The sequence below is a fragment of the Comamonas sp. Tr-654 genome, from assembly GCF_011752915.1.
GTDB lineage: Bacteria > Pseudomonadota > Gammaproteobacteria > Burkholderiales > Burkholderiaceae_C > Comamonas.
The window spans coordinates 452756-493989 of sequence record NZ_VWWQ01000005.1; the positions used below are offsets into that span (position 1 = coordinate 452756).

General features: G+C 61.0%; 45 protein-coding genes and 1 pseudogene (1 of these 46 cut by a window edge). 22 read left to right on the forward strand and 24 right to left on the reverse strand.

The genetic code is table 11. From position 1 onward, the window contains the following. From F3J24_RS17815 to F3J24_RS17870, 11 genes are all read right to left on the reverse strand, one after another. Positions 1-517, reverse strand: partial view of a hypothetical protein gene (locus F3J24_RS17815; RefSeq protein WP_167009234.1) — the 5' portion only. The gene continues 464 nt to the left of window position 1, outside the view; only the first 517 of its 981 coding nucleotides appear in the window; it begins with the start codon at positions 515-517; the stop codon falls past the left edge of the window. Between the two features lie 10 nt (positions 518-527). Then, positions 528-2777: a portal protein gene (locus tag F3J24_RS17820; RefSeq protein ID WP_167009236.1), complete on the reverse strand. Its 2250-nt coding sequence runs from the start codon at positions 2775-2777 to the stop codon at positions 528-530. Beyond that, the gene (locus F3J24_RS17825; RefSeq protein ID WP_167009238.1) at positions 2777-3259 is read right to left on the reverse strand and encodes a hypothetical protein; all 483 of its coding nucleotides are present in this window, start codon (positions 3257-3259) and stop codon (positions 2777-2779) included. Before F3J24_RS17825 ends, F3J24_RS17820 begins: the two co-directional genes overlap by 1 nt. Continuing rightward, the gene (locus F3J24_RS17830) at positions 3256-4704 is read right to left on the reverse strand and encodes a terminase large subunit domain-containing protein (protein ID WP_167009241.1); all 1449 of its coding nucleotides are present in this window, start codon (positions 4702-4704) and stop codon (positions 3256-3258) included. Before F3J24_RS17830 ends, F3J24_RS17825 begins: the two co-directional genes overlap by 4 nt. Next, the gene (locus tag F3J24_RS25175) at positions 4694-5353 is read right to left on the reverse strand and encodes a hypothetical protein (RefSeq protein WP_370527741.1); all 660 of its coding nucleotides are present in this window, start codon (positions 5351-5353) and stop codon (positions 4694-4696) included. The genes F3J24_RS17830 and F3J24_RS25175 overlap by 11 nt, the downstream gene beginning before the upstream one ends. Before the next feature lie 130 nt (positions 5354-5483). Then, positions 5484-5945: a DUF2829 domain-containing protein gene (locus tag F3J24_RS24835; protein ID WP_205244831.1), complete on the reverse strand. Its 462-nt coding sequence runs from the start codon at positions 5943-5945 to the stop codon at positions 5484-5486. Next, on the reverse strand, positions 5942-6436 hold the full coding sequence (locus F3J24_RS17850) for a hypothetical protein (RefSeq protein ID WP_167009247.1): 495 nt from the start codon (positions 6434-6436) through the stop codon (positions 5942-5944). Before F3J24_RS17850 ends, F3J24_RS24835 begins: the two co-directional genes overlap by 4 nt. Continuing rightward, a complete protein-coding gene (locus tag F3J24_RS17855; RefSeq protein WP_240154359.1) occupies positions 6433-7044 on the reverse strand; it encodes a lysozyme in 612 nt (203 codons plus the stop codon). The genes F3J24_RS17850 and F3J24_RS17855 overlap by 4 nt, the downstream gene beginning before the upstream one ends. Further along, positions 7041-7343 carry a holin gene (locus tag F3J24_RS17860; RefSeq protein ID WP_012838663.1) on the reverse strand — a complete coding sequence of 101 codons (303 nt, stop codon included), beginning with the start codon at positions 7341-7343 and terminating at the stop codon, positions 7041-7043. The genes F3J24_RS17855 and F3J24_RS17860 overlap by 4 nt, the downstream gene beginning before the upstream one ends. 150 nt (positions 7344-7493) lie before the next feature. Beyond that, positions 7494-16253: a PLxRFG domain-containing protein gene (locus tag F3J24_RS17865; protein ID WP_167009250.1), complete on the reverse strand. Its 8760-nt coding sequence runs from the start codon at positions 16251-16253 to the stop codon at positions 7494-7496. A 126-nt stretch (positions 16254-16379) separates the two neighbouring features. After that, positions 16380-17507, reverse strand: a complete 1128-nt coding sequence (locus F3J24_RS17870) for a hypothetical protein (protein WP_167009253.1) — start codon at positions 17505-17507, stop codon at positions 16380-16382. A 204-nt stretch (positions 17508-17711) separates the two neighbouring features. Between F3J24_RS17870 and F3J24_RS17875 the strand changes: the two genes are divergently transcribed. Beyond that, positions 17712-17915, forward strand: coding sequence for a hypothetical protein (locus tag F3J24_RS17875; RefSeq protein WP_167009256.1), 204 nt, complete (start codon positions 17712-17714; stop codon positions 17913-17915). Positions 17916-18406: 491 nt separating this feature from the next. Here F3J24_RS17875 and F3J24_RS17880 read toward each other — a convergent pair whose 3' ends face one another. Next, positions 18407-19579 (reverse strand): tail fiber domain-containing protein, encoded by a 1173-nt coding sequence (locus tag F3J24_RS17880; protein ID WP_167009258.1) that lies wholly within the window; start codon positions 19577-19579, stop codon positions 18407-18409. A gap of 130 nt (positions 19580-19709) precedes the next feature. Here F3J24_RS17880 and F3J24_RS17885 point away from each other — a divergent pair, with 130 nt between their 5' ends. Then, positions 19710-20123, forward strand: a complete 414-nt coding sequence (locus F3J24_RS17885) for a hypothetical protein (RefSeq protein WP_167009261.1) — start codon at positions 19710-19712, stop codon at positions 20121-20123. Between the two features lie 3 nt (positions 20124-20126). Here F3J24_RS17885 and F3J24_RS17890 read toward each other — a convergent pair whose 3' ends face one another. From F3J24_RS17890 to F3J24_RS17935, 10 genes are all read right to left on the reverse strand, one after another. Then, the gene (locus F3J24_RS17890; protein WP_167009264.1) at positions 20127-20303 is read right to left on the reverse strand and encodes a hypothetical protein; all 177 of its coding nucleotides are present in this window, start codon (positions 20301-20303) and stop codon (positions 20127-20129) included. A 122-nt stretch (positions 20304-20425) separates the two neighbouring features. Beyond that, complete coding sequence (locus tag F3J24_RS17895; protein WP_167009266.1) at positions 20426-20611, reverse strand: hypothetical protein; 186 nt, start codon at positions 20609-20611, stop codon at positions 20426-20428. Beyond that, complete coding sequence (locus F3J24_RS17900; RefSeq protein ID WP_167009268.1) at positions 20611-20802, reverse strand: hypothetical protein; 192 nt, start codon at positions 20800-20802, stop codon at positions 20611-20613. The genes F3J24_RS17895 and F3J24_RS17900 overlap by 1 nt, the downstream gene beginning before the upstream one ends. Next, positions 20802-21401: a hypothetical protein gene (locus F3J24_RS17905; protein WP_167009271.1), complete on the reverse strand. Its 600-nt coding sequence runs from the start codon at positions 21399-21401 to the stop codon at positions 20802-20804. The genes F3J24_RS17900 and F3J24_RS17905 overlap by 1 nt, the downstream gene beginning before the upstream one ends. Next, positions 21392-21649: a hypothetical protein gene (locus tag F3J24_RS17910; RefSeq protein ID WP_167009274.1), complete on the reverse strand. Its 258-nt coding sequence runs from the start codon at positions 21647-21649 to the stop codon at positions 21392-21394. Before F3J24_RS17910 ends, F3J24_RS17905 begins: the two co-directional genes overlap by 10 nt. Then, positions 21646-22206, reverse strand: a complete 561-nt coding sequence (locus tag F3J24_RS24970; RefSeq protein WP_370527742.1) for a DUF1064 domain-containing protein — start codon at positions 22204-22206, stop codon at positions 21646-21648. Before F3J24_RS24970 ends, F3J24_RS17910 begins: the two co-directional genes overlap by 4 nt. Next, positions 22206-22985 carry a hypothetical protein gene (locus F3J24_RS17920; RefSeq protein ID WP_167009280.1) on the reverse strand — a complete coding sequence of 260 codons (780 nt, stop codon included), beginning with the start codon at positions 22983-22985 and terminating at the stop codon, positions 22206-22208. Before F3J24_RS17920 ends, F3J24_RS24970 begins: the two co-directional genes overlap by 1 nt. Further along, positions 22978-23907 (reverse strand): helix-turn-helix domain-containing protein, encoded by a 930-nt coding sequence (locus F3J24_RS17925; RefSeq protein ID WP_167009284.1) that lies wholly within the window; start codon positions 23905-23907, stop codon positions 22978-22980. Before F3J24_RS17925 ends, F3J24_RS17920 begins: the two co-directional genes overlap by 8 nt. Beyond that, positions 23904-24635 (reverse strand): phage regulatory protein/antirepressor Ant, encoded by a 732-nt coding sequence (locus tag F3J24_RS17930; RefSeq protein ID WP_167009287.1) that lies wholly within the window; start codon positions 24633-24635, stop codon positions 23904-23906. The genes F3J24_RS17925 and F3J24_RS17930 overlap by 4 nt, the downstream gene beginning before the upstream one ends. Beyond that, entirely contained in the window at positions 24632-25075 is a 444-nt protein-coding gene (locus tag F3J24_RS17935) for a hypothetical protein (protein ID WP_167009290.1), read from the reverse strand. Before F3J24_RS17935 ends, F3J24_RS17930 begins: the two co-directional genes overlap by 4 nt. Before the next feature lie 493 nt (positions 25076-25568). Here F3J24_RS17935 and F3J24_RS24975 point away from each other — a divergent pair, with 493 nt between their 5' ends. From F3J24_RS24975 to F3J24_RS18030, 18 genes are all read left to right on the forward strand, one after another. Then, positions 25569-26021, forward strand: coding sequence for a S24 family peptidase (locus F3J24_RS24975; protein ID WP_240154376.1), 453 nt, complete (start codon positions 25569-25571; stop codon positions 26019-26021). A 508-nt stretch (positions 26022-26529) separates the two neighbouring features. Further along, positions 26530-27087 (forward strand): hypothetical protein, encoded by a 558-nt coding sequence (locus F3J24_RS17950; protein ID WP_167009293.1) that lies wholly within the window; start codon positions 26530-26532, stop codon positions 27085-27087. Between the two features lie 16 nt (positions 27088-27103). Beyond that, on the forward strand, positions 27104-27340 hold the full coding sequence (locus tag F3J24_RS17955) for a hypothetical protein (protein WP_240154360.1): 237 nt from the start codon (positions 27104-27106) through the stop codon (positions 27338-27340). A gap of 635 nt (positions 27341-27975) precedes the next feature. Further along, on the forward strand, positions 27976-28356 hold the full coding sequence (locus tag F3J24_RS17960) for a hypothetical protein (RefSeq protein WP_167009296.1): 381 nt from the start codon (positions 27976-27978) through the stop codon (positions 28354-28356). Between the two features lie 78 nt (positions 28357-28434). After that, positions 28435-28614, forward strand: a complete 180-nt coding sequence (locus tag F3J24_RS17965) for a hypothetical protein (RefSeq protein ID WP_034397379.1) — start codon at positions 28435-28437, stop codon at positions 28612-28614. 168 nt (positions 28615-28782) lie between these two features. Then, positions 28783-29016 (forward strand): hypothetical protein, encoded by a 234-nt coding sequence (locus F3J24_RS17970; RefSeq protein ID WP_167009299.1) that lies wholly within the window; start codon positions 28783-28785, stop codon positions 29014-29016. Further along, positions 29009-29227: a hypothetical protein gene (locus tag F3J24_RS17975; RefSeq protein ID WP_167009301.1), complete on the forward strand. Its 219-nt coding sequence runs from the start codon at positions 29009-29011 to the stop codon at positions 29225-29227. The genes F3J24_RS17970 and F3J24_RS17975 overlap by 8 nt, the downstream gene beginning before the upstream one ends. Next, positions 29224-29511 carry a hypothetical protein gene (locus tag F3J24_RS24840; RefSeq protein WP_205244832.1) on the forward strand — a complete coding sequence of 96 codons (288 nt, stop codon included), beginning with the start codon at positions 29224-29226 and terminating at the stop codon, positions 29509-29511. The genes F3J24_RS17975 and F3J24_RS24840 overlap by 4 nt, the downstream gene beginning before the upstream one ends. Before the next feature lie 29 nt (positions 29512-29540). Continuing rightward, complete coding sequence (locus F3J24_RS17985; RefSeq protein WP_167009303.1) at positions 29541-30527, forward strand: recombination-associated protein RdgC; 987 nt, start codon at positions 29541-29543, stop codon at positions 30525-30527. A 10-nt stretch (positions 30528-30537) separates the two neighbouring features. Continuing rightward, positions 30538-31032, forward strand: coding sequence for a hypothetical protein (locus tag F3J24_RS17990; RefSeq protein ID WP_167009305.1), 495 nt, complete (start codon positions 30538-30540; stop codon positions 31030-31032). Between the two features lie 95 nt (positions 31033-31127). Further along, positions 31128-32921: a DNA cytosine methyltransferase gene (locus F3J24_RS17995; protein WP_167009307.1), complete on the forward strand. Its 1794-nt coding sequence runs from the start codon at positions 31128-31130 to the stop codon at positions 32919-32921. Positions 32922-32976: 55 nt separating this feature from the next. Then, positions 32977-33267 (forward strand): hypothetical protein, encoded by a 291-nt coding sequence (locus F3J24_RS18000; protein ID WP_167009309.1) that lies wholly within the window; start codon positions 32977-32979, stop codon positions 33265-33267. A gap of 13 nt (positions 33268-33280) precedes the next feature. Beyond that, positions 33281-34660, forward strand: a complete 1380-nt coding sequence (locus F3J24_RS18005; protein ID WP_167009311.1) for a hypothetical protein — start codon at positions 33281-33283, stop codon at positions 34658-34660. Further along, positions 34661-35407 (forward strand): hypothetical protein, encoded by a 747-nt coding sequence (locus F3J24_RS18010; RefSeq protein WP_167009313.1) that lies wholly within the window; start codon positions 34661-34663, stop codon positions 35405-35407. It begins immediately after the preceding gene. Next, positions 35404-35667: a hypothetical protein gene (locus tag F3J24_RS18015; protein WP_167009315.1), complete on the forward strand. Its 264-nt coding sequence runs from the start codon at positions 35404-35406 to the stop codon at positions 35665-35667. Before F3J24_RS18010 ends, F3J24_RS18015 begins: the two co-directional genes overlap by 4 nt. Positions 35668-35917: 250 nt before the next feature. Beyond that, positions 35918-36433, forward strand: coding sequence for a hypothetical protein (locus tag F3J24_RS24845; RefSeq protein WP_205244833.1), 516 nt, complete (start codon positions 35918-35920; stop codon positions 36431-36433). A gap of 330 nt (positions 36434-36763) precedes the next feature. Next, positions 36764-36979, forward strand: a complete 216-nt coding sequence (locus F3J24_RS18025) for a hypothetical protein (RefSeq protein ID WP_167009318.1) — start codon at positions 36764-36766, stop codon at positions 36977-36979. Further along, complete coding sequence (locus tag F3J24_RS18030) at positions 36976-38007, forward strand: integrase (protein ID WP_240154361.1); 1032 nt, start codon at positions 36976-36978, stop codon at positions 38005-38007. The genes F3J24_RS18025 and F3J24_RS18030 overlap by 4 nt, the downstream gene beginning before the upstream one ends. An 801-nt stretch (positions 38008-38808) precedes the next feature. Here F3J24_RS18030 and F3J24_RS18035 read toward each other — a convergent pair. Continuing rightward, the gene (locus tag F3J24_RS18035) at positions 38809-39573 is read right to left on the reverse strand and encodes a response regulator transcription factor (protein ID WP_167009320.1); all 765 of its coding nucleotides are present in this window, start codon (positions 39571-39573) and stop codon (positions 38809-38811) included. Between the two features lie 490 nt (positions 39574-40063). Further along, positions 40064-40243: a hypothetical protein gene (locus tag F3J24_RS25180; protein WP_370527743.1), complete on the reverse strand. Its 180-nt coding sequence runs from the start codon at positions 40241-40243 to the stop codon at positions 40064-40066. Between F3J24_RS25180 and F3J24_RS24850 the strand changes: the two genes are divergently transcribed. After that, complete coding sequence (locus F3J24_RS24850; RefSeq protein ID WP_370527744.1) at positions 40161-40784, forward strand: hypothetical protein; 624 nt, start codon at positions 40161-40163, stop codon at positions 40782-40784. The two genes, F3J24_RS25180 and F3J24_RS24850, sit on opposite strands and share 83 nt — an antisense overlap. Before the next feature lie 72 nt (positions 40785-40856). Further along, positions 40857-41234, forward strand: a pseudogene (locus F3J24_RS18050) (hypothetical protein); the annotation flags it as partial.

Below are 41234 nucleotides of genomic sequence, written 5' to 3' on the forward strand. Positions count from 1 at the left end.
GATACTCGGTGAACATAGCGTCCTGCTGCATCTGGGTGCGTGCCATGTCCACCGCTGCCGCGCGCGCCAGGTCGTCCAGCTTGTCCTGCACGCGGGACTCGACCTCCTGATAGGCCTCCTGGTCAATCTCGCCATCCAGCAGTTGCTGCAGAGCGGTGGCTTTTTCGGCGCGCAGGGCCGTGCGCTGCTCGTCAGCGTCAGCAGGAGATACGGGCTGCATCGCTGCAGGGGCTGGAGCGTCCGCATCATCGTCAGCCGCGCCTGCTTCGCTTGCGTCAGGGGCCGCGCCGGCAGCCGTGCCATCAGCGGCAGTGGCTGCACCTTCTGCGGGTTTGCCGGCTGCTGCCGCCGCGCTCTCGTCGTCCTCTTCATCAGCAGCGGCAGCAGTAGCCGCGCCGGCTTCACCAGACTCACCTGCAGGGGCCTGCAGATCCTGGTCGTCTTCGGACAGGTCGCGCAGTGCATCGCGCTCTGCTTCGCTCAGTCCGGCAAGGTCTTCTTCGCTAAACATGGACATAGTGGCTCCTTTACTCGGTGGGTACCGGTTGGGTCAGTGGTTGGGGTTGGGGCTGCGCCATGGGTGCGGCGTCAGCGGTCGCAGGGAGATTGATGCCGTCATCAGCCAGGCCGGCCGAGGAAGTGATTTCGTCGGCTGCTGGTGCGAGGCCGGGCTGGGCGGTCACGAGCTGGGCAGCTTCCAGCGCAGCCACCATGGCCTGCACCTTCTTCATCATGTCATCCACGCCCAGTTTCTTGATCTGAGCCTCCGCCAGCTGGATTTCGGCCTGCACCTTGGCAAGCTGGGAGCGCGCTGTCTCGCTGGCCATCTGCTCGGCTTCGGCTTGCTTGGCCTGCGCATCCTGGTCGGCCTTCATCTCTTCGGGTGTGGGCGGCTTGCTGGGGTCGCGCTGTCCGTTGATCTTGCGAATGCGCGCCACCCACTCTTCCTTGCCCTGGATGTCGGCTGACTCCACCACCAAGTCCAGCACGGACAGCACCACCTGGGGCGCATAAGTGGCGATCTGACCCAGCAGCCCGAACATCTGCTCCAAAGCTGCCTGGGCCATGGAGGAGCGGTAGTCCTGCGTATCCACGATGAAATCCGCTTCGCGCGCCGTGATGTCGTTGAGGATCTGGCCGGTTGCAGGGTCCACCTGGTTGATCGTCAGCCATTCAATGGGGCGCTGTCCCTCTCCCACGATGCGGATCACCTTTTCCTCGGTGTAGAACTGCTCGATGTGGCTCAGGCGCAGCTGGCCGGCCTGGCGGATAGCAAGCAGCAGGTTGTCGAAGAACTCGCTGGTGGTCAGCGATCCCTGGTCCTGCTTGGCGAGAATGGCGCGCCCGCTGTTGGCATTGGTGTCGCGCCCCAGGTTCTCATCGGTCACACCGCCGGCATTGCGAATCAGCTGCGCATCCTGGGCAGCCAAGGCCACATTGGCCTCGAAGTCGCCCATGTTGTTGTCGAACTTCAGTTCCTTGTTTGGATTCTTGATGATGATGCCGTCCGGCCGCGCAGCCTCATCGCGCAGGTCGTCCCAGTCGTCGACTGCGCCCTTTTCCGCAATGATGCGGTTCACACTCAGTGCATACAGGGCCTTGGAACGGCGCTTGTTCAGGTCATCCTGAATGTCGCGCATGCCGCGCCAAGCGCCATAGGCCAAACCGTCGCGCGCACGTCGATAGCCCCAGATGGGCACCATCAGAAAGCGGTTGTGCTTGAACGGGCTGGCCATATCCAGGCAGGGCGCGTCCTTGGTGCCGAGCATCAGGCGCATGCGGAACTTCACGGCCTCATACAGGCGGGCGCGACCCTGGGACTGTTCGAAGACGTGGCGCGGATCTGCCGGGTTAAACATCTTGCCAGCGAATGGACCGTCCGCGAACACCGGCACCCGCTCAGGGATTCGGTACCAGCTTTCCAGCAGTTCGACCGAGCGGCGGCTGCTGTTGTCGTAGTAGCCAGCCCGGGACATATAGGCTGCGCGCGCTCCGTAGATGCTGCTGGCCGTACCCCATTCCGTCTCGCTGGCGCTGGTCAGACGCTCACCCAGGTACCAGATCCCGTCCGGATCCACATCGTCGTGACGGCCGGCTTGGGATAGCAGATGGTCGCGGCTATCGGGCAGCAATGCGGCCGCATAGTCCAGATCCACCACACGGCGGCGAAACAGATACCGCGCGTCCACGTTGTAGTCGATGTTACGGCTATGACTGTCGCGGTAGACGTTGCGCCAATCCTCCCAGCCCGAATAGATCAGCTCGGCCTCGGGGTCGCGGTTGGCTCCTTCCTCCAGCCAGCTCAGGCCTGCAGTCACGGCCTGGCGGAAGGCGCGGCTGCGGTGCCACTGGGTCATATTCACGTCGTCCGTGTACTTGATCAGCTTGGTCTTGACCTCGGCCATGGCCTCGTCGTCGCGCTCGCGGGGCAGCACCTTGTAGTCCTTACGCATGCGCTTTTGGGTACCGCAGATCCATTCAATGGTCTGCCTGCCTTCGTTGAAGACCACCGGCGCCTGGCCGCGCTCCATCACCTGCTGGGCATCTTCGGGCTTCCACTGCAGATGATCCTGGTAGTCCTCATCGATCTGCATCTGCTGGCGTTCCTCGCCCTGTCGCTCGCTCTCGTACTTGAGCAGCTCCATCAGCGTGCGATGACGCTGCCTGGTCAATTCGTCATTGCCCGCTGCCGCGCGCTCGGCGGGCTGCTCTTGATCGGCGTTGCTCGAGGAGTCTGCTGCTCGAGCGCTGGTTGGAATGTCGCGTACTTCAAACATCACAGCACCTCGCTATGCAGGTCCTTGCCATAGGCCCGGGCCGTGACTTCGATGCCCATACGGTGGCGCTTGACCTCCAGACTGCTTGGCTGCTCCAGTGGCATATCCACCAGATCCGGCATGCCCTCGCAGATGATGTCCAGCATGCGGCGGATGCTGCTGCGGTCCGTCATCGTGAAGCCCATGGTTTCGGCCGCCAGCGCTGCGGTCTTGATGAACTGCGGCGTGGGGCTGCCCTTGGCATCCACATAGGCGTAGGCATTGCGCTGGGGAATGACATAGGAGCCAGTCTCCATGCGTCGGAAGGCCGGAAACAGCACCATGCAGGGCTCAGGGTCCCCGTCTGCTGTCTCGTCGCCGGCGGCGCGCAGGTCCAGCCACTGAAAGCTGCAAACCACATCGCCAAGAACACGCTGGCGCCAGGCGCGCTCGCCGCCCAGCTCGACCATGGGAGTGCCGCGCGGGCCGAGAATTGAGGTCATGTCACCCTCCAGGACAGTTTGCGCCGCGCTTGACCGGCGGCACGGGGTTTGACGGCGGCCAGACCAAGCCCCGTCACAATGAGATAGCGCGTCGCATCCATGGCGTGGTCGTCCTTCTTGACGATCTGCCCCTTGTCGTCGCGCCGGTAAATGCGGTACTCGTTCAGCCAGTCGTGCATCGACTTGAAGACCTTCAGGCGGCCCGTGCTCATGCGCTCCCAGACCTGATACAGGCCCGACTCCACGCCGTTGTGGGCTGGGGTCAGCTGCAAACCCAGGTTCACGTAGTCGTTCAGCAGTTGCTCGCCGTCGCGCTGGCTGCGGCCGCGCGATGCCGGATCGATGGCACCCGGTATCCAATCGCCGCGCGCCTTGATCGATGCCGCATGCACCGATGGCTCGGCCTGGCCGCGATAGTGATTGCTGTAGAGGTACACAATGTCCGAGTCGCGGTCGTGCGCGCCCCAGACGGCAGCTGTGCGATTCCAGCCCACATCCATGCCATAGGCCCGAGGCCAGAAGTCGGGGATCTGGAAGTCCGGCACCACGATGTCGCTCTCGGGTACCGGGTAAATCGCGCCCGCGCCCAGAGCTGGCACGCCCTTGGTCCGCGCATCGCGCTGGTGAGGCATCAGGCGCGACAGCAGCTTGGCCTTGGCCTCTTCGGTCAGGTGGGGCACATCGTCCCAGCCGCACTGCACCACCGCGCGGCCGATCACCTTGCCCTCGGGGTCGGGCGATGTCAGCTGCTGCACCAAAGCCGTCAGGCCAGACAGCGGCGTGAACGTCAGCATGGAGATACCTTCGCGCGTCATCAGACGCACCTGGCCCTCCTCGTAAACGTCCTCGGGGCATTCCTCATCCGCCCAGAAGATGTCCAGCTCAAAGCCCTGAAAAATCTCGCGCCCCTGCACATAGCTGCGCATCCACAGCTCAGACTCGCCACCGCTCTCGTGGCGGATCATCGCGCGCTCGACAGCTCCCTTCACATGGGTGCGGGACACGATGCCCGTGATCGCATCCCCAGGAATCAGGCCTGTACCGAAGTTCTCCGGCTTGTCGGTGGTGGAGCCCAGCAGCTTGAGCTGCAGAATGTCGCGTGTTGTCTCGTGCGTATCGCCGGAGATCAGCGCGCGCACTGGCTTGGTGAAGCGATGGCCTGCCCACCACCAGGGATAGCGCCCAGTCAGGTGATAGGCCAGCTCGGTACCGGCGGCCATGGTCTTACCCACACGGTTGCCGGCCATAAACACCCGCTCGCTGCAGGTCGCGCCCAGCTCAAAGAACTCCACATGACGGGGATACAGCGCACGGCGCAATGCTCCCGTGTCCGGGAACATGGTTTCGAGCATGCGAGTACGCCGGCGGCGCTCGAGCTCGTCCAGCAGACCGCCCAGCTCGATGCGCTGCTCTGGGGTGAGGTGCAGAACGGAGTCAGCCAGCATCGCCGCCCTCCGTTGGTCCCACAGGCACGATGCTGGCTACAGAGACACCCAGCTTCGCCAGGCGCTGCAGCAGCACGTCATCACTCATCACCTTGTGGTCGACAGTCCCCTCGACCTGCACTTTGTCGCCGTACACGCGCGGTTTGAGCTTGGCGGCAATCCACTTGCGTGCATCCACGCGCAGCTTGTTGCGGGCTACGGCGGTCTTGTCGAACATGACGGCCACGGTGTTGCCGCTCATGTCCGTTACCGGCTGGTATTCGCACTCGTCCGAAATCGCCACGATTTCGTCGGCCAGCTTGTCCGATCGATCCTCGCGCGCACGTGCGTACATCTCGGCGCGTGAGCTGTCGGCGTTGATCCAGTCCAGCATCGTGGTGTAGGCAAACTCGTGCTGGCGGCAGAAATCGGCCATGTGGCCGCCTTCCAGAACGAATGCCAGGAACTGGTCAAGCGCACCAACACCCGACGACCACTTCTGAAATGGCGTCAGGGGCTTGGCTGCTTTCTTGGGGGGAGTGGTCTTTGCGGCCGCAGGCGGCTTCTTGCTGGAAGCCGGGGCCTTGAATGAGGCAGTACGGGCGCGTGTTGAGACTGGCTTCGTGGCCGTCTTGGCGTTTTGATCAGGTGACGCGCGCTTCTTGCTCAAGTCCTGTCGTTTGCATGCCCTCTATTGGGCGCGGGCAATGAAACGACAATTCGTTGAAAACTTCAAGGGGGGTCGATCAGCCCACGCCGACCCCCTCACGAGGGCAGCAGGCATGGGCGGACCGTTTGGCTCAGAAAGCTGAAATGCGCTCACCCAGAATCACAGACAGCTCGTGCATCACATCGAGCTGGCGGCGCATGCGGGCCTGCTCGTCGTTCTCCAGCTCGCGGAACAAGGCATTGCGCAGAATGAACTCGTCCAGCCTCGTGATTCGAATGTCCAGCTCTTGCTTTTCATCCAGTACGCGCTGCTGGTGGCCTGGCAGCGTGCAGCCGACTACCTGCCAGTCTTCGGCCAGTGTGTCGTTGATGCTCGGTGCCCAGGTGCTCACCGTCTCGTCCACGTTCTTGAGCGCCAGATAGGCCGCGTAAGGAACCATCGCGCCAGCGCCGAAATGCTCCTTGGCCGCGCCGGTCTGCACCGGGTAGCTGGCAGCAGGCACGAGATAGATAAACAGGCCTTTGCCGTTCCAGCCTGTGCGCTGCAGGCGCTTGCCTAGCTTCAACTCCTTGATTGCGTCACCGAAATTCATTGAGGGTTCTCCTTGGTTTGGGGGATCACTGGCCAGGCTGCGCGGCAGGTTGCTGCATCAGCTGCGTGGCCATCAGCTCGGATTGCCAGCTCCGTGTATCGCTGGCTGCACTGTCCGAATACGTGGTTGAGGGAACGGGCGTACTCAATGAGGGCGGCGGGGGAAGCGTCGGCAAGTCGCTGCTCGGCATCGGACAGCTTGTGCTGCATGCCGTCACGCTCACGGCGAGCACGATCAGCAGCAGCCTGCAAGCCGGCCTGCTTCTGGATGGCTTCATTCAGGGCTCCTTGGTATTTGTCGTTGATCGTGCGTTCCACGGCCAGCAAGCGCCGGCCGGCGGCCGTGCGTTCATCAGCGATCTGCTCGCGGTACTGGCTTGCCTGCAGACGTTCGTCGGCCAGGTCCGCACCCAGACGGGCCTCCTGGAAGTACCAGACGCCAGCAGCTGCGATAGCGGCGGCTGCGATGTGAGTAAGCGCCCTTGCTGTCATGGCAGAACCCCGGCCATGAAGTGCCCATCACGACCCCAGCTCGAGCACAGCTCGGCTGTCGTGCCGCGCCGATCCACCAGCCCGGCCAGCACGGCGCTCTTGCCGTTGACCGTGCCGCGCACCCATTTGGGCATCTGAGCGCAAGCACCATCCAGATCGCCGGAATTGGCGAGGGTCCGCATCGTGCTGCCGGCCACGTTCGCCTCGCCCAGGTTGTAGATCATGTCTATGAGGCTTGCCTGCACCCACACGTTGTAGGTGCCCCAGTGACGGAACATGCGCTTTGCTGCAGCTTCGGCCGCTAGGTACATGGGCAGCTCAAGCCGCATGCAATCGGTCTGGGTGTAGTAGCGCCCGGCCACGACCTGCGGGCCAGTCACCCCATTGCAGACCGTCAGTGGCATGCCCTTGCCCACCTTGTCCACGTAGGGAGTGCCTATGTGACGGCCGCTGCTCTCGTAATAGGCCCCAATATCCATGGCGAGCAGCACCGCCTCGGATGGCTGTGGCTCACCGGGCGGCAGCATGCTGGCAGCGCCAGCCCCCAGCAGCATGATGGTCAGCGCGGTTTGCACCAGGCGCTGCTTGAGTGTGGCGGGCATCGTCATAGCTCCACCTCCACTTCCCGATCCGGGCAGGCTGGCGTAGCTGTGGGAATGCCTGTGGTACGCATCAGCTTGATGCGCAGCAGCTGCTCCTCGCGGTTCAGGTCAGCCTGGGCCACGGCGCGGCGATTGGCCTCGCGCTTGTAGTACCAGTTCACCAGCGCCCCGATGATGGCCACTGCCAGGCCCAGAATGCCGATTGCGTTGGAAGAGGCCACCCAGCCGAAGAAGCTCACAATGGCGCCGCCGCCGGTGGTCCGGTTGCCAGCACTCGCCATCAGCTCAATGGTTTCGTTTTTCATGCTGCAGCCCCTCCTGTATGAGAGGTTGCGGCATGTCCGTATGCGGCCGGCGCCGTTGTGTGTGTGATGGGCATCGAGGTTCCTTGGTAGGAACCGCACGCCCCGGGCAGTGAGTGTGTGGGCGGATTATCTTCACGCCCACACCTCGGATCAAGGGGCTGTTGCGCCCCCTTGCGCTTCCGCCAAAGATTGGCGCACGCTCGCGCGAATCGACTTGGGCGCAGCTGCTGCAACGCGCTCGGCCTTGGTCTGGCGCATCTTGATCACACGGCGGCGCACGGCCAGCATGTCGATGGTCAAGGGGCTCTCTGGGTTGCGGCGGTTCCAGTTGCGCATGCGCTCCCGAATCTCCCCCTGCTTATCACCATCCTTGTCATAGACGGCCTGGGCCATGTCAGCAGTCAAGCGTTCCTTCATGGCGCGGTTCTGCCCAATCAGGTTCTGCTCGGTGGCCGTGGCCTCCTGCGTCTCCGCTACAGACTTGGGCTGGAAGCCGACAGCCTTCGCCACCGCCTCGCCCAGCGTCACATCGATGACCTTGCGGCCCTTGCTGTCCTTGTAGACCCCGCTGTCGGCCATGTCCAAGCCCTTGGCTGCATTGCGCACGGCGGTGGGCGATACCTCGAGAGCAGCGCCAGCAATATCGCCTGTGAGCGCCTTGCGAGCGCCAGTGGCTGCACGCTGGATCAAGTCACCCGCCGGTCCGATGATTTCCACCAGGTCCCGGCTGTGGTCGCGCTTCTCGAGGAACAAGCCGGTACCGGGGATGAGGTTGCCCATGCCCAGGCGGCCAGAAATATCGATTGGTGCGCCAGGCAGACCCGACACACCCTGCTCGATGAACTCGGCCAGATCCTTGCCCAGCACGTCCTGCATCAGCTGCTTGCGCCACTGCTTGACGCTCATGCTGTAGCCCATCAGCTGCCCGCCGGCATCAATCAGGTCTTCAACGTCTTCAGCGAACGGCAGGCCGCCGGCGCCGCCCATCAGCATCAGCATGGCGATTGACCACCCCACGGCGCGCTTGCCCTCCTTGCCGCCTTGTGTCCACATGCGCTGCATCAGCTCCAGATAGGACACGCTATAGGTCTTGAAGGTAAACAGCGTGCCCCCGATGGTTCCCCGTGCCCATTGCGGTTTCACGGCCTTGGAATAGACAAACTGGGTATCCAGCACCGCCTTGCGTGCGAACGCGGACGGGTTCTGGATTCCCTGCTCCTTTGCCAGGCGGTAGGAAGCAATGAAGGTGCTGCGGCGGTTGAACTGCTCGGCCAGGGCGAACGGCTGACCCCATGCCACCTTGGTGCGCTCCCATGCATTGGCAGCCGTTGCTCGAGCATCCCCCGCAGCGGTCCCATCACCAGCTCGCAGCGCGCCAGCGCCACGGGCCTGGGCCATCAGCTGATGGATTTCCTGGGGGCTGACCACGCCGTCGTCTTCGGCAGACTGCAGGGCCTTGGCAAGGTCAGCCTCATACTGGAAACCCTTCGTCCCCATGTCCTTGAGCGCGCGGGCAAGCTGCGCCCCGGCCTTCTTCATGCCGCCGTACTGGCTCAGCCAGGGCAGCGTGACCTGGAAGGGCTGGGTCATGTTCACGAATGCGGAAGCAAGTGAGCCGCCCAGGTACTGAGCAAACAGCATGCCGCGCACGGCCTGCCCCTCTTCCTGGGGGTCCTGGATGTAGCTGCGCAGGCCCATGGCAAGGTCGCGCAGTTCACCCTGCTGCTGCGGGATGGCAGCAATGGCTTTCTCCATTTGCCCAGCGTTCAGCCCTTGCGCACCTGCCCGTGCATTGGAGTAGACAAAGTTCGCCACCACCCGGCCCACGTCTTGGCTGTAGCCCGCCGTACCCTTGCGATGGATCAGACGCTTGAGCGCGCTGTGATTGTTCTTGGTGATCTTCAGGTACTCCTGAAACGCTTTGTCCTGGGCCTCATTGCCCTGCGATTTCAGGCCAAGCATTTCACCGAACTGCTCCAGCGTCTCGGGAGTCACACCAGCAAACAGCTTGAACGTCTTCTCTGTCATGGTGCCCTGCTCCACCTTGGCGCCTGGGAAGGTCAAGCGGAAGTCGCGCGCGGCTGTGTTGGCCTCGCGGATCGTCTCGTACATGCCGAAGTACTGGCGCTCGCCGGCGGCGTCCACCACGTCCACCGTGTAGCGCCCGAAGCGCGACAGGGGGGCATAGCCGGCATGCTGCAGGTCGGTTGCCATATCCAGGCGAAGGCGTACATCACGCTGCATTCCCGCCAGGCGGTCGCGGTTGTCGGGGTTGGCTTTGGAGTCCTGCTCCAGGGTATCCAGCAGCAGCTGGGCCGCGCTATCCATGGACGGCTGCTCGAGCACGGCATCACGCATGGCGGCATATTCATCGCCCAGGGTTCGCATCATGTCGGCGCGAGCCGTCATGTCGATAGAGCGATCAATGGCCGCGCGTGCCTCGCGGTACAGACTGATCTGATCCGGGGTTGCGCCAAACTGAGATTGCAGCTCTTTATCACTCCAGACAACACCAGCCTTGAGAATCTTGCTCTCAAAACGGGAGTCAATCAGCTTTTCATACTGCTGCGCGGGCAGGCCTTGCCACATGGCGAGCACGCCGGCGTCGATCCGGTTGGCCTTGAGCAGCATGGCTGCCTTGTTGTGCACGCCCAGGTTCGCGTACTTCTTGGTCAGATCCTCCACCAGGGTGGCCTGGCCGTTGATGTCGCGAGCCCACAGCAGGGTCCCCTCAAACAGAGGGCGGGCCACGGCCTTGTTGTCAGCAGCAGATACCGGGCGCTTGCGGTTCTTGCCCAGAATGTCCCCCATGCTGTCGACTCGAGGCAGGATGCGCGGCGCTTGGTCGGCGGCATCGTTGGCGAGCATGCTCACATCGTCGATGTTCTGCTGCGCGGATTCGTAGACGGGTTTGAAAAACGGGTTGCGCTCGGCCAGATGGCGCATGGTGCCCACGGTCTTGTCCCACATGGAGACTTTGCCGGGGTGGCTCAGGATGCTGTCGAGCTGGGTAAGCGCGCTGTCCTTGATGTCGGCCAGGCGCGAGCGGCTGAAGAGCGGGCCGTCTTCTAGTGAGCCTTGGCCAGCATTTCCTTGATCTTCGCCAGCGCGGCCTCGGTGTCCTTCTGCAGAGATTCGATCTCGGAGTCGGTCAGCCGGTTCGTAGCGCGCGAGATAGCGGGCTTCCGACTCGGTGAGCGAGTCGAAGCCGTAGCCGGTGGCGGCTCGGAATTCGCTTTCGAGGTCACCATGTTTTTGTCGGAGAGATGCCAGAGATTCTGCAGAGGGCTGAATTTTTGCACTGTACTGCTTGCCGGTCAATGCAATGACCCCGGCCACGGTCCCGCCACCTTCCCGAATATGACTGGCCAGCGCCGCGAACGTGCCGCCCTGGGTGAGAGTATCGTCCACAAGCAAGTAGGGCTTGGCTTCCACCTTGCCGGCGAAGTCCACGGGCGCAAAGATGCGATCTAGCCCGTCCATGCCAGTGCGGTGAGCACGATTGGCCTGCACGATGGCTCCAGAAGTGGACAGCCCCAGACGCTGGGCCAGCACCCCGGCTGCTGCCACAGGGATTCTGTTGCGCCCTGTGGCCTCCTCGGCCGCCACTGGTACCACCACGGGCTTGGTATCCCCAATCGCTGCACGCACCTTAGCCACCAACTCGGGAGTCACGATGTCTTGGGCAAGGCGAAAGGCGGCCTCGATGTCCCCGGCCTTGGCCGCTGCATAGTCAGGATGCGAGGAGGCAGTGCCCAGTGTGCTGCCGATGATGGCATCAGGAATCACTGAATCAGAGGCGGAGCGGCTGTAGAAAATGCCCTGTGCCTGCGGGCCTACCAGTTGACCCGGCTGCCGTAGAGCTTGCTCCAGTAGTCCGGATCTTTGGCCGCCCTCTGCGCGTAGAAGGGTGTTGAGGAGAATGCCTCTTTTAAGCGTTCGCTCCCCTGCGCCTGCCGCTCGCACTCGGTCAAACTTAGATGCCCACCCTCGTAACACCTCATCAGAAAGGGGTGCGCCTTGAGAGTTTCGGAAGGTTCCGGTTTTGAAGTCGTAGCGAGCACGGCGGAATTCTGGGACGTGGGCAGAGATGGAAGCCAGCGACACATCAATCATGCGCTGGACATTGCCAATCGTATCACCCTGCTTCCATTTCAGCGCAGGGATGCCCAGCTTCTCATCACCCCGCACTTGGCGCGCGTGAGGCTGCATGTGGTCCGTGCTGCCGTGCTTGATGGCAGACGAGAGCATGGCCTCCAGACGGCGGCGCATCGCAATGTCCGACAGCCCTGCCGGATCACCGATGAACACCTTGTTGTCACTTGCCGCATAGTCCATCAGCGCGGAGTAGATCGCGTTGCCACCGCCCCCTTCATCCAGGCGGCTTACATCCAGCCAGAAATCGTCCCCCTTCTCGAAAACGAAGAAGTCTCGCCCATTGCCCGTGCGGAACAGCAGCTTGGTATCCGCGCCACTTTCCTGACGCTCATCCATGGCTGTCACATCCCCCACGAACTTGATAGAAGGATCGACTTGGCGAAGCGCCGCCTCTGCCGAACCAGCATGCACCATGGGGTAAGCGTACAGTTCATCCACCTGGGAGAGTTCCGCCATGAACTCGGCGGGGAAGGTGTCCAGCTCCGGCCGCGTGCTCCGGCTGAATGACGGGACATTCTGCTGTCCAGCGCCAGCACCACGCTCCACCCAGCCGCGCGCCGGGAGGATGTAGGCGCGGATGATTTCCTCATCCGTCACTCGCATCTTGTTGAATCCCGGTACATGCTGGCGCAGCCAGGAGCGGATCGCAGCCACTGCTCGGCGCACAAAGCCCATTTCAGGGCGACTTTGCGCCCACTCGGCCAGCACCTCCTCTGCGGCCTGCAGACGGTGGGCCGGCTTGTCATAGTCCAGGCCGTATTCGGCGGCCTTACGGCGCACGTCCCCACGGCGCACGGCCACGATCTGTTCGAGCACGCTGTCCAGTCCGGTACCGAACACGCCGCGCAGGCCATGGTGGCCCAGCGCCTCATGCATCAGCACCCGGGCCACATCCTTGTCGGTGTGCAGCTGACTGGCCAGCAGATAGGCCTTGCCGCCGTAGTAGAAGCCCTCCGGGTCGCCATCAGCCCCTCCACTGCGCTGCGCTTGGTCGGCCCGGCGCGCGGCTGCTGGGATTGCAGGATCGGCCATGTCGTACACCACCGTGACCTCGGGGCCGTTGGCCCAGCCCGCACGAATGGCATCTACGGTCTTCTGTACCGCACTCACTGCCTGAGCCCTGGCCTCGGTCATGGGCTGGCCGTCGTTCATGGCCTGCAGGAAGCTCGCCACATCAAAAGCCGCACTGGCCAACTGCTCAGCCTCCTGGCGGCGGAAGCTGGGGATAGGCTTGCTCTCCTGCTCCAGTTTCGCTGACTCATTGGCTACTTGTTGATCCACCGGGGCACTGCTAAACCGCCCACCGCGCAGCAGTGCCGGTGCATCACTGTCAGCGCGCGCCAAGGTTTGCACAATGAACTGCTCCACCTCCGTCTGCGTCATGGCCCGAATCCGCTGCCCCACCCCCTTCAACCCCAAGCCATCCGCCCAGCGCGCCAAACGGCTCGCCATACGCCGCGCCCAATCGACCATAGGTTTGGAGCCGATGCCATCGCGCTCAGCAACCAACTCCTCGGCCAAATCCGACAAAGACTCCTCCACCGCCAAAGCCTGCCAGTTATTCACCGGCATTGAGGCCTTACGACTCAGGCCATCAGCAGTCCGCTTCCAGCGCTCGGCATACTTGCGCACCGTAGGGTCCGTCAAAAAGCCCAGCATCTTCTGGATGTATGCTCCCTGCTGAACCGACTTACTGAGCCCCAGATGAAAAACCTCGTGGACTACGACTCGGAAGACTTCAAGCGGATCGCTCAGGCTCTCGGCGAAAAGGTAGACCTTCCCGTTGCTGGTGGCACCCATTGGTATCACCGACGGAGGGACTCGCAGCCCGGACTCGGAAGCCTTCCCAAACGTCTGCAACCGAACTTTCGCACCTACCCCCAAGTCCTCAAGGATGCGGTCCGCAATGGCCTGAACCTCCTGCACCGACATACTCTTGGCCGGCTTCGCCGAGGCAGTTGAGAACACGGCCTCTTCACCATCATGCTGTGACGACACAGGTGCTGGAGCTGCAGAGATAGTCGCACTGGGCGAAGCCTTCACCGCTGCCAGCGCCTGCTCCACCGGCGCATGCAGCACAATGGCCTTGACCTGCTTGCCTTCCTCCGCTGCCGCGACTGCCTGGTGGTGGCCGTCGATGATGTGGCCATCGCTGGAGACAATCACCGCGCGGTCGCCGGCTGCGCTCTTGGCGGCTTCCACCTTGGACGGCGAGTATTCAGCCTGAGTAGGCTTGAGCTGGACCGCATCCACGGTCGTGGTCTCATGGGCAATGCCCTGGGCATTCAGGTGCTTGACCAGGCCGCCATGATTGGCCGTGGGCACCTGGGGCATCTCGGCGCGTGGGATACCCAGTGTGCCAGTCTCTGCTGCGAATGGCTTTTCATCGCCCACAGGCTGCGCGGCAGGCTTCGGCGGCGCTTCTCCGGGGATTGGCTTTTCTTCGTATTTCTTTTGCTGCTGAGCGGATGCAGCCTCTGAATTCATAGCAACCAGCACCTTCTCGCGGTTGCCGGCACTCATCTTTTCCCAGGGCTTCCCCTCCAGGCTCTGGCGGATGACCTTTGCCATCTTGGGCACGGCCGCCAGCACAGCGCGCTGCGCATCCGGCTCCATGGCATCCCAGCGAGCGCCAGCGTCCTGATCGGCCTGTGCCACCTGCTGGCGCTGGGCGTTGCCTTCACGGGCGATTTCCACAGCCTTCGCCGTTGCCTCCTGCTCGGCCGACTCCTCCACCTTGGGGCTTGGGGGTGTGATGGGTGCGGGGCCGTCCGTGTTCTGCACCTGACGCACGACATAGCCGCCGTCCACCTTCACAGGCTCCCAGCCAGCGCCAGCTGCCTGAGCCGCTTTCACCGCTGGCAGCTTGACCGTAAAGGGCTTGCCCTGCTTGTTCAGGATGTCCGGGGCGGCCTCAGCCAAGCGCGCGGCGCGGTCTTCCAGCGCGGCCAGTTGCGCCTGAGCATTGCCTTCGCTTTCAACCTGGTCAAGCTGCGCCCTGGCCGCGGCAGCCTCCTGCTGGGCCTGCTGGATATTCTTCAACCGGCGCTGCTCGTTCGCTTCCTGAATGTCTGCCGGGCCACCCTTGGCTGCATGCTCGGGCAGCTCCGTGGGGTTGGTGCGATATTGACGACCCGCCCAATCGGCGGCTCGGGCCTCCGCTTCTGCAGCCTGGTCATTCAGATCCGCCATGCGCTGGGCAGGCGAGAGCAGATCCAGTTCCTGCTGCAAGGCCGTGCGCTGCGCCAAGGCCTCATTGGTCCAGCCCTGCGTGCGCCCCATCTGGCTCAGAAAATCCAGATGCTCCTGGATCTGGCCGGCGCGGGCCTCTGCAGAAATCTCCCCAGTATCAGCGTCAACCCGATGTGCAGAAACATCTGGCTGATCATTATTTTGAGCGTCAAGGGTCGGGAATGCTGGCGCCGCCTGCTGGGACGCTGCCGCCCCCAGATTGGCTGCACGAGACAACGCGCCGCGCACCGGCACCACAGGAGTGGGCACCGGCTCTGGTGGAACGAACCCGGGTGAATGCGGAACGGGGGTCACATCCAGGATGTCCCCAGAATCCAGCCGCTGCCGGCGCGCTGCCCGGGCTTCCAGATCCTGCTGTGCCTGCGCATTGCGGTCTCCGCTGGTAATTGCGTTGCCTGCGCCATCCACCTGTATCACGGGAGCGGGCAGCGCCAGCATTTCCGGATCAGGCAGAGGCGCTTGCCTGGGAACCTCGGTCATGTCCACAAAACTGCCGTCAGCGCTTCGCTGCAGCACCGTATTGCGGTCGTCTGCCGTCCTGGCCACACCAGTGCCGTCCACCGTGATCGTGGGAGCAGGCAGCGCGAGTGGCCGGGATGGTGCACCAGACTCCGCTGCGCGATGGTTGATCGCCTCGTCCAGGGGATTGCCAGCTGGCTGGCCTGCAGCATGCCCACCAGTGAACAGCGAAGTGCCAGCGCCCGTCATACCTCCCAGCGCCGCGCCCATGCCGGCAGCTGCTGCCACCCCCTTGGATGGGTCGATGCTCGGATCAAAGGGAACAGCCGCGCGCTGGCCCTCGTATTGGGTAACACCCTCTTCCACGGCCTCCTGGGCGGCCTCGCTCAGGCCTGTCTTGGCTGCACGCCCAGCAGCGTTGCCGCCAAACCCCTTTGCCCCCGCCAGCAGCTTTTCAGCACCGAACGCACCACCAGCACCACCCACCAGTGCAGGAATCACGCTGGCTTGGCGTGCTGCGGCCGTAGCCTCTTCCTCCGTCGCCCCGGCCTTGATAGCCAGGTCATAAGCGGTACCGGCGGCATCACCGCCAGCCATGGCAGCGCCCGCAGCGACACCACCGGCCCGGCCTGCGCGCTCGATCCCCTTGGCGCCCAGACCAGCAGCACGGCCGACCATGCCCGCGCCCTTGACTGCCACACCGGGTCCCACAAAGGAACCTGCCGCCTGAGCAGCAGCCAGCAGAGGGTTCTCGGCAATGTAGCTGCCAACCGCCCCCAGCTCACCCATCACCCCATCGGCGTTTTCCACTCCCTCGCGGAATTTCTTCTTTGAGGCCTTGACCACATCGCTCTGGGACTCCTCACCGGCCTGGATGATGTTCTTATCAATCCAGCCCGATACCGCGTTGCCCGGCTTGATGAAGTTGGCCGCAGACGACAATCCACCGGCGGCCGCATTGGCCGCCTCAATCACCGTGTCATTGGCAACGGCCATCAGGCCGCGACTCTTGGTGGGCTCCGGCTCCTGGGTTGAGTCCATGCTGGGCATGGCTCTGTACGGGCCATGCCGCGTTCCGAAATCGCTGTACGCCTTCAGTGCCGAATCGAAATCAGAAAACTCAAGGGGTGTGCTTGATGCTTGTTTCTTCTTTGCCATAAAGCTTCCTTACTTGAGGCGACGGTCATAGAAGGGGGCGGGACTCTTGGGTGTCATCCAATCGGTCAGATCCCGCAAATCCTCGGAGGGGGTCGCAGCCCGCTTTACCGCTGGCGCCACCTTCGTGGGCGCCGCAGGGGCCTTTGTGGTTTGCGGTGATGCAGCCTTCTTCGGCTCCGCGACGGGAGCGAGCCGCGGGTCAATCCGCGCCATGACCTCTGCCGGCATGCCCTGAGCCAGCCCGGCCGCGCGTACAGCCTCCATCTGCTCAGGCGTCTTTGCGAGCCTGGCCATCGCTGCAAAGTGCTCCTCGTTCAGCCGCTGTACGTTGCCCCGATAAAAGGACTCGCGAACCTCCCTCACATACTCTTGGACCATCTGCGCTTCTTGCGCAGTCGTGAGCGGCTTGCCGTTGGCTCGCGCATCCTCTGCCAATTTGGCAGCGCGCTTCGTGCCTTCATTTAGCGCCGTTTGAGCGTTGTACCCTTCATAAAGGTCGACGCCAGATGCAGCTCCGGCCTTGCCAGCTGCTTTGCCGGAGGCAATAGACAGTTGCTGATTGCGGGCGCTGATGTCCGCATTAACCTTGCGCTCGCTCAGGGCGAAGGTGCGGTCGCTGTTCGCCTGTGCACGCAGGGCCTGGGCATCGCGGTGCAGGATGTCCATGTACTGGATCGCATCCAGTCCCTGCCAATAAGGCATCACGGCACGGGACAGCGCCTCCTGTGTGTTCTCAACGGCCGCGCCCATCAGGTTCTTCTTGCCCTCGCTATCCAGGGTGTAGAACTGCACCTTGCCATCTTTGCCTGTGTCGAAGCCCACCTGTGCGCCGTTCACCAGATTGGAGCGGTCAAAAAAGCTCTGCAACCCGGCCGCACCGCCGCCCATGGCTTGCATCAGGCGCGCGTTCGCATCCTTGGCAGCCCGGGCCTTGATGCCGTCGTCCAACTGCATCCGCGCCGCTTGGCCCTGCGTCATATTGCGCTCCACCTCCAGAGCCTTGTCCACTTGCCCTGCGCCGCGATAGGCCGCCACAAACCGGGCATTTGCAGCCTCAGGGCTGGAATACTCCTTGGCAGCCGCATTCGCCTCGGCTGCGGAATTGAAGGTCTTGTTCACCCCGCCTGGCGCCACCATGCGAAACACCTGCGGCGCAGCTGGTGCTGGCGATTGGTTGCCCAATTGGCCTGCGATAGGCATGGCCGCTGCGCTCTGCGCTGCAGGCAGGCCGGTCGATCCCAATTGCGCCGCAGAAATCACTGGCTGCTGGCGCAGAGGGGCAGGGATAGGAGGGCCTGCGCTCTGGTCGCCCACATCCCCCTCCACAACTTCAGCAGAAGCTTGAGCATTCTTGAGGTTGGTATTCAGCGTATCCGCCTCTGCCTGCTGCTTTCGCCAAACATCGCGCTGTTCGTTTTGGAAGGCCTGGTCTTCTGCTTGGCGCTGGCGATCCTCTTCGACTCCTCGCTGTTTCAGATAGCCAGAACCTGCGCCAGCCAGGAAGGCAATGATCGGACTCGCCATGTGTTTCCCCTGTATGCCTAGAGCGCACACAGTTGGCCCCGGCGCGGCCAATGAAACGACAGTGCAGAGCCAGATTCAAGGGGGTATGAGTGCTGCGGCTCTGCTACATTTCTTCGCACAGGAGGAATGAGAGGATGAGAGCTTTTCAAATAGCAGCCGTTTTGGCTACATGCGCAATGTTCGTTGGCTGCGCTTCCGTGCGTCAGGCCGATCTTGATGCATGGAAGGGCATGCCAGTTGAAGCCCTCGATACACACTCTTTATTTGCAACCATGCCCATGACTCGGCGCTTGACTGAGTCTGGTATCGAGATGCGTAACTACTCCAATACGGTGCGCACATCCACATGCACGGGCAACGCGTTCACTGCACAATGCTTTAGCAGTGACGATGGCTGCAACAATCTCTTCTACATCCGGAATGGAAAAGTGATTGAGTACGCTCCTACGGGCCAATGCATGACTGATGACTCAGTTAGACCGCAAAAGCGCTTTTCCACGCTATCGCAATCTTCATGATTTATCAGCAAGCGCGGCAACAAATGGCTTGCTGCTTTGCTTGCTTTTATTGCGAGCTCCGCCAGCGCCCACTTGGCCTGCGATGCTGTCCACTTTTTTCGATAGCTCTTGCACTGCGCCCATTACCAAGCCATTCGCATTGATGAGGTCAATGCCTTTCCCGCCCGGCGCAACAGCGTCCCCGGCACTTCGCTGCAAGTCCTGTGCCATCGGCCCAATATGGGCCTTCCCGCCATCGGCAGCAGCCGAGCTTTCCTGATAGCGCCATAGGGCCACTGGCGTTTTCAGTACGGCATCAAGTGCCTTTTTTGTTGACGCAGGATGAATGTCCTGCTTCTGGTTCCTGTCAGATGTCTTAATTGGCCGGCCCACATAGGCTGCACCAACCATTCCCGCGGCACTTCCCAAGGCGCCAAACAGACCATTACTGGACGAGTCTGCTGCAATCTGCGTCTGACTGATCTGGTTGTACGTATTTGCAGCACCAGCCAGCCCAGCCTGGGCACCCGCATAGCCCGAATTCAGAATCCCCTGCCCGCTCGATGCCGCTCCTAGGCCGGCATTAGCGCTGCCCACCGCTCCCGCACCGATCTGAGAGGCAATAGAAGCATTCGTACCCTGAGCGCTGGCAATATTTCGCCCCAGGTTTGCCGCGTCCATCCTGCGCGCATAGCCCTGCTGCTCTACGTTGCGCATGGCTTGGTTGGCAGCGCCGGCCTGCGCCTTGGCTGCACCAATATCCATAGCCCCCTGCATGGCCATCACCTTGCCACTGGCAGGATTCACGCCTGATCGCTCCATCGCGCGCATCGTGGCTCCGCGCTGGGCAGCAATACTGGTTGCAACATCCGCACTCGCGGATGCTGCCTCGGCCGCGCGCCGCTCTGGCGTGTCGTAGTTCTGGGCATCCGCTACCAGCTTCTGCTCAAGCGGTCGGTAGGTGTTCGTGTAGTCCTCGTAGCCCGCCTGAGCGACCTTGTTCTGCAGATTCTGGGCATCCAGTTGCGAGCGAGACACCTGGTCTGCAATGGCTGTGGCCTGGGCACGCTCCCCGGCCGTCTCGCCGTAAATCTGCTTGGCCCATTCCAACTGCTCCTTGGACAGTTGGGCCTGCATCAGCGCAGCCGCATTCGCGCCAGAGTTATCGACCTTGGTGCTTTTCCCCATCGCTAAAACTCCTTCAGCGCACCACGCGCTCGTAGCAGGCGATGAAACGACAGTGATGCAGGGATTTCAAGGGGGTGTCGATCCACCCACCTGATACATTTACTAACAACAAGATAGAGAGGGAAATCGAGTGTCTTTCTTTAAGCGTGTGTCAGCCGCCTTCAACTCAGAAATCAATTCGTTCACGAATATTCTTCAACGCCAACGCGGAATGCAGATCGGCCCCAATGGCTCTGCCCAAGGTATTTTTTATAGACTGGGCATAGAGGCGGCAGGTGATGCAATGTCGCCGGAAGCCGCACTCGCTGGCATTCTGAAGGAATGGACCTCTCTCAGAACATGGCCACTCGATACGCAGGTCTCGCTGATTGAGGTGCGAGTGTTGGGCAACAAGTACGTGGCCCCGGACTCAATTACGACCCTTGAGGAATGGTTGGCTTGGCGGTTGCCCCTTGCATTTCCAAATCACAGCCTCACTGAAGTCAACGGCTGGTCCCCCGCCTTTTATTCATGGGCCATGACAAGGGCAAGAGAGCATTTTTAGCAATCACATCAGATCGGCTGGCCCGAAAGCCACAGCATCCAGCCGCGCCCCGGAAGGCAGTTCTATTGAATCCGTCTTCTGGTTGCCGACTTCATCACGCTCCAGCCGGGCCAGATACTCCTTCAAGGCCTCGACCACTATGGGCTTGAGCCTCCCATCGCCCAGCGTTGGGTGATTCACCGTCAGTATCAGCGTGCGGCCTGGGTGCCGATCGCTTGCGTCCGCAAGAGCGGGGCACTCCTCGAGGCACGCCTGGGTATGTTCAATTCCTGAAAATTTCTGCTCTGGCATCTTGGGTCCCATTAACGTGAGCGAACGCGGGTGCCAGGCAAGCTGAACGGCAGCGCTTTGCCATGCTTTGCGCCGGCCTTGCGACGCGCCACCGGCTCCGGGCAGTTACCTTTAGAGCGATACAGCACATCAAATGCATTGCCCTGGCTGCGAGGGGTGCCGTCTGGCCAGTTGGTATTGGATTGGGATTGATTCATCAGAGCGCCTTTTTGCAATGGGCCAGGAGAAAGCGCAGCGTCAGTGTGTCCTCACGCGGCGCAAGTTGATCGTTCTCGTTCACTTCGCGGACAACGGCCTCGGGATTGGCGCCCTGCTCGATGCGGCGGACCTCCACAACCTTTCCGGACGGGAGAATGAAGCGCTTATAGATATGGGGAGAGTTGGCCATCAGTTTGTTTGTCTTGGGGATTCCTGCCACAGCGGCAGCTTCTTGGGCCAGAGCCCAGCTTTCAGGATTTGCTCGCGGGTGAAGCGGCCGGCCTCGATGCCGTACTCACGGTGGGCCTTGCGGCCGCCGGTTTCCAGCAGCCGGTAGTTGTCATAGGCCACATGGCAGCCCTCAATGCCAGGGCGGCTGCAGCACAGCGGGAAGCCGGTGCGGTCATCGGTCTTCAGGCCCAGGCCTTTGCCGTAATTCAGGTGGGCATGCTGGCTGTAGCCGCTGATGCCGCACCAAAAGCACGGCAGCTCGGCCACCAGGCGGCGGTAGGGCTCGCTCTCGATGGCATTCTCTTTCTGCACGGCTATGCCTGTCGTGCCCGGCCCGGGAGCCATGGTCACGTTCTGGGGCACCAAGTCGGCAGTTGCAAGGGCGCTCTCGATCTGACGGGCGGCGCGCTCGGCAAGGCGCTGCTCTCGGCTGTCAGCCTGGCCGGGCTCGTAGTAGTGACCCTCATCCTGGTCATCACGGTGCCCAGCGCCAGCCCAGCTGCCACGAGACTTGAAGCCCTTGCCGGGCTTGAAGGGGCTACGGCGCATCAATACCATGAGGGCCCCCAGTCGTCGACCAGCACGGTATCGCCGTACTCGTCCATCACGTAGATGCGGCGGGAGCCCACTTCGATGGGGTTGCCGCAGCGGTTTTCCATGGTGACGCGGTGCATGTAGCGGCCATCACTCATTCGGTCCAGGTGCGGCTTCAGCAGACGGGTGATCGTGGATTGGCTGGGTGGCTTGCGCTGGCCGGCCAGCGGCACGACCTTGCCAAAGAAGGCGGGGTTCAAAGGCTGGATCATTTGACCAACCTCACTTCCAGGCCCAGCAGAGCCTTCATCAGGTGGCGCTTGAGCTTGAACTCAGTGGTCAGCACGCCCTTCACGTCCTCGATCACCTCCGCGCCCTTCTCCACGTAGACGAAATCGGCCACATAGCGGATGGCTGGCTTGACGCGGCTAGCATCGGCAAACTTCACGGCCGGCACCAGTTCGTAGGCCACCTGGCGGCGCAGATCGCTGATTTCCCCAGCGCGCAGCTGCATGCACAGATGCCCCCAGCGGCGTGCCTCGGCCCTGCTGTCGAACTTCACCCCATCGGGGGTGACCGTCTTTTTGTTGCCGTACTTGGCTCCACCGGCTCCAGATCGCTTGGTTGCGGCTTGAACCCCAGGCGCTTGAGCTCGGCCCGCACCGCTTCCCGCATTCCCGGCCACAGCCCGTGACCATGTGTCACGGATTCCTCTTCCAACTCCGTAGCCCTGCGCCTTGAGTAGTGCCACCATCCCGGCGTCATTGCCAGCTGCACGAGATGGTCCCTGGCTTTTAGATAGTGTGGTGGTAGATCGTTTGGCATTCATCACCTGCTCCCCTGCTGGTAGGCCTGCACAGCGGCGGCTGCCTTGCGCTTCTCTTGGTTCAGGCGCATGCGGTCTGCCCTGGCCAGGACTTGGGCATGGGTGAAGCGGCCGGCCTTGCGAGCAAAGTGGTCGCGCAGCTTGGCCAACTGCTGCAGCGCGGTGCGTTCTGCTCCTGTTGGTGCGCTCTCAGGGGCTGGCAGCGCCAGCGCAGCGCGTGGTGCAGGCAGTTGCAGCTGGTGGCGCACATCCTCAGTCAATGCCTCCAGACCACCTGGCAGACGGCCGGCAGTCATGGCCTCCTGCAAAGCGCGGGTGCGCCCCTCGGGGTCATGGCCCAGGCTCACCTGCACGACAGGATGCTGGCGCAGGGCGCGGGCCTCACCGGTAATGCGGCCGTATGCCTCAATGAAAGCTTGGCGGGCGCCGAATTTGTCGCCAGCACGCAGCAGCGGCGCGGCCACGGCCCAGGCATCGGCAATCTCGTTCGTCCACACGATGGTGGCGCTGTCATCCGAGCTGGACAGTGCCAAGGCATAGGCCTCCGCCGGCAGCAGCCGGCCCATGGCATGGTCCACGTACTGCAGCACTGTGCCGGTCAGGATCTGCCCCTTGTGCTCGGCGCGGATACGGGCGAGGGCCATGCGCAGTAGTGACTTATCGATGTGAGAGAGGTCGGAGGCCAGCAGCGCAAGCGCGGCCGGGCGGATCTGCTGCCCAGACAGCTCCATGGTTGCGCCCAGCTCCTCAAGCAGCCAGTCGGTGTCATGCTCGTTAAGCATTGCCACCCTCCTTGCGCTGACGCGTCAGGCGCTTGGCTTCCTCGATAGCGTCAAAGTTGGCGCTGCTCTTGTCCGCAGCCTGCGCCGCCGTCGCAGTCACGGCCTGACCACGTGCCCACTGGGTGCGGTAACCCTCGGCCTGGTTGACCAGCACGCCCATGCCGTGGGAGTTCTTCACCACAAAGGCCTCGTTCACGTTCGACACGTACCACGCGGCCACCAACGGCGCTTCCTCATGACCAAGGCGCTTGACCAGCGCTTTGACGTTGGCATTCACCGGAGCGTTGCGAACGGGCTTGACCCCATAGCGCTGCTCAAACGCGAGGCTGTAGGCAGCCCAGGTTTCCCGGCAAGCGGCCTGCAGTGCGGTTTCTTCGGTGTTTTCAGGTTGCCCTGCCCCGACGCGGCCCGGCTGCGAAGCAGGCGGGGATGGTTCATTGGCGGTTAAGTGACGGTTCAACTGATGATTTGGGGGCGGCATTTGCCCCTCCAGACCTGCGGCATCTGCCGGGGCTGGGGCGGCATTTGCCGGGGGTACTGCGGCATTTGCCGGGGGGGCGGCATCTGCACCCGGGGCGGCAGCCGCAGGGGGGGCGGCATTTGCCGCCACATCGGTTTTGCGCTTGGTGGTGCGCTTACTCTCCGCCGGAGCCTTGGCCGGGTCAAAGCGCTTGGGGCAGACGGTGTAGCTGGTACTGGTGTTGTGGCGGTACTCGCGGAACACAGCGCCAGCCGCTTGCAGCCAGGCCAAGGCATCGCGCACAGCGCGCTCGGACAGGCAGGTACGTGCGGCGATGGTCCCGACTGCAGGCCAGCACACGCCATCGTCGTTCGCTTGGTCAGCCAGAGAAATGAGGACAGCCTTCTGGCTCGGGCTCATGCCCTGCAAGGGCCAGCAGGCGGCCATGATGATCGTGCTCATGCGGCACCTCCTGTCTGTGCCGCTTTAACCTTGTGCGTGCCCCACAGGCCCGCAATCCACTCCACCCCCTTTGGGGTGAACTTGTAGTGAACGAAGGCGTGCGAAGTCTCGCCGTGCTCTGCTCTGCCCGTCTTGGCCTCAAAGCGGCCGTTGTGCATGTGCTCTGCGCGCGGCGTGAGCGGTCCTTGTGGCGTGGTGCGGTACATCAGCCCGCGCTTCAGCAAGAAGTCGGTGAACTCGTTCAGCTTGGCGCCAAGGACTTTGCACACCTCACGCACACCCATGCTGCCGGTGCCAGGCTGCACGTAGCGCTCCACAAACTCCAACTTAGGCGCGGCCAGCGCCAGCTGTGCCTCAGCCTCGATGCGAGCCTGCTCTGATGCCATGGCCAGCTTGAGAATGTCCATGCGCGTCAGCTGTGCTGGCGCTGCCTGCTGGGCCTCAAGCTCCTGCCAGCGCTTGACCACCTTCATGCGTGCCACCGGGTCGTAGCCCAGCAGCAGGGTCAGGCTGGTGTCCTTGTCCAGCAGGTACTCGTCGTATGTCTGCCCGTTCTGGGGGTGTATCCAAGGATGGATAGACCCCCCGAACATAGTCCCCAGCTGTCCATGCATGGCGCGCAGGTCGCGCATCACATGAAAGTGATCCTTGCCGGTCAGCTCCGCAATCTCGCGGCTGCTCATGGTCAGCGGTACCGCCACCGGGGAAAGTGTCGAATTCAGACTCATCGGCCATGCCCTCCGAATTCGGGGGCCTGAGCGTGGCCTACCAGTGCCTGCAGTCCCTGGCTATGCTCCGCTTCATGACTCCGCTTTTCCGCAACCATTTGCCAGTAGGGCTTCTTCCACTCCAGCACATAGATGGCATCGCGGATGCGCGCGGAAGTGTCTATCTCCATCAGAGCGCAGCTCCTGCGGAAACGGTGGAAGGTCACTTCATCGACCTTCGTCTTCAATTCGTGATCCAGCTTGCCCAAAGGACCAGCAATGCCACGGGCAAACATGGGCGTGTGCTCGTCCCCGGCCAGATGGGCAATGGCGTGATCCAGCACCTCCTGGGCGTCGTCCGGGGGAAGCCCCTGCAGCGCATTGAGCACGGCCCCAAGAGCTTCTTTTTGAGCGTTGGACAGGTGACCGAGTCGCGCTATGCGCTTGGTGGTGTCAGTCATGGCCGCCCACCTCCTTTTCTTGGGTGGATGGCTGGTTCAGATCGGCGGGTGGGCGGAGCCAGTCGTAGTGCAACTGCACGGCCGGGGGAATTCCTCGGCGCTTCCAGTTGTTGACGCGACGAGATCCATTGAGTGAGCGCCAGCCGAGTCGATTGGCAACAGCGGTGCTTCCACCAAGACGATTGATCAGTTCAGTAGCTGGTGCATTCATACCAGCGATTAAACACCATGTTCGCCACTATCGCAACAGCATGTTTAAACAATTAGTTTAAAAATCACTGTTATGCATCCAGTAACCGAACGCATTTACCAGGCCGTAGCCCATATCACCGGTAAGTCCGACATCGGGCCTACGGACGTCTCCCAATTTTTGGGGCTAGCCAACTCCCAGACCGCAAAAAACTGGGAGTCTCGAGGCCCCTCCAGCGACGGCCTTGTGGCCGCTGCAGAGCGGGGAATCAGCGTGAAGTGGTTACGACAAGGCACCGGACCAATGACAACAGACTCAATAACAACCGAACCTTCTAACGTTGAGCCAGCGCTTGAACTTAAAAAATCTCGGCGCGTCCCAGTCACAGGAAGTGTCCGCGGCGGACCTGATGGCTATCTAGTTCAAGACAACGGCACTGAGGGCTGGGTGGAATACTGGACTGGCGACCCTCGGGCATACGCTTTGCGCATCAAAGGGGACTCCATGCATCCTCGCTACCGCGCTGGAGAGTATGTAGTTGTGACTCCCAGCATTGAGGCGCAGTCAGGTCGTGACGTGGTCGTCAAGCTGATTGACGGAAAGTGCTTGCTCAAGCAGTTCAACTGGACTCGAGGCGATGAAATGCAGTTCGTGAGCATCAACAACGGTTACGAGCCAATGACGATCAGCAAAGAGGACATCGAGTGCGTCGACCGAGTGGCGGGCTGTGTTGGACCCGACGCCATGGTCTTCTAAGCCTTACCACCTTGACACCAGCCCGCTTCGGCGGGCTTTTTCATGCCCGCAACAAAACACAATGTTCAAACACGGTGTTGACATGCTCAGAACACCATGTTTAAATTCATCCGTCGCTGCAATCACCGTGTTGCTGGCGATGGGTGCCAAGTGATCGAGCCAGCACCAAGGTTCATGCAGCCGCACGGCTGGGTAAACACAGGGCACCGCGGGCGGCAGCGGGATACAAAAGGTCGTCGGTCGCTCTAGTCAGTACTGCTCTGCCCCCGGATGGGATCGGCAACAGGAACATCGAAAGGCCTCGCGAAATCCATCCGCTGGGTTCTATACGGCGGTGAGGCATTCAGGGAGGCCGAGAGCAAAAACGCCCAGCGCGCAAGCGCCGCCGCCCGGAGCGCATCCGGGGTTCAAACCAAAGCCTTGCTTGCAGGGCTTCCGTTTGAGTTGACCTAGAGACCCAATTCGCTTAAGAATACTGTATAAATAAACAGTTAAATCAAGGAATGCCATGAACTGTCGTCTTGGTGATCTGGCCATCGTGGTCAACGATCTTGACTACCCCAACAACAACGGCTGCCTGCTCGAGATCATTGCTCGAGCCCAGGCCGGCGCTTATTCAATTCCCGCCGACTGGGTTGGACGCCCTCTTTCGACATTTGATTTCGGTGGACGCCGAAACAGCCCAGGTGATGGGCGCTCTGTTGTCTACAGGGATTGCGAACTGCGCCCACTGCGCAACAGCGACGGCGCCGACGAAACCCTCGCGTGGGCTGAGCCGCCCAAGAAGGCGGACACCAAGATTCCCGCCACAAAGCAAGAAGAGACAGTGACAGCCACCCTGCAGACTTCTTTCCTGGGCGCCACTGTGCAGTGTGCCGAGCAATTCGTCAGCGGGGCCTGGAGCCTGACTGTGCGCAGTGGAGACATGGGGTTTGACGTCCGTGTGGATGCTCATATTGCGCCGCCCAGTGGCTTCCACCCTGGCGACCGCATCCGCCTGGAATACAAAAAAGGCGACAACCCATTTTTCGGGCCCTTCATCAAGGCGCACCTGCTGAATGCATAGGGACGCCCCACTACCAATGGACTTCAAAACTATGGAAGCAGTCAACACCACCCATACGCCTCCCAACCCCAACAGCCCCAACGGATGCTGGGCACGGCACGGCTACCGAGTGGAGCGCACGGAGCGCGCCATGGGTTCCCCGAAGCGAGACATTTATGGTCCTGACGGCACGCTGGTGCTGGAGGATTCTGACTACGACGAAGAGATGGCCTACTGCCGCCAGCACGGGCTTCTGCAACCGGCGACTGCCTGATGGAGATTGAAATGTGAGTGATTGGCCAGCATGCGGCTTGCATGCGCCCTCCCCCGCAGGGCTAAGCGGGGCCATCAAGAAAGAGCGCGGCACTGAAAAACTGAAACCGGGTGTGGAGTTTGGTAATCCGAGATACCGCCACCGACAGACCGAAAGCCCGGTGATCCGCTCTTTTTCTTGATGGTGCCGGGGGTAGGCTCTCCGGTTCTTACAAACCAGGCCTGCAAGGCCCGGCTGGAATACTGCAAGAGGCTAAATGCACCAGTCTTAGGTGCCCATCATGAACACCCCGGGAAAGTAGCGGGGGCTATCTGGCGTGACTGCTCGAGCAGGTACGGCAGCACAGGAATTCGCCTGAGCTGCTGTCAGTTAGGAGCACGGCGCTTGCGCCGTGGCGACAGTGGTCACGTCAGATGGCGCAGCACCTTTTATTAACCCAAGTGCGCATTTCTTCTGCCTGACCCTCATCGGGCAGAAGGAAGCTGCGCCATCTAACTTTTCCGCCGGGTCTGGGGACTATCTCCTCCCTCCCTCTCTGAACCATTCCCCAGGCAGACCCGAAAGGTCACCGGCTCTTTATTCAAGCCCGCAGCAATCGCTCGCGGGCTTTTTCTTTGCCCACAACAGGAGACTCCATGTCCACGTCTTCACCCGAGCAGGATCCTCTGCGCATCCTTGCCTACTTCTTCATCTTGGCTGATGGCCACAGCCATGGCGGCGCCCGCGCCGCAGCCGGGATGCTGCTGAGCTTCTACAACGGCCACCGCTTCCAGTTTGATCTGACCGATCTGCGCGTACTTGACGATAGGCACCTGCAGATGGCCTTGGTGCTCATGAAGTTCGACGCTCGCATAAGGCGAGAAGTGCACGAACACCTCAACCTCATGTACGGGCGAAGCGACTTCGGTTCGCGGTTTGAGCACATCGCTCACAAGTGGCGCATGAAAGGCAAATGCAAGCGCGACCTGCTCACACCTGTCGAACCCATCACCCTTGCCGACCCCTTCACCGACTGACGCCTCAAATGACAAGCACTACTTACCCAGTTGATGAAGACCTCGTGCAACGCCTGCGCGAGAAGGGAGGCCTGTGAAATGGCCGCGCATCTCCACCATCGCCCTCGTGCTGCTGATAGCCGCCCTGCTCCTGATCGCCCCGGCCCTGGAACAAAGCTACTGATTGCCCTTCAGTGGGCGCTGACCCTCTTCGGCCTCTTCTGCCTGATCGGCGCGGCCGTGGTGATCGCCCAGACCCCCGATGCCTGGCCCATGTGAGTGCGATCGACTCAATTTTGATAGCTGCTTGCGCTTGTGGCATGGGCGGTAGAGGTTATTTCGATGCGTTTTCAGGATCCCTTTGAATTCTTGAGAGTCTTCGGCTCCGGAGCAACCGCCGCGCGGCTGGGTCAGGCGATTGGCGTATCCCCAAAGATCGCCGCCCGCATGGCAAAGCAGAACGGCCACACGCCACTGCTCAGCGAGAAGCCCATCCCCGGCCTGGAGCACTTGCCCGGGCTTCCTGCCTTTGCCATCACCAGCCGCACCAGGGCAGGCGGCACCGTTCACCGCATTGACTGCAACACATCCGGCGACAGCCCTGGCTATCGCTCCCTGCTCATCCACCGTAGTGCTCTGCATTGCGATGAAGACCCCCAAGAGGATGAAACCCATGATTAAAGGCCTCGCCGCTATCGCGCTCGCCGTCTGCTCAGTGATCTTGTTGCTGCTGTGGATTACCTCGCCTGTGCAAGCAGAAGAGGAACCCAGCGAGCCCCCGTCCCCCGCCGGCACCGTCCGTATGGCTGCCCGCGATGCCTTCGTCTGCCCCGGCATGCACGCCGAGTGGCTGGATGAAAAGACCGTTCAATGCTTGAAAGTGACTCAATGAGCAGATCCCCCAGTGAAGCCAGCCGCGAATTCATGGTGCGTGGCTGGCAAGTCCTCTCTCCCGCAGAGCGCGCCGAGCGCGAAGCCCAGCAGCGCCAGCCAGACCGCACACGCTACACGCCGCCATCGGATTGCTATGACGGCAAGGAGCTGCAGCGCACACCAGGCATCCCAGACTCTCGCTTCCGCGCCTTTGAGCTGCCCAGCCGGGCCCATGGCCAGCTGAACTACCCAGACGGCACGCGAGTCCCTTTCCCTGAACTCGCCAACGACAAAGCCCGCTGATAAGCGGGTTTCGCATTTTTGGAGCTCGAATGTTCAAGAACATGATCATTTACCGCATTGCCGAAAGCTGGCAAAGCGATCTGCAGGCGCTGGAGGATGCCCTGCAGAAGACAGTTTTCGAGGAGTGCGGCGCCACGCAGGAGCGCTCTGTGGGCTGGGTGCCGCCGCGCGGCGAGGCCCATGGCCCGCTGGCGGAAAGCGTGGCTGGTCAGTGGGTGATGCGCTTCATAAGCGAGTCCAAGGTGCTGCCGGCCAGCGTGCTGAACCGCAAGGTCAACGAGAAGGCCGAGCACATCGAAAAGACCGAGGGCCGCAAGCCCGGCAAGAAGGAGAAGAAGGAGCTCAAGGACGAGGCCAAGCTGGACCTGCTGCCCATGGCCTTCACCAAGCAGGGCAGCATGTGGGTCTGGATCGATCCGCAGGCGCGCACGCTGGTGCTCGATACCAGCGCCCAAGGCCGCGCCGACGAGGTGGTGACGCTGCTGGTCGAAGGCCTGCCCGGCTTTGCCCTGGCACTGTTGGACACGCAGACCAGCCCACAGGCCGCCATGGCGCACTGGCTGATGACTCAGGAGCCGCCCGCCGGCTTCTCGGCCGACCGCGAAACGGAGCTGAAAGCCGCGGACGAATCCAAGGCCGTGGTGCGCTACGCACGCCACCCGCTGGATATTGATGAAGTCCGCCAGCACATAGAGCACGGCAAGATTCCGACCAAGCTGGCGATGACCTGGGACGACCGCGTGAGCTTTGTGCTGACCGCAGGCCTGCAGATCAAGAACATCGCGCTGCTGGATGCAGTCATGGACGGCAACAGCAAGGACGACAGCGGCTTTGATACTGATGTGACCATTGCCACCGGCGAGCTTTCCCGCCTGATTCCCGACCTGATCGAAGCGCTGGGCGGCGAAGGCCGCACCTGCCTGGGCGACCTGCCCGCCTCGCTGGCTACCAGCGCCAGCACGACCGGCCCGAAGGCCGCGCCAAAAGACACCGCACCAGGCGAAAGCCCGTTCTAAGGAGTTCACCATGACAGCCCAGGAAACACACCCCGGCCTGCTGGCCATTGATCAGCAAGCTAAATTTGTGGTGCGACGCAACCGTGCAAAGGAGCTCCGCGAGCAAGCTGCAAGCCTGCGCCGCGAAGCAAAGGCCGCCAAGCTGAGCGTGGATGCAGCCGAGCTGCGACGGAATGCTAAACCGCTGACCGAAGAGGCCTACGGCCTGGAACTCGAAGCCAAGGCCCACAAGAAAAAGGTGGTGGAGCACACTGCGGCTGCCACGGAATTGCTCAACAAGCGAATGCCCCCCGAGTTCGCTACCTGGGGAATTATGAAAACGCGCGCCTACACAAAGGTGCTTGGCGTGCTGGTGGCTCAAGACAAGCGCGTTCACCCAAATTTGCCACTGGCTACCCAAGCCATTCAGCTACTGCTGACGCACAACACCTGGGAAGACGACTTGCTGCCCCAACTGGCGGCCATCACCACCGTGCCGCGAGAGCTTCCCAGCGCCAGCCACTGAACATCTATTCATAGATTTGCATGATCTGGGCCCCGTGCCCAAATCAATGAATCAAATGCCCGCCACTGCGCGGGCTTTGTCATTTCTGGAGCCCTATGCTTACCCCTCAATTTGTGCTGCCCGTCCACACTGAGCTGGTCGTGGATCTGTTTGCCGGCGGCGGTGGAGCCTCCACCGGTATCGAGCAGGCCATTGGCCGCCATGTCGATATTGCCGTCAACCACGACCCCGAAGCTGTCAGTCTGCACACGGCCAACCATCCGCAAACGCGCCACTTCTGCAGCGATGTGTTTGAGGTGGACCCGCTGGCAGTCACAGACGGACAGCCGGTCGGCCTGCTCTGGGCCAGCCCGGATTGCAAGCACTTCAGCAAAGCCAAGGGCGGCAAGCCGGTCAGCAAAAAGATTCGCGGCCTGGCCTGGGTCGTGATCAAGTGGGCCAAGCTGACCCGTCCCCGAGTCATCTGCCTGGAGAACGTCGAGGAGTTCCAGACCTGGGGGCCTCTTGGCGTGGATTCGCGGCCGTGCCCCGAGCGCAAGGGTCAGACCTTCCAGCGCTGGGTGAGCCAGCTACGCAACCTGGGCTACAAGGTCGAATGGAAGGAGCTGCGCGCCTGCGACTTCGGGGCGCCGACCATCCGCAAGCGTCTATTCCTGGTGGCCCGCCGCGATGGTCTGCCCATCACCTGGCCGCGGCCGACCCACGCCCAGCCCGACGAGAGCGGCAAGGTTCTCAAGGGATTCAAGCCATGGCGCACCGCAGCGGATTGCATCGACTGGAGCATTGCCGCGCCGTCCATCTTCGAGCGCGAGCGCCCGCTGGCTGACGCCACTTGCCGGCGCATTGCCAAGGGCATCGACCGCTATGTGGTGAAGACTGCAAAGCCGTACATCGTGTCCCTGACACACCAGGGCGGCGACCGCACAGAATCGCTGGGCGAGCCATTCAAGACGATCACCGGAGCCAATCGAGGCGAGAAAGCCCTGGCCGTGCCGACACTGGTGCAAACCGGCTATGGAGAGCGCGCCGGCCAGGCGCCGCGCGTGCCCGGCCTGGACAAGCCGCTGGGCACCGTGGTGGGTAGCCCCAAGCATGCCCTGGTGCAGGCCTTCCTGGCAAAGCACTACACGGGCGTGGTCGGCACCGAGTTGGATCACCCCACTGGCACAGTCACCACCAGCGATCACCACAGCTTGGTAACTGCTCACTTAACCAAGTTCCGCGTGGGCAGTGTCGGCTCAGCCGCAGACGAGCCTCTGCATACCGTGACCGCCGGCGGCACGCCTGCCCGACCCAGCACTGGCAACACCATGGGTCTGGTCACAGCCAACCTGGTGCACCTGGGCCACGGCGAGGGCAAGGACGGGACAAAGCGATTCAGCCACGGCATCCGCGATGTGGTCGCACCGCTCAACACCGTCACCGCCCAGGGGGCGACCGCAGGTCTGGTCACCAGCCACATGGTCAAGCTGCGCAACAACCAGTTCGGCCAGTCGCATGAGGAGCCATTCCCGACGCTGACAGCGGGCGGCGGCCACGCGGGCGAAGTCCGGGCCTTCCTGGTGAAGTACTACAGCGATGGCGGCCAGGACGCGAGCTGCGCAGATCCCATGCACACGATCCCCACCAAGGACCGCATGGGCCTGGTCATGGTCCATGGCGAGCCCTATGCCATCGTGGACATTGGCCTGCGCATGCTCACCCCGCGCGAGCTCTACCGCGCCCAGGGCTTCCCCGAGAGCTACATCATCGACCGCGGCGCGGCCGGCGAGGCCATCACCAAGACGGCCCAGGTCCGCATGTGCGGTAACAGCGTTTGCCCGCCCCTCTCGCGCGCCATCGTGGCCGCGAACTACAGCGAAGCAGGCCAGCTCCGAAAAGTTGCCTGACCACCAACACCCCAGCCCGCAGCCGCGGGCTTTTCTCATTCTGGGAGCCACCCTTATGGGCACACCTAAGCCATTCGCAAAGCTTTTCGAGCACCCCGCCTTGGGCCAGTTGCTGGTGCAGCGCAGCACCAACGATGACGACAGGCCAGGCCTGCGCATCACCTTCGACCCGGGAATTGACGAGTTGCAGCCCTGCGACATCTTCCTGTCAGTTGGCGGGGTCGATGACGAAACCGCAGAGCGCGCCGCTGATGAGTTGTTCGCCCGCTTCGACGAGGAAATGGCCATCGCATCCGTCCAAAAGCAGGTTGACCAACTCAAGCAGATGTACAGCAACCGCCACTAAGGGAGCCACCAAGATGACAGATAAGAACCCACTCGCGCACTACAGTGGCGTATTGTCACAGGCCGTGCAGGAGAGCGCGACAGCCAATGTGCCAGCCTCCGGAGCAGCTGCACTCAGCGCATACCTGCAAGACTGCGAGCAGCATTCGATTGTTCCGGATGTCGGCGGCGCGTTTGCCTCGGCATTCGCAGCTGGCTTCAACTTGGCCACGTCCCAGGCAGCCCCTGCACAGACAGCACAGCAAGCGCCTGCCGAGGGATTTGAACTCTGGTGGGAAGACCACATGCCAAAAGCTGGGCAGTCGGAGGCATGGGCCGCATGGGTAGAGCTTCACAAGGCAGCGCCCGCAGCCGTGGCAGTGCCTGATGAGCGCGAGGCATTTGAGCGATCGTATGCAGCTCACGCAATCGAATATGCAGGCCTCGATGACACGTTGGAAGCCGTTCAGCTGCGACTTGAAGAAAACCGGCGCGATAAAGACCGCTATGAGCATCTGCATGATTCAGGCGCATGGGTTGGCTGGAGGCTTGCCCGCGCCGCGCTTGCCGCCACCCCAGCCGCCGTGGAGGCACCTGCCACCGAGCGAATGATGCAGCTGGTAGATGCTTGGTTCAGCCAGATGAAATCGGGCAATGTGATTTCCCAAGGCATGGCGCGACAGAGGATTGTCATGTTTGTCGACACGCTTGCCGCCACCCCGGCAGCCGCGCCAGTTGCCCATAGGGTGCTTCGTAAAAATACGATCACTGGTGAATGGACCGCTGATGGCCGGTATTGGGACGATGGAGCGCCCGCAGCCGAATTGGTTGCTGAGACAGCCAAGATGGATGGCCAATGGCGGGTTGAATGCGCGTATGCCACCCCGGCAGCCGCTGCGCCAGTGGTGCTGCCTGAGACTGATGTCATCATCAATGAAGTGATGGATCTGGTGGAGCGCTATGCAGATGCTGTTGCGTCAGATATGGAACTTCAATATGAGGCCTTGGAAATATCCATCAAATCCAAGCTGCGCGCCCTGCTGGCCGGAGTATCTGCACCGGCTGCGCTGGCGGTGGAGCCTGTTTACACATGGACAGGCACCGAAGCAGACGACGCAATGATTCTGCTGGGCCGCATGGATGACAGCCTAGACCGTGAACGCATCGACCAGCTTGAGCAGATCGTTCCGCGACTGGGTGCACGCATCAATGCACTGACAGCCGAACTTGCGGCACCCCAGGCGCAGGCAGACGCGCGGGATGCGGAGCGCTATCGCTATCTCACGCAGCAATTGGGTGATTACTGCATTACGGACGCCATGGAAAACACTTCTGGCGTTTACAAAGCAGGCGCGGCTGACTCGGTGATTGACGCCGCCATCGCCGCCCAGACAGCCCAGCAGGGAGGTGCCTGAGTGATTCATTACCACGGCCTGCCCATCACGCCAGAGACAGCAGCAGCCCAGGTATTGCAAGCAGGCCATGGCTTTGTGAGCTTCTCCGAGCCACGAAATCTGGCTCTTGCCATTTCTGTATGCCAGTCGTTTGCTATTGATAACGGAGCATTCACAGCATGGAAGCAAGGCCAGCCTGTCTCAGACTGGAGCGACTTCTATGGATGGGCCGCCGATGCACAGATGGTGCCAGCCTGCGACTTCGCTGTGGTGCCTGACGTTATCGATGGCAGCGAAGCAGACAACGATGCACTGCTGACAGATTGGCCGCTTGGCCGGTTCTTTGGCGCTCCTGTTTGGCACATGCATGAAAGCCTTGATCGGCTGGAACGCATGGCCAGCGACTGGCCCCGCCTGTGCATCGGCAGCTCAGGTGAGTTCGCCACTGTCGGAAGCGCTGCATGGTGGGGCCGCATTGCACAGGCTATGGCCGTGGTCTGCGACGACCAGGGCCGCCCTGGCGTTCGAATGCACGGGCTGCGCATGCTGAACCCAGAGGTGTTCAGTCGCTTGCCATTCGCCAGCGCGGACAGCACGAACATCGGCCGAAACATCGGAATCGACCAGGCTTGGCGCGGCACTTACACCCCGCCGACCAAAGAAGCTCGAGCAGCCGTCATGCGCGCTCGCATCGAATCTCAGAACGCTCCTGCGACCTGGGCACCCTTACCGGCAGAGCCGGAAGTAGAACAAGGAATGCTGCTTTGAACACCTACCGCTACACATTCGTGGCTGCTTGCCCAGCCAATGGCGAGCAGATCGTCTACAGCCTGGCTCTACAGCACAAGGACAAGGTGCTGGTGGAGCACATCAAGATCGCGTGCGCCCTTCATCGCCAGGGCTACCAAGAGGACATTGCTGCAGATCTGCATGCGCGCTTTGGCGGCGCTCTGACGCTGCGCGCCATGCATCACGGTGTCGAGATTGAAACTGTGCTGGCAGCCCAGCAGACACAAGGGGCCGAGTGATGGGGCGAAAGTACAAGCGCCTTCCAAGGCGCAAAGCTGGGCACACGCCATGGATAGATAGGACCTTGCCGCCTGTTCGCCATGGTGAGTATGAATGCATTGTCTGGTTTACGAGTAGCGCCCCGTCTTTCATCAAGAAGCTGTTTTGGGATAGTCGTGGATTCATCACGCCTTTCCCTATGGTGGTGGACTACTGGCGCGGACTGACAGAAGCAGGATTCAAGCGCGCTCAGGCGCAGAAAGGCCAAGCATGACATCCGAGCGCCCAGTTGGCTCGACCCCAACGCATTACCTCGTGGACGAGCACTACCAGCCTCAGCCCGATCTGCGGGCACTGGCTGCAGCTGCTGACAAGGGAGGCGAGCACATCTACACCCACTGGCGTGACAGCAACTCGGCCAAGGCCAATGAGGCCTGGTGCCAAGCGGCCAGCCCTGAGCTGGTCATTGGGCTGCTGGATCGCATCGCAGAGCTGGAGACCCAGCAGAAGCGCAAGCCACTGAAAGTTGCCGCACTGGACACTCGCCCGGTAATCGGCGATGACGAGTTGGCCAAGGCTTTCGCTGGCACGAATTTTGGCAGCGCGGATCACCGCCAAGAACTGCATGTTGCAGTTCTGAAGAAGGCATCCGGCTACCACTGCGGTCACACCATCACAACCATCATGCGAGAACTGCGCCTCATCGGCGTTCACGGGCTGCCCACAAAGAAGGGGCGCAGGCTGATAAGCCTCGCATTCCACGCACTGATGGTGGGTGGACCATGAGCAAGCGAGCCCGTGACCGAGGCGACAAGCGCGACAGATGGCGCGAACCTATCAACCACCCCGAGCCCCGCCACTGAGCGGGGTTCTGCTTTTTGGGAGACCTCATGGCAACCAGCGCCAGCACCGTGGGCCTGCCAGAAGACAAGGCCTACATAGCCCACCACTTCAACTGCCCTACCTGCTGCGCTGCCGGCTTATCCGGAGGGCAGCAGGAGCGGTGCACCGACGGTCTTCCGCTTTGGGATGCCTATATCCAGGCTGCCCGCCTTCTGCTCGAACCTTTGAAACCTAACCGCCGGCCCGCAAGGGCCATTTTTAATGGAGGCCGCCATGGAGCAAACTGGTGAATTCCTGTTGCCACAAGAAATAAAGCGCATGGCATCAGCTGGAAAGCTGGACCAGCAAGAGGCATTCCTGAAGAAAGAGGGAATCCCTCATAAACGCCTCGGCAGGCGTATTCTTGTTTCCCGCGCTCATGCCAGGGCGTGGCTGACTGGAGTGGTTTTCACGCCTTCGCGCGGGATTAACTTAGGAGCTGTCCGATGACTGGGGCCTATCCACGACTGCGCACCAGGACGCGCCGCCGCAAAAGCGGCAAGGTCGTGGTGTATTACTTCTATGACGCATCGACAGAAGGAAACGGGGAAATTCCCCTTGGCACCGACTTCGATAAAGCAATCGCTCAATGGAAAGACATTACGGAGAACGGCACTCACAGTGCGCGCATCACCGGCACGCTGGAGGAGGCATTCGCCGGCTGGGAATCAAAGGTGCTCCCTACCTACAAGAGCGAAGAGACGAAAAAAGGCTACGCCAAGAACCTCAGGATGATGCGCCCTGTCTTTGCTGATGCCACCTGGGACCAGGTGAGCTTGCCGGTAATCAAGGGCTACCTGACGAAGCGTACGGCAAAAACCCAGGGCAACCGGGAGATGTCCCTGCTCTCGCTCATCTGGAACTGGGCGCGCGGTGAAGGCCTGACCTCACTGCCCTGGCCGGCGGCCGGGATGGAGCGTAGCAAGTGGAAGAACAAGGAAAAGGCACGAAAGATCAAGGTTCGGGACGATGTGTTCGCGGCGATTTACGCCGAGGCAGCTCAGCACATCAAGGATTGCATGGATCTTGGATCCGCCACGGGCATGCGCCTTACGGACTGCATCACCGTTCTGATGCCTCGCGGTAACCTGCTCACGCTGGAGGCCAGCAAGACCGGCAAGGAGGCGGAGTGGGACTTGAACCTGTCGACAGTACTCCCCGACCTGGTGCGCAGGCGCAAAGCCCTTGGAGCCGATCACCTGATGCTGCTCTCCACGGCGGACGGTCAGCCAGTGTCATCCCAAGCGCTTCGCTATGGATGGGACAAAGCCCGGGGCGCGGCCGCGGAGAAGGCCAGCGAGCGCGGTGAGGCCGAGTTGGCCGAGGCAATCAGGAAGCTCTATCTGAGGGACATGCGCAAGCGCGCCGCCCAGAAAGCGGGCAGCCTGGAAGAGGCATCCAAGCTGCTGCAGCACAGCGACGAGCGCCTGACAGAACGCCATTACGGCGGCGTCCGGAGGCTGAAACCAGTGGGCTAAAAGTGTTCCGGTTTTGCCTCCTCTGCCTATAGAGAAGTGCTCCAAAAAATCCGGAACACATCGGCCCGCAGGCCGCATGAATCCTCAATTCTTCGCGGGACTCAAAATCCCCCGCCGCAAGGCGTGCCGGTTCGATTCCGGCCCCGGGCACCACATACTAAAAGCCGTTAAGTCTCAAGGAATTAGCGTCTTTTTATTTTTACCGGCTCGGCTCCTTTTCCCCCTGTGGCGATCGTGGTTGATTAATTGGCCATTCGTGAAAATGACTGCAGGCTCATGACGCAATTCGAGGCCAATTCGCCAAGCCTCGCGCCAGCAAGTTAGTGAGCGCAAGCCACGGCAGCGCCTTGACTGCTCAATGCCCAGCACCTCGAGGAATCACACGGCGCCTGCCTTGCTCTGGTTGTGGACAGGCCCTGCACCGAGCTGATGCACGACATCCGATCCGCGAGCCTGCGCATGATTTCTGCCAGTTCAGAAGATGACGCGATGCCAAAGTCACCAGCAGCCAAGAGCCAGGAAAGCCCCCCGCCCAGTCTGTGCACGATAGATGCGGCTTCCCAGCCAGCCGCACCAAGGAACCTGATGAAGCGGAAGATCTGCCGGATCATGGCAATGCGAACACCGATTGCGTGGCCGGCACCGGACGAAAACCTTCAGACAAAAGCGACTGAAATCTGGCGATCCGGCATTGCACTATCAAAAAATAGCAAGCCCAATATTTCAATACCGATTTTTTTCTAATTATTCCTGTAAGAAAAATTCGCTTTCATGAATAAAAAAACATGCGGTCAAGAATATCTAAATGATACCTTTCAATACCGCATATCTGACAGCCTGCGCCCGGGTTCTAACCTGCATTTTTCGGTAAATATTCTTCACATGCGTTGATACAGTCAAAGTGCTTATTTTCAAGTAGGACCCAATCTCGTGTGTCCTTTTTCCTTGAGCGATCAATCGCAAAACCTCTTTTTCTCTGTCAGTCAATGGCTCATAGTTTTTATATTCAAGAGGATTTTCTTCAGGAATGGAGGTTTGAAATATCTTTGGAAGAATTTTCTTCGCAACTATTGGAGATATGGAGGCCCCACCATTGGCCACTTCCAGCACGGCCTGCGAATAACTTCCAAACCATGAGTTCTTCAGCAAATATCCCACAACACCTTTTTTAAAAGCGTCCATGGCGACATCGTCTTTTTCACTGGAAGATATTGCAATGCTCAACACACCGGGCATTCTTAATTGAACCCAATCCAGTAAATCAGCCCCCTGTCCTTCGCTGAGAGAGAGATCAATGAGGAGCACATCGAACTCCTGCGCAAAGATACTCTTGCGTGCCTCTCGATAGCTAGAAGCTTGCCCTACCAGGATGGTCCGAGGATCACGCATGAGCTCCTGCGAGATCACATTCCGGATGTGGCTGTCCTCGTCGACCAGAAAAACCCGTACGGGCTGGCTCTTCTGGCCCTTCATGTCAGATGGCCACATATGCCCCAGGACAGAGGACGTGACTTCGGTGCCGCCTGCATCAAAGCGTGGCCCCTTGGATGAGTCAGAGAGGTACATGTGACACCCTATCTGGTGTAAAGGAAAGTTAAAAAATTTCCAGAAAAATAAAATTTCATCCCGTAAAAATCCATTGAAATCCCATAAAGAAAAATTAAGTTTATTTTCTTACAATTTTTCACCTGATAATTGGGTATTAATTCCAACACACCGATAGAAATTAGATAGAAACCCTTTGATTCTGAAACACAAGAGATAATATAAAAATGAAATAAAGATTACTTTTTTTAACACTGTAAGAATTTATCGCCAAATACTATGTTTTTAATAGCAATGATTGCAATATCCACATAGATATGCTCATTTCTTTCAAATGAAATTCTTCCTTGAAAAATACCTTCAAAAAGGGTATTACCGTTTACACATCGTTTTCTGAAACTGCTTCCAACCGAAAGCATGTTTTGGAAAGTAACTAAAAACTCCAAAACATGATGACGGTTAACACTGGCCTTTGCTTAATACCAAGCAATGGTCTTTCGCTCACACACTCTCAGTTTTCTGAGAACTCGCTATTCAAAGGAACGATCATGAAAAAGTCTCTGATTGCCATGGCGGTTATTGCGTTGGCTGGTGTTGCATCTGCTGCAGTGAGCAGCTCAAGCATTGCTGCGACTAACACGACGTCAAGTGCATCGTCTGCGACGCTGTCGGGTGCAGCCAGCTCGGGCAACGGAAGTGCGCTGAGCATGAATAGCGCCACCTCCGGCGCAACCTCGAATGCAAACGCTGCTGGCGGCGCTATCGGCGCAGGCAATTTTGGCGTCGGTGGGGCAGCTGTCGATGGTAGCGCAACTACCTTCGGCAACGTCAAGAGCCTTTCCGCAACCACCGGCAACGGTGTTGCAGGCGGCGTGGCTGCAACCAATGCCAATGCAGGCTCGGGTGCTGCAGCTGGCTACAGCGCCGGCCCGGTGAGCGGCACAGCCTTCGGTGGAGCTTCTTCGCAGACCGCGAATGTCGCTGCAACTGGCGCCGGCCCTGGCGGCGGTCTGGCTTATATCAACAACAACGCGGGCACCACATCTGGCTACAACGCCACATCGGGAGCCGTTTCCTCACCTTGGGGCGCTCTGACCAATACGACCTCGAACGCGGGCTCTGTGGGTACCGTCCATCAGAACGCCGGGGCATGGGGTAATGCCGGCTACCTCTCCAACGGTGGTGGCACTTCCGGCACTGCTGGTGCAGGCTCTACCGCCAACGCCAACTAAGGCAGCTGTTCCAAGATAGTCGTGATTGTCCCGGGCCTGGCCAGCCAGGCTCGGGCGACATAGGAGCCAAGCATGAAACTCTCAATAGCTCTGTTAAGTCTTTGCGTTCCTTTGTGCAGCTATGCGCAAAGTGCCGACAGCAGCGCGCAAAGCTCCTCCAGCTCCTCATCCGTGGGGGCCCAGCAAAATCAGTCGGTCACCATTGTCAATCCGGTTGCGGCTCCTGCGGAGAGTCGGTCGGTGTCCACAATGGACAGCAGGTCCACCTCGACTTCCGATCAGAACATTACAACGAACGGAACGACAACCCAGAATCTGAACAGCACGGTGTCCGGGACTTCCAAGAACATCGTGGAGTACACGGGCACCTACACCATGAAGAACGTTCCCAGCGTGAACGGCCCCAACCTCACGACCAGCAACGACACCTGCATGGGCAGCAGCAGCGGC

Excerpts from the sequence above, each read along its gene's own strand:
- F3J24_RS17950 (WP_167009293.1), top strand. The coding sequence starts at position 26,530 with ATGAACTGTCGTCTTGGTGATCTGGCCATCGTGGTCAACGATCTTGAC.
- F3J24_RS17865 (WP_167009250.1), bottom strand. The coding sequence starts at position 16,253 with ATGGACTCAACCCAGGAGCCGGAGCCCACCAAGAGTCGCGGCCTGATG.
- F3J24_RS17965 (WP_034397379.1), top strand. The coding sequence starts at position 28,435 with ATGGCCGCGCATCTCCACCATCGCCCTCGTGCTGCTGATAGCCGCCCT.
- F3J24_RS17970 (WP_167009299.1), top strand. The coding sequence starts at position 28,783 with ATGGCAAAGCAGAACGGCCACACGCCACTGCTCAGCGAGAAGCCCATC.
- F3J24_RS18000 (WP_167009309.1), top strand. The coding sequence starts at position 32,977 with ATGGGCACACCTAAGCCATTCGCAAAGCTTTTCGAGCACCCCGCCTTG.
- F3J24_RS17850 (WP_167009247.1), bottom strand. The coding sequence starts at position 6,436 with ATGACAGCAAGGGCGCTTACTCACATCGCAGCCGCCGCTATCGCAGCT.
- F3J24_RS18005 (WP_167009311.1), top strand. The coding sequence starts at position 33,281 with ATGACAGATAAGAACCCACTCGCGCACTACAGTGGCGTATTGTCACAG.
- F3J24_RS17985 (WP_167009303.1), top strand. The coding sequence starts at position 29,541 with ATGTTCAAGAACATGATCATTTACCGCATTGCCGAAAGCTGGCAAAGC.
- F3J24_RS17910 (WP_167009274.1), bottom strand. The coding sequence starts at position 21,649 with ATGATCCAGCCTTTGAACCCCGCCTTCTTTGGCAAGGTCGTGCCGCTG.
- F3J24_RS17830 (WP_167009241.1), bottom strand. The coding sequence starts at position 4,704 with ATGCTGGCTGACTCCGTTCTGCACCTCACCCCAGAGCAGCGCATCGAG.
- F3J24_RS24845 (WP_205244833.1), top strand. The coding sequence starts at position 35,918 with ATGACATCCGAGCGCCCAGTTGGCTCGACCCCAACGCATTACCTCGTG.
- F3J24_RS17955 (WP_240154360.1), top strand. The coding sequence starts at position 27,104 with ATGGACTTCAAAACTATGGAAGCAGTCAACACCACCCATACGCCTCCC.
- F3J24_RS17905 (WP_167009271.1), bottom strand. The coding sequence starts at position 21,401 with ATGGTATTGATGCGCCGTAGCCCCTTCAAGCCCGGCAAGGGCTTCAAG.
- F3J24_RS17855 (WP_240154359.1), bottom strand. The coding sequence starts at position 7,044 with ATGACGATGCCCGCCACACTCAAGCAGCGCCTGGTGCAAACCGCGCTG.
- F3J24_RS17825 (WP_167009238.1), bottom strand. The coding sequence starts at position 3,259 with ATGACCTCAATTCTCGGCCCGCGCGGCACTCCCATGGTCGAGCTGGGC.
- F3J24_RS18035 (WP_167009320.1), bottom strand. The coding sequence starts at position 39,573 with ATGTACCTCTCTGACTCATCCAAGGGGCCACGCTTTGATGCAGGCGGC.
- F3J24_RS24975 (WP_240154376.1), top strand. The coding sequence starts at position 25,569 with ATGACAACAGACTCAATAACAACCGAACCTTCTAACGTTGAGCCAGCG.
- F3J24_RS17960 (WP_167009296.1), top strand. The coding sequence starts at position 27,976 with ATGTCCACGTCTTCACCCGAGCAGGATCCTCTGCGCATCCTTGCCTAC.
- F3J24_RS24840 (WP_205244832.1), top strand. The coding sequence starts at position 29,224 with ATGAGCAGATCCCCCAGTGAAGCCAGCCGCGAATTCATGGTGCGTGGC.
- F3J24_RS18030 (WP_240154361.1), top strand. The coding sequence starts at position 36,976 with ATGACTGGGGCCTATCCACGACTGCGCACCAGGACGCGCCGCCGCAAA.
- F3J24_RS17930 (WP_167009287.1), bottom strand. The coding sequence starts at position 24,635 with ATGAGTCTGAATTCGACACTTTCCCCGGTGGCGGTACCGCTGACCATG.
- F3J24_RS17900 (WP_167009268.1), bottom strand. The coding sequence starts at position 20,802 with ATGGCCAACTCTCCCCATATCTATAAGCGCTTCATTCTCCCGTCCGGA.
- F3J24_RS17975 (WP_167009301.1), top strand. The coding sequence starts at position 29,009 with ATGATTAAAGGCCTCGCCGCTATCGCGCTCGCCGTCTGCTCAGTGATC.
- F3J24_RS18025 (WP_167009318.1), top strand. The coding sequence starts at position 36,764 with ATGGAGCAAACTGGTGAATTCCTGTTGCCACAAGAAATAAAGCGCATG.
- F3J24_RS17995 (WP_167009307.1), top strand. The coding sequence starts at position 31,128 with ATGCTTACCCCTCAATTTGTGCTGCCCGTCCACACTGAGCTGGTCGTG.
- F3J24_RS17925 (WP_167009284.1), bottom strand. The coding sequence starts at position 23,907 with ATGAGCACGATCATCATGGCCGCCTGCTGGCCCTTGCAGGGCATGAGC.
- F3J24_RS24835 (WP_205244831.1), bottom strand. The coding sequence starts at position 5,945 with ATGAATTTCGGTGACGCAATCAAGGAGTTGAAGCTAGGCAAGCGCCTG.
- F3J24_RS17990 (WP_167009305.1), top strand. The coding sequence starts at position 30,538 with ATGACAGCCCAGGAAACACACCCCGGCCTGCTGGCCATTGATCAGCAA.
- F3J24_RS17935 (WP_167009290.1), bottom strand. The coding sequence starts at position 25,075 with ATGACTGACACCACCAAGCGCATAGCGCGACTCGGTCACCTGTCCAAC.
- F3J24_RS17880 (WP_167009258.1), bottom strand. The coding sequence starts at position 19,579 with ATGGGGAAAAGCACCAAGGTCGATAACTCTGGCGCGAATGCGGCTGCG.
- F3J24_RS17870 (WP_167009253.1), bottom strand. The coding sequence starts at position 17,507 with ATGGTGGCGCCAGGCGGGGTGAACAAGACCTTCAATTCCGCAGCCGAG.
- F3J24_RS17920 (WP_167009280.1), bottom strand. The coding sequence starts at position 22,985 with ATGCTTAACGAGCATGACACCGACTGGCTGCTTGAGGAGCTGGGCGCA.
- F3J24_RS24970 (WP_370527742.1), bottom strand. The coding sequence starts at position 22,206 with ATGAATGCCAAACGATCTACCACCACACTATCTAAAAGCCAGGGACCA.
- F3J24_RS17860 (WP_012838663.1), bottom strand. The coding sequence starts at position 7,343 with ATGAAAAACGAAACCATTGAGCTGATGGCGAGTGCTGGCAACCGGACC.
- F3J24_RS17895 (WP_167009266.1), bottom strand. The coding sequence starts at position 20,611 with ATGAATCAATCCCAATCCAATACCAACTGGCCAGACGGCACCCCTCGC.
- F3J24_RS17820 (WP_167009236.1), bottom strand. The coding sequence starts at position 2,777 with ATGTTTGAAGTACGCGACATTCCAACCAGCGCTCGAGCAGCAGACTCC.